This is a genomic window from Stenotrophomonas sp. YJH_SMC_119 (assembly GCF_059368315.1).
Map to the genome: position 1 here is coordinate 168,614 of NZ_JCAFRP010000005.1, position 53,882 is coordinate 222,495.

Annotated in this window: 63 protein-coding genes (2 of these 63 running past the window's edge); 50 read left to right on the plus strand and 13 right to left on the minus strand. The window is 67.5% G+C overall.

Annotation, left to right across the window (positions count from 1 at the left end):
- From AC5P6S_RS09965 to AC5P6S_RS09980, 4 genes are all read left to right on the plus strand, one after another.
- Positions 1–44 carry the 3' portion of an HU family DNA-binding protein gene (locus AC5P6S_RS09965; RefSeq protein ID WP_005408442.1) on the plus strand. Its footprint begins 355 nt before the window's first position, so only the last 44 of its 399 coding nucleotides appear in the window; the start codon falls outside the window, past its left edge; the stop codon is at positions 42–44.
- Positions 45–339: 295 nt separating this feature from the next.
- Entirely contained in the window at positions 340–648 is a 309-nt protein-coding gene (locus AC5P6S_RS09970; RefSeq protein ID WP_005408441.1) for a DUF3861 family protein, read from the plus strand.
- A 51-nt stretch (positions 649–699) separates the two neighbouring features.
- A complete protein-coding gene (locus AC5P6S_RS09975; RefSeq protein ID WP_043034182.1) occupies positions 700–1,230 on the plus strand; it encodes a hypothetical protein in 531 nt (176 codons plus the stop codon).
- Between the two features lie 82 nt (positions 1,231–1,312).
- On the plus strand, positions 1,313–1,909 hold the full coding sequence (locus tag AC5P6S_RS09980) for a YceB family lipoprotein (protein ID WP_005408439.1): 597 nt from the start codon (positions 1,313–1,315) through the stop codon (positions 1,907–1,909).
- A 38-nt stretch (positions 1,910–1,947) separates the two neighbouring features.
- Here the strand turns inward: AC5P6S_RS09980 and AC5P6S_RS09985 are convergent, their stop codons facing one another.
- Positions 1,948–2,490 (minus strand): type 1 glutamine amidotransferase domain-containing protein, encoded by a 543-nt coding sequence (locus tag AC5P6S_RS09985; protein ID WP_495204590.1) that lies wholly within the window; start codon positions 2,488–2,490, stop codon positions 1,948–1,950.
- A gap of 162 nt (positions 2,491–2,652) precedes the next feature.
- Positions 2,653–3,120 carry an SET domain-containing protein gene (locus tag AC5P6S_RS09990; RefSeq protein ID WP_012479369.1) on the minus strand — a complete coding sequence of 156 codons (468 nt, stop codon included), beginning with the start codon at positions 3,118–3,120 and terminating at the stop codon, positions 2,653–2,655.
- Between the two features lie 208 nt (positions 3,121–3,328).
- Here AC5P6S_RS09990 and AC5P6S_RS09995 point away from each other — a divergent pair, with 208 nt between their 5' ends.
- From AC5P6S_RS09995 to AC5P6S_RS10020, 6 genes are read left to right on the plus strand one after another with little or no spacing between them, the layout of a single operon-like run.
- Positions 3,329–3,784 carry an SUF system Fe-S cluster assembly regulator gene (locus AC5P6S_RS09995; RefSeq protein WP_005408436.1) on the plus strand — a complete coding sequence of 152 codons (456 nt, stop codon included), beginning with the start codon at positions 3,329–3,331 and terminating at the stop codon, positions 3,782–3,784.
- Between the two features lie 17 nt (positions 3,785–3,801).
- Entirely contained in the window at positions 3,802–5,277 is a 1,476-nt protein-coding gene (gene sufB / locus AC5P6S_RS10000; protein WP_005408435.1) for a Fe-S cluster assembly protein SufB, read from the plus strand.
- Complete coding sequence (locus tag AC5P6S_RS10005) at positions 5,274–5,678, plus strand: hypothetical protein (protein WP_099474280.1); 405 nt, start codon at positions 5,274–5,276, stop codon at positions 5,676–5,678. The genes sufB and AC5P6S_RS10005 overlap by 4 nt, the downstream gene beginning before the upstream one ends.
- Before the next feature lie 2 nt (positions 5,679–5,680).
- Complete coding sequence (sufC, locus tag AC5P6S_RS10010; protein WP_065183147.1) at positions 5,681–6,445, plus strand: Fe-S cluster assembly ATPase SufC; 765 nt, start codon at positions 5,681–5,683, stop codon at positions 6,443–6,445.
- A complete protein-coding gene (sufD, locus tag AC5P6S_RS10015; protein ID WP_495204591.1) occupies positions 6,445–7,707 on the plus strand; it encodes a Fe-S cluster assembly protein SufD in 1,263 nt (420 codons plus the stop codon). Before sufC ends, sufD begins: the two co-directional genes overlap by 1 nt.
- Positions 7,704–8,960, plus strand: a complete 1,257-nt coding sequence (locus tag AC5P6S_RS10020; protein WP_005408431.1) for a cysteine desulfurase — start codon at positions 7,704–7,706, stop codon at positions 8,958–8,960. Before sufD ends, AC5P6S_RS10020 begins: the two co-directional genes overlap by 4 nt.
- Before the next feature lie 142 nt (positions 8,961–9,102).
- Here the strand turns inward: AC5P6S_RS10020 and AC5P6S_RS10025 are convergent, their stop codons facing one another.
- Entirely contained in the window at positions 9,103–9,753 is a 651-nt protein-coding gene (locus AC5P6S_RS10025; RefSeq protein WP_099524193.1) for a transposase, read from the minus strand.
- Between the two features lie 206 nt (positions 9,754–9,959).
- Between AC5P6S_RS10025 and AC5P6S_RS10030 the strand changes: the two genes are divergently transcribed.
- The 13 genes from AC5P6S_RS10030 to AC5P6S_RS10090 all read left to right on the plus strand — a co-directional run bounded on the left by AC5P6S_RS10030 (position 9,960) and on the right by AC5P6S_RS10090 (position 23,437).
- A complete protein-coding gene (locus AC5P6S_RS10030) occupies positions 9,960–10,499 on the plus strand; it encodes a GNAT family N-acetyltransferase (protein WP_005408429.1) in 540 nt (179 codons plus the stop codon).
- A complete protein-coding gene (locus tag AC5P6S_RS10035) occupies positions 10,496–10,828 on the plus strand; it encodes a non-heme iron oxygenase ferredoxin subunit (RefSeq protein WP_012479365.1) in 333 nt (110 codons plus the stop codon). Before AC5P6S_RS10030 ends, AC5P6S_RS10035 begins: the two co-directional genes overlap by 4 nt.
- A gap of 202 nt (positions 10,829–11,030) precedes the next feature.
- Complete coding sequence (locus tag AC5P6S_RS10040) at positions 11,031–11,435, plus strand: hypothetical protein (RefSeq protein ID WP_049448608.1); 405 nt, start codon at positions 11,031–11,033, stop codon at positions 11,433–11,435.
- Between the two features lie 152 nt (positions 11,436–11,587).
- Complete coding sequence (locus tag AC5P6S_RS10045; RefSeq protein WP_241876071.1) at positions 11,588–13,894, plus strand: TonB-dependent receptor; 2,307 nt, start codon at positions 11,588–11,590, stop codon at positions 13,892–13,894.
- Between the two features lie 68 nt (positions 13,895–13,962).
- A complete protein-coding gene (locus AC5P6S_RS10050) occupies positions 13,963–14,682 on the plus strand; it encodes a tetratricopeptide repeat protein (protein WP_012479363.1) in 720 nt (239 codons plus the stop codon).
- A gap of 10 nt (positions 14,683–14,692) precedes the next feature.
- Positions 14,693–15,370 carry a Fe2+-dependent dioxygenase gene (locus AC5P6S_RS10055; protein ID WP_049430447.1) on the plus strand — a complete coding sequence of 226 codons (678 nt, stop codon included), beginning with the start codon at positions 14,693–14,695 and terminating at the stop codon, positions 15,368–15,370.
- Positions 15,371–15,534: 164 nt separating this feature from the next.
- On the plus strand, positions 15,535–15,936 hold the full coding sequence (locus AC5P6S_RS10060; RefSeq protein WP_099561326.1) for a hypothetical protein: 402 nt from the start codon (positions 15,535–15,537) through the stop codon (positions 15,934–15,936).
- 145 nt (positions 15,937–16,081) lie between these two features.
- Positions 16,082–18,502 (plus strand): TonB-dependent receptor domain-containing protein, encoded by a 2,421-nt coding sequence (locus AC5P6S_RS10065; protein ID WP_241876070.1) that lies wholly within the window; start codon positions 16,082–16,084, stop codon positions 18,500–18,502.
- A 199-nt stretch (positions 18,503–18,701) separates the two neighbouring features.
- Positions 18,702–19,340 (plus strand): PepSY-associated TM helix domain-containing protein, encoded by a 639-nt coding sequence (locus tag AC5P6S_RS10070; protein WP_005408421.1) that lies wholly within the window; start codon positions 18,702–18,704, stop codon positions 19,338–19,340.
- Positions 19,341–19,366: 26 nt separating this feature from the next.
- Positions 19,367–19,885, plus strand: coding sequence for a DUF2271 domain-containing protein (locus AC5P6S_RS10075; protein WP_005408420.1), 519 nt, complete (start codon positions 19,367–19,369; stop codon positions 19,883–19,885).
- 122 nt (positions 19,886–20,007) lie between these two features.
- Positions 20,008–20,811, plus strand: coding sequence for a DUF4198 domain-containing protein (locus AC5P6S_RS10080; RefSeq protein WP_005408419.1), 804 nt, complete (start codon positions 20,008–20,010; stop codon positions 20,809–20,811).
- Positions 20,812–20,864: 53 nt separating this feature from the next.
- Positions 20,865–21,836, plus strand: coding sequence for an FAD:protein FMN transferase (locus AC5P6S_RS10085; RefSeq protein ID WP_099485005.1), 972 nt, complete (start codon positions 20,865–20,867; stop codon positions 21,834–21,836).
- Positions 21,833–23,437, plus strand: coding sequence for a sulfite reductase subunit alpha (locus AC5P6S_RS10090; RefSeq protein ID WP_495204592.1), 1,605 nt, complete (start codon positions 21,833–21,835; stop codon positions 23,435–23,437). The genes AC5P6S_RS10085 and AC5P6S_RS10090 overlap by 4 nt, the downstream gene beginning before the upstream one ends.
- 147 nt (positions 23,438–23,584) lie before the next feature.
- Here AC5P6S_RS10090 and AC5P6S_RS10095 read toward each other — a convergent pair whose 3' ends face one another.
- The 4 genes from AC5P6S_RS10095 to AC5P6S_RS10110 form a co-directional block, all read right to left on the minus strand.
- Positions 23,585–24,193 carry a HutD/Ves family protein gene (locus tag AC5P6S_RS10095; protein ID WP_005412516.1) on the minus strand — a complete coding sequence of 203 codons (609 nt, stop codon included), beginning with the start codon at positions 24,191–24,193 and terminating at the stop codon, positions 23,585–23,587.
- 34 nt (positions 24,194–24,227) lie between these two features.
- The gene (locus AC5P6S_RS10100; protein ID WP_109814063.1) at positions 24,228–24,953 is read right to left on the minus strand and encodes a murein L,D-transpeptidase catalytic domain family protein; all 726 of its coding nucleotides are present in this window, start codon (positions 24,951–24,953) and stop codon (positions 24,228–24,230) included.
- A 17-nt stretch (positions 24,954–24,970) separates the two neighbouring features.
- Positions 24,971–26,056 (minus strand): L,D-transpeptidase, encoded by a 1,086-nt coding sequence (locus tag AC5P6S_RS10105; RefSeq protein ID WP_012479357.1) that lies wholly within the window; start codon positions 26,054–26,056, stop codon positions 24,971–24,973.
- 352 nt (positions 26,057–26,408) lie between these two features.
- Positions 26,409–26,735: a ComEA family DNA-binding protein gene (locus AC5P6S_RS10110; protein WP_024958219.1), complete on the minus strand. Its 327-nt coding sequence runs from the start codon at positions 26,733–26,735 to the stop codon at positions 26,409–26,411.
- A 199-nt stretch (positions 26,736–26,934) separates the two neighbouring features.
- Between AC5P6S_RS10110 and AC5P6S_RS10115 the strand changes: the two genes are divergently transcribed.
- The 4 genes from AC5P6S_RS10115 (at position 26,935) to murU (ending at position 30,563) form a co-directional block, all read left to right on the plus strand.
- Complete coding sequence (locus tag AC5P6S_RS10115) at positions 26,935–28,428, plus strand: M20 family metallopeptidase (RefSeq protein ID WP_005408412.1); 1,494 nt, start codon at positions 26,935–26,937, stop codon at positions 28,426–28,428.
- A 68-nt stretch (positions 28,429–28,496) separates the two neighbouring features.
- Complete coding sequence (locus tag AC5P6S_RS10120) at positions 28,497–28,766, plus strand: GlsB/YeaQ/YmgE family stress response membrane protein (RefSeq protein ID WP_005408411.1); 270 nt, start codon at positions 28,497–28,499, stop codon at positions 28,764–28,766.
- Between the two features lie 64 nt (positions 28,767–28,830).
- Complete coding sequence (locus AC5P6S_RS10125; RefSeq protein ID WP_012479354.1) at positions 28,831–29,856, plus strand: aminoglycoside phosphotransferase family protein; 1,026 nt, start codon at positions 28,831–28,833, stop codon at positions 29,854–29,856.
- Entirely contained in the window at positions 29,853–30,563 is a 711-nt protein-coding gene (gene murU, locus AC5P6S_RS10130) for an N-acetylmuramate alpha-1-phosphate uridylyltransferase MurU (RefSeq protein WP_005408409.1), read from the plus strand. The genes AC5P6S_RS10125 and murU overlap by 4 nt, the downstream gene beginning before the upstream one ends.
- Positions 30,564–31,068: 505 nt before the next feature.
- Here murU and hda read toward each other — a convergent pair.
- From hda to AC5P6S_RS10145, 3 genes are read right to left on the minus strand one after another with little or no spacing between them, the layout of a single operon-like run.
- A complete protein-coding gene (gene hda / locus AC5P6S_RS10135) occupies positions 31,069–31,776 on the minus strand; it encodes a DnaA regulatory inactivator Hda (RefSeq protein WP_005408408.1) in 708 nt (235 codons plus the stop codon).
- On the minus strand, positions 31,776–32,945 hold the full coding sequence (locus AC5P6S_RS10140) for an AI-2E family transporter (protein ID WP_005408407.1): 1,170 nt from the start codon (positions 32,943–32,945) through the stop codon (positions 31,776–31,778). Before AC5P6S_RS10140 ends, hda begins: the two co-directional genes overlap by 1 nt.
- Complete coding sequence (locus AC5P6S_RS10145) at positions 32,942–34,081, minus strand: DUF2066 domain-containing protein (RefSeq protein ID WP_005412509.1); 1,140 nt, start codon at positions 34,079–34,081, stop codon at positions 32,942–32,944. Before AC5P6S_RS10145 ends, AC5P6S_RS10140 begins: the two co-directional genes overlap by 4 nt.
- A 99-nt stretch (positions 34,082–34,180) precedes the next feature.
- Here AC5P6S_RS10145 and purM point away from each other — a divergent pair, with 99 nt between their 5' ends.
- The 7 genes from purM (at position 34,181) to AC5P6S_RS10180 (ending at position 39,105) form a co-directional block, all read left to right on the plus strand.
- Positions 34,181–35,239 carry a phosphoribosylformylglycinamidine cyclo-ligase gene (purM, locus tag AC5P6S_RS10150; protein WP_043034199.1) on the plus strand — a complete coding sequence of 353 codons (1,059 nt, stop codon included), beginning with the start codon at positions 34,181–34,183 and terminating at the stop codon, positions 35,237–35,239.
- Positions 35,240–35,262: 23 nt separating this feature from the next.
- Positions 35,263–35,751, plus strand: a complete 489-nt coding sequence (locus tag AC5P6S_RS10155; RefSeq protein WP_323157106.1) for a hypothetical protein — start codon at positions 35,263–35,265, stop codon at positions 35,749–35,751.
- Positions 35,748–36,170: a hypothetical protein gene (locus AC5P6S_RS10160; RefSeq protein ID WP_005412507.1), complete on the plus strand. Its 423-nt coding sequence runs from the start codon at positions 35,748–35,750 to the stop codon at positions 36,168–36,170. Before AC5P6S_RS10155 ends, AC5P6S_RS10160 begins: the two co-directional genes overlap by 4 nt.
- Before the next feature lie 41 nt (positions 36,171–36,211).
- Positions 36,212–36,874 carry a DUF2238 domain-containing protein gene (locus AC5P6S_RS10165; protein WP_060380282.1) on the plus strand — a complete coding sequence of 221 codons (663 nt, stop codon included), beginning with the start codon at positions 36,212–36,214 and terminating at the stop codon, positions 36,872–36,874.
- Positions 36,871–37,530 (plus strand): phosphoribosylglycinamide formyltransferase, encoded by a 660-nt coding sequence (purN, locus tag AC5P6S_RS10170; RefSeq protein ID WP_005412505.1) that lies wholly within the window; start codon positions 36,871–36,873, stop codon positions 37,528–37,530. Before AC5P6S_RS10165 ends, purN begins: the two co-directional genes overlap by 4 nt.
- Positions 37,531–37,597: 67 nt before the next feature.
- Entirely contained in the window at positions 37,598–38,419 is an 822-nt protein-coding gene (locus AC5P6S_RS10175) for a DUF3108 domain-containing protein (protein ID WP_076739869.1), read from the plus strand.
- Between the two features lie 2 nt (positions 38,420–38,421).
- On the plus strand, positions 38,422–39,105 hold the full coding sequence (locus AC5P6S_RS10180) for a DUF3108 domain-containing protein (protein WP_005408399.1): 684 nt from the start codon (positions 38,422–38,424) through the stop codon (positions 39,103–39,105).
- Positions 39,106–39,244: 139 nt separating this feature from the next.
- On the opposite strand, the gene AC5P6S_RS10185 is transcribed toward AC5P6S_RS10180, so the two are convergent.
- From AC5P6S_RS10185 to AC5P6S_RS10195, 3 genes are read right to left on the minus strand one after another with little or no spacing between them, the layout of a single operon-like run.
- Positions 39,245–39,562, minus strand: coding sequence for a hypothetical protein (locus AC5P6S_RS10185; protein WP_032957609.1), 318 nt, complete (start codon positions 39,560–39,562; stop codon positions 39,245–39,247).
- Positions 39,559–40,830, minus strand: a complete 1,272-nt coding sequence (murA, locus tag AC5P6S_RS10190) for a UDP-N-acetylglucosamine 1-carboxyvinyltransferase (protein WP_049397530.1) — start codon at positions 40,828–40,830, stop codon at positions 39,559–39,561. Before murA ends, AC5P6S_RS10185 begins: the two co-directional genes overlap by 4 nt.
- 21 nt (positions 40,831–40,851) lie before the next feature.
- Complete coding sequence (locus AC5P6S_RS10195; protein WP_005408396.1) at positions 40,852–41,082, minus strand: BolA family protein; 231 nt, start codon at positions 41,080–41,082, stop codon at positions 40,852–40,854.
- A gap of 54 nt (positions 41,083–41,136) precedes the next feature.
- Here AC5P6S_RS10195 and AC5P6S_RS10200 point away from each other — a divergent pair, with 54 nt between their 5' ends.
- The 16 genes from AC5P6S_RS10200 to AC5P6S_RS10275 all read left to right on the plus strand — a co-directional run.
- Entirely contained in the window at positions 41,137–42,138 is a 1,002-nt protein-coding gene (locus AC5P6S_RS10200; RefSeq protein ID WP_033835544.1) for a KpsF/GutQ family sugar-phosphate isomerase, read from the plus strand.
- Between the two features lie 66 nt (positions 42,139–42,204).
- Complete coding sequence (locus AC5P6S_RS10205) at positions 42,205–42,753, plus strand: KdsC family phosphatase (RefSeq protein WP_005408394.1); 549 nt, start codon at positions 42,205–42,207, stop codon at positions 42,751–42,753.
- Positions 42,750–43,325 carry an LPS export ABC transporter periplasmic protein LptC gene (gene lptC, locus AC5P6S_RS10210; protein ID WP_005408393.1) on the plus strand — a complete coding sequence of 192 codons (576 nt, stop codon included), beginning with the start codon at positions 42,750–42,752 and terminating at the stop codon, positions 43,323–43,325. Before AC5P6S_RS10205 ends, lptC begins: the two co-directional genes overlap by 4 nt.
- A gap of 103 nt (positions 43,326–43,428) precedes the next feature.
- Positions 43,429–43,980: a lipopolysaccharide transport periplasmic protein LptA gene (gene lptA, locus AC5P6S_RS10215; protein WP_005408392.1), complete on the plus strand. Its 552-nt coding sequence runs from the start codon at positions 43,429–43,431 to the stop codon at positions 43,978–43,980.
- Positions 43,980–44,699, plus strand: a complete 720-nt coding sequence (lptB, locus tag AC5P6S_RS10220; protein WP_005408391.1) for an LPS export ABC transporter ATP-binding protein — start codon at positions 43,980–43,982, stop codon at positions 44,697–44,699. The genes lptA and lptB overlap by 1 nt, the downstream gene beginning before the upstream one ends.
- Positions 44,700–44,738: 39 nt before the next feature.
- Positions 44,739–46,160, plus strand: a complete 1,422-nt coding sequence (locus AC5P6S_RS10225) for an RNA polymerase factor sigma-54 (protein WP_138969774.1) — start codon at positions 44,739–44,741, stop codon at positions 46,158–46,160.
- Between the two features lie 58 nt (positions 46,161–46,218).
- Positions 46,219–46,536 (plus strand): ribosome hibernation-promoting factor, HPF/YfiA family, encoded by a 318-nt coding sequence (gene hpf / locus AC5P6S_RS10230; RefSeq protein WP_004147311.1) that lies wholly within the window; start codon positions 46,219–46,221, stop codon positions 46,534–46,536.
- A gap of 21 nt (positions 46,537–46,557) precedes the next feature.
- The gene (locus AC5P6S_RS10235; RefSeq protein ID WP_005408389.1) at positions 46,558–47,010 is read left to right on the plus strand and encodes a PTS sugar transporter subunit IIA; all 453 of its coding nucleotides are present in this window, start codon (positions 46,558–46,560) and stop codon (positions 47,008–47,010) included.
- On the plus strand, positions 47,007–47,957 hold the full coding sequence (gene hprK, locus AC5P6S_RS10240; RefSeq protein ID WP_005408388.1) for an HPr(Ser) kinase/phosphatase: 951 nt from the start codon (positions 47,007–47,009) through the stop codon (positions 47,955–47,957). Before AC5P6S_RS10235 ends, hprK begins: the two co-directional genes overlap by 4 nt.
- Before the next feature lie 27 nt (positions 47,958–47,984).
- Positions 47,985–48,869, plus strand: coding sequence for an RNase adapter RapZ (rapZ, locus tag AC5P6S_RS10245; RefSeq protein WP_049459989.1), 885 nt, complete (start codon positions 47,985–47,987; stop codon positions 48,867–48,869).
- Between the two features lie 502 nt (positions 48,870–49,371).
- Positions 49,372–49,764, plus strand: a complete 393-nt coding sequence (locus AC5P6S_RS10250; RefSeq protein WP_005408386.1) for a PTS sugar transporter subunit IIA — start codon at positions 49,372–49,374, stop codon at positions 49,762–49,764.
- Positions 49,757–50,026, plus strand: a complete 270-nt coding sequence (locus AC5P6S_RS10255; RefSeq protein WP_005408385.1) for an HPr family phosphocarrier protein — start codon at positions 49,757–49,759, stop codon at positions 50,024–50,026. Before AC5P6S_RS10250 ends, AC5P6S_RS10255 begins: the two co-directional genes overlap by 8 nt.
- A 2-nt stretch (positions 50,027–50,028) precedes the next feature.
- Positions 50,029–51,798, plus strand: a complete 1,770-nt coding sequence (gene ptsP, locus AC5P6S_RS10260) for a phosphoenolpyruvate--protein phosphotransferase (protein ID WP_005408384.1) — start codon at positions 50,029–50,031, stop codon at positions 51,796–51,798.
- A 227-nt stretch (positions 51,799–52,025) separates the two neighbouring features.
- Positions 52,026–53,387, plus strand: a complete 1,362-nt coding sequence (gene mgtE, locus AC5P6S_RS10265; protein WP_005408383.1) for a magnesium transporter — start codon at positions 52,026–52,028, stop codon at positions 53,385–53,387.
- Positions 53,388–53,449: 62 nt separating this feature from the next.
- Positions 53,450–53,716, plus strand: coding sequence for a hypothetical protein (locus AC5P6S_RS10270; RefSeq protein ID WP_005412494.1), 267 nt, complete (start codon positions 53,450–53,452; stop codon positions 53,714–53,716).
- Positions 53,717–53,786: 70 nt separating this feature from the next.
- Positions 53,787–53,882 carry the beginning of a carboxylesterase family protein gene (locus AC5P6S_RS10275; RefSeq protein WP_049459825.1) on the plus strand. 702 nt of this gene lie beyond the right edge of the window, so only the first 96 of its 798 coding nucleotides appear in the window; the start codon lies at positions 53,787–53,789; its stop codon lies off the right edge, out of view.

A 53,882-nucleotide genomic window follows, 5' to 3' on the forward strand; every position in this document is an offset into this window, starting at 1 on the left:
TGAAGGTGCGTCCGCTGAAGAAGCTGAAGGACGCCGCGCTGTAAGCGCGCGCCCCAACGCGGATTCCGACGGGACGGCTCTGGCCGTCCCGTTTTCTTTTGCACGTTCCCGGCAGCAGGTCCACGCCACGCGTGGATGCGCCGCCCCGGGGCATCCGCAACACAGCGTTGCCGCATACTGGAAAATCCCCGTTCAAGCCCGTCGCCATTAGCCAGGCGCGGCCTGGGCAGGCCCTGGAACGTACCGGGTGGAACACTGCGTGCAGCCCCGGCCATCGCCGCCGGGCACGGCCTTGCCTAAGGTGGGCGCATCCTCCACAGCAACGGCGAGCATCCCCTCATGGCCAGCCCCTCCACCCGCTACCGGATCTCGGTGACCCCCATCGAAAAGGACGGGTTGCAGTGCACCGGGCGCTGCACCATCGAACTGGAGCATCGCGCCAGCCGCGACCTGATGCGCCTGCTGGAAGCGGCGCCACGCACCGCTGGCATCAGCGGTGATGAACGCGCGACCCTGGTGATCGCCACCCAGCTGCTGCGCGACATCGTGCAGCGCCACGCAGAGACCGATGGACATGCGTTGGCCGCCATCGCCGGGCAGGTGCTGCCGGCACTGGATGCGCTGGAGCAGTTGCCCTCCTCCCGCTGATTCCCGCGCAGCCGATACACTGTCTCCCCCACATCGCCTCGGGGAGGAGGCATGCGCAGGACGCTTTTCCTGATCGTGCCCCTGGCGCTGCTCGGCTGCTCCAAGCCTGCGGCAGCGCCTGATGTTGCGCCAGCGCCGGCTGTCGCCAGCGCCGGAACGCAGGGCATTACCAGCACCGAAGCGGCGTCCCTGCAGACACCGGCGATCGATCCGCTGTTCGCTGCGGTCGCTGCCGACGCCCAACCACCATCGGTGATGCTCAACCGCTACGTGATCGCGCTGCTCAACCGCAACCGCAGCGCCAGCGATGCGGCATGGGCGATTCCACCGGCCGACCCGCACCGCGCAGATGACGCTGCCATACGCCAGCTGCAGGGCGTGCGTACGCTGCGGCTGGACAGCGAGCCCCCGGTGGCACGCGACGGCCAGCATCCTCCCAAGCTGCTGGAGGTGCCGGTGCGGATCCGCGCGGTCACCACGCAAGGCACCTTCCGCTTCGGCGGCTGGTACCGCGTGCAGCCCAGTGCTGATGGCCGCGGCTGGCAGATCCAGTCGGCGCAACTGCGGCCAACGCTGGACTGAACCATTGCAGCGGCATGCACGCGCGATTCAGCCGCCCCGGCTACTCTTTCCTCCATCCTTTCCCAGTCCAGCGGTCACCGCCATGCGCCTGCGTTCCCTGATGACCCGCCTCGCCGCCTCCACCGTGCTGATCGCCGCCGCGATCGGCGCGCAGGCCGCCCCATCCATTTCCGGCCGCGAACTGTCGGTCGGCGCCAGCGATGTGCAGCAGTATCTCGATGGCAGCTTCCCGCGCACCCAGGACGCGTTGGGCGGACTGATCGCCCTCACCATGAGCCACCCCCAGCTGAGCCTCCCGGCCGGCGAGCGCTTGAACCTTGGCATGGACGTGGCACTGGCCACTGCCGGTGGCAATCCGGCCAAACTGGGTACGGTGAAGCTCAGCAGCGGCCTGCGCTACGACGCGCAGACCCAGGGATTCCACCTGCAGCAGCCGAGCGTGGATGACTTCACACCGGCCAACCAGGGCGGTCGTCTCGACTCCCGTACCCGTGGCCTGCTAAACGCCTGGCTGAGCGACTACGCCCAGCGGGAGCCGATCTACAAGCTGGACCCGGCCGTGGCCGGCGTGCTTGGCGCGCTGCAGGTGCAATCGGCACAGGTGAAGAACGGCAAGCTGGTGGTCACCTTCAACCAGAACCTGGGCAACCTGGTGCCGGCAGGCGTGCTGGGCAAGTAAGGTGGTGCCGGCCAGCGGCCGGCACTACCGGCAGCGCATCAGGCGGCGAGTGCCTTGACCACCGCCTCACTGAAGGCTGGGATGTCGTCCGGCTTGCGGCTGGTGATCACGTTGCCGTCGACCACGACCTCGGCATCGCGCCAGTTCGCCCCCGCATTGGTCAGATCCTGCTGCAGGGACGGCCAGGACGTCAGCTCGCGGCCATCGGCGAGGCCACTGTTGATCAGCAGCCACGGGCCATGGCAGATCGCCGCCACAGGCTTGCCGGCTTCGTCTACTGCGCGGACGAAGCCGAGTACAGCCTCGTCGATACGCAGCGTGTCCGGATTGATGACCCCTCCCGGCAGCACCAGGGCATCGAAGCTGGCCGGATCGGCCTCATCCAGCGGAATATCCACTGCAACGGCGTCGCCCCAGTTCTTCTCTTTCCAGCCCTTGATCGTCGCCTCCTTTGCAGGCGACACGACGCTGACGCGCGCGCCTTCGGCTTCCAGCAGACGCTTGGGTTCGGTCAGTTCGGACTGTTCAAAGCCGTGGGTGGCAAGGATGGCAATCTGCTTGCCCTTCAAACGTTCTGCCATGGGTGCACTCCGGTTGGGGGTGCCGACAGAATGGAAGAACGGCCCTTGCACGGCGGTGACCCTGCCGTGCACGGCAGGTGGAGAGCCTCCGGGTGGTGCCGGCCGCTGGCCGGCACCTGGATTGCGCCTTGCCGGCCAGCGGCCGGCACTACCCGGTACCGGTCAGCGCTTGGGCTGCAGCATGGTGCCGGTGCACTTGGGCGAGCCGCAGCGGCACTCCCAGATCTTCTTCAGCTTGGCGGTGTGACGCTCGGCCAGGGTGATGCCGTAGTTGTAGGTCAGCTCTTCGCCGGCCTTGATGTCACGCAGCGCCTCGATGAACACCTTGTCGCCACGGCTGTCACCGTCCTCATCTTCCTCGATCACCGCCTCGCAGTTCGGATCGCAGCTGTGGTTGATCCAGCGCGCATCGTTGCCCTTGTAGTTGGCATCGATCACCCAGTCATCGTTGAGGGTGAACAGGAAGGTATGGCCGCTTTCGACATCGCCGCTGTCATCGGCATCAACGTCGCCGTGGCTGCGCAGCAGGCCCTTGTACTGGATCACGCGCTCGCCCTGCTTGATCGGGGCCACGGCGAACACGCCGTTGCCATGGATGGCGGACTTGCGGGCTTGGATCTTCTTCGGCATCGGCACGGGCTGTTTGCAGCGGATGGAACCGGGATTCTCGCCCATTCCGGGTGATTGCGAAAATCACCCCGTTGGCGCAGCATGGCGCCCCGGCGGTGGCCCCGGTGCGTCGTCCCGGTCCGTCCCAGCGCCGGCTGAATGCCCGGGTTGGATGCCGGCGAATAAAAGCGTACAATTTCAGTCCGCTTTAAGAACCGCTCGCATTCCCATGTTGCGTGTCACCAAGCTCACCGATTACGCCACCGTGGTGCTGACCGTGCTTGCCGCCCGTCCGGGCGAGGTGCTCAGTGCCACCGAGCTGGCCGAATTCACCGGCCTGGAGCCGCCCACCGTCAGCAAGGTGCTCAAGCCGCTGGCCCAGGCCGGCCTGGTCGAAGGCCTGCGCGGTGTCCGTGGCGGCTACCGCCTGACCCGCCCGGCCATCGAGATCTCGCTGTTCGAAGTGGTCGAAGCGATGGAAGGGCCATTGGCCCTGACCGAATGCAGCCACGACCACCACCAGTGCGGCATGGCGCCCAAGTGCGGCGCGCGCAGCAGCTGGCGGCTGATCAACGACGTGGTCTCCGAGGCCCTGCGCGATGTCACCCTCGCCCAGATCCTGCCCCCTCTTCCCCTTGCCGATGACGAACAGCGCCGCACCATCGCTGTCGACGTCGTCTCCTGATCCACAGGCAGCCCCCCATGGCCACCGAAACCATCGAAAACGTCGCCCACGACGACACCCCCAACCGCGAGATCCACGAGCAGCTCGGCCGCAAGTATTCGGCCGGCTTCATCACCGAGATCGAATCGGACTCCCTGCCGCCGGGCCTGGACGAGGACACCATCCGTGCCCTGTCGGCCAAGAAGGACGAGCCGGAGTGGATGACGCAGTGGCGCCTGGACGCCTACCGCCACTTCCTGACCATGCCGATGCCGGACTGGGCCAAGCTGGAGATCGCGCCGATCGACCTGCAGGCGCTCAGCTACTACTCCGCGCCCAAGGGCCCGAAGTACGCCTCGCTGGATGACGTGCCCAAGGAACTGCTCGACACCTACGACAAGCTGGGCGTGCCGCTGCACGAGCGTGCCAAGCTTGCAGGCGTGGCGGTGGACGCGGTGTTCGACTCGGTGTCCGTCGGTACCACGTTCCGCAAGGAACTGGCCGAGAAGGGCATCATCTTCTGCTCGATGTCCGAGGCCATCAAGGAACATCCGGAACTGGTCCGCCAGTACCTGGGCACCGTGGTGCCGGTAGGCGACAACTACTTCGCCGCGCTCAATTCGGCGGTGTTCTCCGATGGCAGCTTCGTGTTCATTCCCAAGGGCGTGCGTTGCCCGATGGAACTGAGCACCTACTTCCGCATCAATGCCGGCCACACCGGCCAGTTCGAGCGCACCCTGATCGTGTGCGAGGACAAGGCCTACGTGTCCTACCTGGAAGGCTGCACCGCGCCGATGCGCGACGAGAACCAGCTGCACGCGGCGGTGGTCGAGCTGGTCGCGCTGGAAGACGCGGAGATCAAGTACTCCACCGTGCAGAACTGGTACCCGGGCGACGAGAACGGCGTCGGCGGCATCTACAACTTCGTCACCAAGCGTGCCGAATGCCGTGGCGCGCGCAGCAAGGTCACCTGGACCCAGGTCGAAACCGGTTCGGCGATCACCTGGAAGTACCCGTCCTGCGTGCTGCTCGGCGACGACTCGGTCGGTGAGTTCCACTCCGTGGCGCTGACCCATCACCGCCAGCAGGCGGACACCGGCACCAAGATGATCCACGTCGGCAAGCGCACCAAGAGCAAGATCGTCAGCAAGGGCATCAGTGCCGGCCGTGGCCAGAACACCTACCGCGGCCTGGTGCGGGTGGACCGCAACGCCGATGGCGCGCGCAACTACACCCAGTGCGATTCGCTGCTGATCGGCAAGCAGTGTGGCGCACACACCTTCCCCTACATCGAGGTGAAGAACCCGGGCGCCACCGTCGAACACGAGGCCACCACCTCGAAGATTTCCGACGACCAGCTGTTCTACTGCCGCGCCCGTGGCATCAGCCAGGAAGACGCGGTGTCGATGATCGTCGACGGCTTCTGCAAGCAGGTGTTCCGCGAACTGCCGATGGAGTTCGCGGTGGAGGCCAAGAAGCTGCTGGAAGTCTCGCTGGAAGGAAGCGTCGGATGATGCGTACGTCTTTGCCCGCACTGTTGCTGCTGGGCCTTTCGCCCTGGGCCCTGGCCAACGCGTCCTGCACCCCCGAAGACCTGGTGGGTGCCACCCCGGTCAGATTGCCCGCCAGCACGGTCATCTCCGCGCCGAAAGAATTTTCGATAGTGCTGACAACGCGGCAGGACGGCAGCTTCGGCGCGATCCGGGCTCGCCTGAGCTCGGGCAACCGTGAGCTGGATCGCGCCGCTGCCGAATCCATCCGACAGGCCTCCCTCGCAGTCTCCTGCCTGCAAGAACCCGGTGAAGAGATCATCGTGGTTTTCTCCGCCCTCCCCGCTCAACCTGGGCAGCCCGGCAACGGCACGGTGCAGATCGTCCGCATCGACCCCGCAGCCCCGAAACCTACCAAGCCATGACCATGCTGAAGATCGAAAACCTCCACGCCCGCATCGGCGACAAGGAAATCCTCAAGGGCCTGTCGCTGGATGTTAAGCCCGGCCAGGTGCACGCCATCATGGGCCCCAACGGCGCCGGCAAGTCCACCCTGGGCAATGTCCTGGCCGGCCGTGACGGCTATGAAGTGACCGAAGGCAGCGTGCAGTTCGAAGGCAGCGACCTGCTCGACCAGGACCCGGAAGCGCGCGCCGCCGCCGGCCTGTTCCTGGCGTTCCAGTACCCGGTGGAAATCCCGGGTGTGAACAACACCTACTTCCTGCGCGCCGCGCTGAATGCACAGCGCAAGGCGCGTGGCGAGGACGAACTGGACTCCATGCAGTTCCTCAAGCTGGTGCGCCAGAAGCTGGCCGTGCTGCACCTGAAGGACGAACTGCTGCACCGTGGCGTCAACGAGGGCTTCTCCGGTGGCGAGAAGAAGCGCAACGAGATCTTCCAGCTGGCCGTGCTGGAGCCGAAGCTGGCGATCCTGGACGAAACCGATTCGGGCCTGGACATCGACGCGCTGAAGAGCGTCGCCGACGGCGTCAACGCGCTTCGCGGCGCCGACCGCTCGTTCCTGGTCATCACCCACTATCAGCGACTGCTGGACTACATCAAGCCGGACGTGGTGCACGTGCTGGCCGATGGCCGCATCGTCAAGACCGGTGGCCCGGAACTGGCGCTGGAACTGGAAGCGCACGGCTACGATTTCCTCAAGGATCGCGTGGTGCGCGAGGCGGCGGTCTGATGAGCGCCCTGCTCGACTCCATGGCCCAGGCCTTCTGCGGCAGCGACGCGCGCCGCGAAGTGCTGGACGCGGCCCTGCGTGACGGCCTGCCGGCCGCGCGCAACGAAGCCTGGAAGTACACCTCGCTGCGCCAGCTGGAACGCCGTGCGTTCGCGGCGGCACCGCTGCAGGGCCCGGCGCTGGACGCCGCGCTGCTGGAGGACATCCCGGCACCGCGCCTGGTGTTCGTCAACGGCCGCCTGGATGCCGCGCTGAGCGACGTGCAGGTCCTGCCGGACGGCGTGCAGCTGCAGCCGCTGTCGGCCGCACTGGCCTCCGGCGAAGACGCCGTGCGTTTCCTTGGCCGCCGCTACGAGCGCAGCGAAGAGATCTTCGCTCGCCTGAATGCCGCGCTGGCCGATGAAGGCGTGGTGCTGCGCGTGGACGAAGGCGTGCAGGTGGAAGCGCCGCTGCAGCTGGTGTTCGCCAGCGTCGCCGGCGAGACCGACCTGGCCTGGCACCACCGCCACCTGATCGAACTGCGTGCCGGCGCCAGCCTGGGCGTGGTCGAGCACCGCCTCAGCGTCGGCGATTCGGCGCACCTGGACAACACCGTGCTGCACGCCCATGTAGCCCGCGATGCCGTGCTCAAGCACGCCCGCGTGCAGGCCGGCAGCGCGCGCCAGACCAGCTTCCTGCGTACCGACGCGGTGCTGGCCCGCGACGCGCAGTACCACCGCGTCGACCTGGAACTGGGCGCAGCACTCAGCCGCCACGAACTGAACGTGCGCCTGGAAGGCGACAACGCCCAGCTGACCGCCAACGGCGTGCTGCTCGGCAATGGCCGACGCCACGTCGAGACCCGCCTGGGCATCGACCACATCGCGCGCGATACGAGTTGCGAGCTGCTGTGGCGTGGCGTTGCCGCCAACCGCAGCCGCGTGGTGTTCCATGGTGGCATCCAGATCCGCGAAGGCGCCGACGGCACCGATGCGAACCTGTCCAACAAGAACCTGCTGCTGTCGGCCGATGCCGAGATCGACACCCAGCCGACGCTGGTGATCGACGCCGATGAAGTGAAGGCCGCGCACGGCGCGACCGTCGGCCAGCTCGATGCCAACGCGCTGTTCTACCTGCGCTCGCGCGGCCTGCCGCAGGCACAGGCGCAGGCCCTGCTGAGCGCCGCGTTCTGCCACGAACCGCTGAAGATCCTGCCGGACGCGCTGCGTGCGCAGCTGGCACGCTGCCTGGACAAGGCCCTGGCCGAGGCGGGTGTGGCATGAACCTGTCCACCCCGCGCCCGATCGAAGAACGCACCGGCGCCCCCGACTGGGACCGCGTCCGCCTCGACTTCCCGCTGCTGATGCGGGAAGTGCACGGCAAGCCGCTGGTCTATTTCGACAATGCCAACACCGGCCAGAAGCCGGTGCAGGTGATCGGCGCGGTGGACGAGTTCTACCGCCGCTACAACGCCAATGTCAGCCGCGCGGTGCACGCGCTCGGCAGCGAAGCCACCGACGCCTACGAAGGCGCGCGCAACAAGCTGGCACGCTTCCTCAACGTGCGCCCCAGCGACCTGGTGCTGTGCAGCGGCACTACCTTCGCCATCAACCTGGTGGCGTATTCGTGGGCCCTGCCGCGATTGAAGGCCGGCGACGTGATCCTGATCACGCGCATGGAACACCACGCCAACATCGTGCCGTGGCAGCTGGTCGCACAGCGTACCGGCGCCACCATCCGCGTGGCCGAGATCACGCCTGACGGCGCACTCGATCTGGATGCGCTGCGCGCGGCAATGACCCCGGAGGTCAAGCTGCTGGCGGTCACCCACGTGTCCAACGTGCTGGGCACGGTCAACCCGGTGCGCGAGATCTGCCGTGAAGCGCGCAAGCGCGGCATCATCACCGTGGTTGATGGCTCGCAGGCCGTGCCGCACCGCAAGGTCGACGTGGCCGCGATCGGCTGTGACTTCTACGCCATCACCGGCCACAAAATGTGTGGTCCGACCGGCACCGGTGCGCTGTGGGCGCGCCGCGAGCACCTGGATGCGATGCCGCCGTTCCTTGGCGGCGGCGAGATGATCAAGGAAGTCAGCTTCGACGGCACCGTGTTCAACGATGCCCCGCACAAGTTCGAAGCCGGCACCCCGAACATCGCCGGCTTCATCGGCCTGGGCGTGGCCGCCGACTACCTGCAGCAGCTTGGCCAGGAGAACGTGGAAGCACGCGAGGCTGAACTGCTGGCGCATTTCACCGAAGAGCTGCGCCGCGTCGACGGTCTGCGCATCATCGGCGAAGCACCGGAGAAGGCCGCCGTGGTCTCGTTCCTGATCGACGGCGCGCATGCGCACGACCTGGCGACCCTGCTTGACCTGGAAGGCGTGGCGGTGCGCTCCGGCCAGCACTGCGCACACCCGCTGCTGCAGTACTTTGGTGTGGCGGCCACCTGCCGTGCCTCGCTGGCGTTCTACAACACCCACGCCGAGATCGAGCGCTTCATGACCGCGCTTACCAAGGTGCGCAAGCTGCTGGGCTGAGCCGGCACACCGGGGTCAGAGCCCTTTCGCGATGCGAAAGGGCTCTGACCCCACCAGCATTCCCGACAGCCGCCGTTGCGACTGCAATGCCCGCCGGATCGCGACCAGATGAACCCGGCATACCGCCCGTAGCACACCGGGGTCAGATCCCTTTCGCGATGCGAAAGGGCTCTGACCCCACCAGCATTCCCGACAGCCGCCGTTGCGACTGCAATGCCCGCCGGATCGCCAGCAGATCCCCCGCCGGAATGCCCGCCTCGATGAACTCCACATAGCGCCTGCGCCGTTCATCCGCATCAGAACCCATCAGCTCGAATGCCGAATGCGGCTCGAGCAGCGCATTGGGCCTGCCACGCGCATTGGCGCGATAGCTGGACCAACGATAGTCGCCGGGATGCGCCACCTTCCCCGCCCGAACCGGGTTGAGCTCTATGTAGCGCTGGCAGGCCAGCAGATAGCGATCCGAATCCACCACCGTGGAGTGGAAGCGCCCTTCCCATAACGTGCCGGTGCGGCCCTGCCGTTCATTCACCCGACGTACGTAGGTCCGGCTCACGGCCTGCATCATCCGTGACAGCCCGCCGCAGACATCAGGCGTTGCCAGAAGATGGATGTGGTTGCCCATCAACACATAGGCGTGAACCCGGCAATGCTGCTGGTGCGCGTGATGACACAGCAGGCGAAGGTAGGCGACGTGGTCGCCATCGGTGAAGAACACGGGCTGGCGGTTGTTGCCGCGCTGGACGACATGTTGCGGATATCCGGGTGCATCGACCCGTCGTGGCCTCGGCATGGGCAGCTCCTGGTAACAGGGGGTCAGAGCCCTTCGCTGCGCAAAGGGATCCGACCCCGAGCATCTGCCGATTCCGCGCCCGTGCCAGTCGGTCCATGGCCTGCCGTTGGGTCAGTAGACGCCGGGGTCAGATCCCTTCCGCGTTGCGAAAGGGATCTGCCCCCTCCCCCATTTGCGCCCGCCCACACCCCACCTAGAATGGGGCCATGAGCACCCTGACCTTCCGCGCCGCCACGCCGGCCGACATCCCCGCCCTGATCGCCCTCGTCACCTCGGCCTACCGTGGCGACGCCAGCCGCGTCGGCTGGACCACCGAAGCCGACCTGCTGGATGGCGCCCGCATCGACGCCGAAGGCATCCAGGCCGACCTCGACCGCCCGCGCTCGACCATCCTGCTGGCCGAGCGCGGGGACCAGCTGGTGGCCTGCGCCCACGTCGCCGATGTCGACGGCAAGGGCTACTTCGGCATGTTCTCGGTCGATCCGGCCCAGCAGGGCGGCGGCGTCGGCAAGCAGCTGATGGACGCCGCCGAAGCACACGCCGCGCGCGAATGGAACGTACCGGTGATGCAGATGACCGTCATCGACGTGCGCGACGAGCTGATCGCCTTCTACGAGCGCCGCGGCTACAGCCGTACCGGCATCAAGAAGCCGTTCCCGTATGGCGACGAACGCTTCGGCATCCCCAAGCGCGACGACCTGCGCTTCGAGATCCTGGAAAAGCCGCTGAACGGAGCCGCCGCGTGAGCGAGGCCTGGACCTTTGTCTGTGCCGGCAACGAGCTGCTGCCGGGTGAAATGAAGAGCGTGTTCGACGAAGTGACCGGCACGCCGATCGTGGTATTCAACCTCGACGGCGAGCTGTACGCACTGGAAGACCAGTGCACGCATGAAGAGTTCGAACTGTCCTCGGGCGAGTTCAACACGACCGAAGGCAGCGTGGAGTGCGTGCTGCACGGCGCGCGTTTCGACGTTCGTGACGGCCGCGCCCTGTGTGCCCCGGCCTATACCCCGGTGCCCAAGTTTCCGGTGAAGCGCGAGCACGACGCGGTCTGGACCCGCGACGACCGGGATTGAGGCGGCGCTCGGCCCGGAGAGCCCCCAGAGGGGCCTCGCGGGAGAACATCCACCCATGGGGCGGATATCCACTGGAGTACGCTGAGGGGCCCTCCAGGGCCCTTCCAGGCCATCCAGATCGGCAATCCGATTGCGCATATGCGAATCATTATCGTTGATGTTATTCTACGTAACATCTTCGTAACGACATCGCCCCTGCGCCATGGCTTCGCCCGCGCCCACCGCCACGCTGTGCCAGCTCGCCCGCCAAGGGTGGCCACTGCTCGTGGCCGTGCTGCTGACGTTGCTGCTGGGCTGGTCGGCCTTGCACGAAGGGCGTGGCGGCGATCCGGCTGCGCATGGCTGGCAGGCACACGCTGAAGATCTGCTGCAGGCGATGCCGCTGCCGCAACCGCCAGCCGACGAATGCCCGCAGCACGCCGCACCAGCACCGGAGACTCCGTTCGATGGCGAGGGCACCTCGCCCTGCACCGGTCTGGTCCCTGCACGCGCCGCTCTGGTCGCGCGTATCCCGCTGTGGCGCTCCGATGCCCTGCGCTGGCAGTTGCATGATCCCGCGCTGCGGTTGAACCCCGGCCACGCACCGCCCGCACCGCACGCCAGCTGAGGCGCCCTGCGGCCGTTGCCGTGCGCCTGATTGCGTTTCCCGCCAGCCGAGCCTGGCCCGGCTCTACAGCACCCACTTCCCGCCTGTCGCCGCATGCCCATCTGCGCCGGCTCGCGCTCGCCCTTTCCCGATCCAAGCCACTACCCACAGTCATGACCCACATCACGTCCCGCAAGCACGCCCCGCGCGTTTCCCTGCTCGCCACCGCCACCCTGGCCGCGGGCTTTGCTCCGCTGGCTGCGCAGGCTGCCGACGGCGCCGACGCCGGTTCCCGCAACGCCACCGAGCTGGACAAGGTGCAGGTGCGCGGCAGCTGGTTCAACCCGTCCTCGCCGAAGTTCACCGCCGAGCTGCTGGACACCCCGAAGTCGGTGTCGATCGTGTCGGAGAAGCTGATCGCCGAAACCGGTGCGACCAACCTGCAGGATGCGCTGCGCATGGTGCCGGGCATCACCTTCGGTGCCGGCGAAGGCGGCAACCCGACCGGTGACCGCCCCTTCATCCGTGGCTTCGATTCGCAGAGCAACGTGTTCGTCGACGGACTGCGCGACGTCGGCTCGCAGACCCGCGAGATCTTCGACCTGGAGCAGGTGGAAGTGGTCAAGGGCCCGAGCTCGGCCTACGGCGGCCGTGACTCCGGTGGTGGCAGCCTGAACCTGGTGAGCAAGACGCCGAAGCTGAAGAACGAGACCAGCGCCAGCATGGGCATCGGCACCGACAGCTACGCGCGCGGCACCGTGGACGCCAACTACGTGCTGGGCGATGGCATCGCCGCCCGCCTGAACCTGATGAAGCACGAGTCGGACATCGCCGGCCGCGACGCCGCCAACGTCAGCCGCTGGGGCATCGCGCCGTCGATCGCTTTCGGCTTGAACGGCCCGGCGCAGCTGATCGCCAGCCACTACCACATGCAGAGCGATGACCTGCCGGACGCGGGTGGCTTCCCCTACAGCAATCCGTTCTCCAGCGGCCCGAACGTGGCCAAGAACGGCGATGGCCGCCCGATGGTGCCGGACCGCAACAACTACTACGGCCTGGTCGACCGTGATTTCCAGCGCACCCGCGCCGACATCAGCACCCTGGATGCCAGCTACGACTTCGGTGGCCACAAGCTGCGCAACATCGCGCGCCTGGGCAACACCAGCAACGACTACCTGTGGACCCAGCCGGACGACAGCAAGGGCAACCCCAACCTGTACGGCACCTTGTGGCGTCGCACCAACACCCGTGCGGTCGACGTCAAGAGCTTCGCCGACCAGCTGGGCCTGACCGGTGCGTTCCAGACCGGCGCGCTCAAGCACAGCTACAGCGCGGGCGTGGAGTACAGCGACGAGAAGATGACCCGTGGCAGCTACCTGATGTCGCCGGGCACCGCCAATCCCCTTGAAAACAGCGCCAACAGCACTCGCTGCCAGGTGTCCGGCGCGGCCACCGGCTACAACTGCACCGACTTCAACAATCCGAACCCGAACGATCCGTGGGCGGCCGGTCAGATCGTCTATCGCAGCGACAAGGCACTGGACGTCGAGCAGCGCACCAAGACCACCTCGGCCTACGTGTTCGACACCATCGAGCTCAATGAGCAGTGGATGATCAACCTCGGCCTGCGCTACGACGACTTCCGTACCACCCTGACCACTCCGGTGGCCGGCAAGGCACCGACCCGCGTGCGCAACAGCAACGACTTCCTGAACTACCAGGCCGGCGTGGTGTTCAAGCCGGCCGCCAACGGCAGCATCTACCTGTCCTGGGGCACCTCCTCGACCCCGCCGGGCATGGACGGTGGCGACGGTTCGGACGGCCTGAGCGCCGCCGTGGCCGACCTCAAGCCGCAGGACACCAGGAACCTCGAGCTGGGCACCAAGTGGGACCTGTTCGACAAGCGCCTGAACCTGACTGCCGCGATCTTCCACACCGTGATGAACAACGCACGCGTGACCATCGACAATGGCACCAGCCAGAACGCCGGCAAGAAGGAAATCAACGGCTTCGAGCTGGGCTTCACCGGCCAGCTGACCGATGCCTGGAGCCTGTACGGCGGCTACACCTACCTGGACTCGGAACTGAAGGACAACGGTTTCGTCTGTGGCGCACCGGTGGGCCGCACCTGTCCGTCCAACGTCTACGTGCCGTCGCCGAACAACGGCAACGTGTTCCCGAACACCGCCAAGCACAGCGCCAACCTGTGGACCACCTACCGCTTCCCGATCGGCCTGACCATCGGCGCCGGTGCGTTCTACTCGGACAAGCAGTACGGTGACGTCGCCAACACCAAGTGGATTGCCAGCTACACCCGCTTCGACGCGATGGCCAGCTACGCGATCCAGGACAACATCAGCCTGCAGCTCAACGTGCAGAACCTGACCGACAAGACCTACTTCACCAAGGCCTATGCCTCGCACTACGCGAGCATCGCCCCGGGTCGCTCGGCCAGCCTGGCACTGAACGTGAAGTTCTGATGTAACTGCATTCCACCACGGCGGCAGGCTCTCCTGCCGCCGTTTTTGTTTCCGGCGATACTCACCCCATGGCAACCCGTACCCCCATCGACAGCGACGCTCTTGCCGCGCTGCTGCAGCACGATCCGCAGGCTGCCTTCGCACGCGTGCGCGACGCCGCGCAGGCCGGACAGGTCGAGGCACAACTGCTGCTCGCGCAGATGCACATGGAAGGCAAAGGCACCGCACAGGACGCCTCGGCGGCACGGCTCTGGTACGAGACCGCCGCCAACAACGGCGCGCCGATGGCGATGAACATGCTGGGCCGCTGCCACGAACTGGGCCAGGGCACCGCACCCGACCCGGTGCTGGCCGCGGTGTGGTACCGGCGCGCGGCCGACACCGGCCTGGACTGGGGCCTGTACAACCTGGCCAACCTGCTGGCCACCGGCCGCGGCGTGACCCAGGACCGCGCACAGGCACTGACCCTGTACACCCGTGCCGCACACCTGGGCCATGCCAAATCGATGAACCTGCTGGCCCGCCACCTCGAAGACGGGCTGGATACCGCACCCGATCCGCAGGCAGCGCTGGCCTGGTACCAGCGCGCGGCCGAAGCCGGTGATTTCCGCGGCCAGGCGAACTACGCCTCGATCCTGCTGCAGGCCGGACAGGTCGAGCAGGCCGTGCACTGGCTGCGGCTCGCACTGGCCCACGGCAGCCCGGCGTTCATGGCGCACATCGTGCCCGAACTGGCCGCGTCGCCGCATCCACAAGTGCGCGCCCTGGTCGCGCCGCCGTCCCTCTGAGGAGTCCCGCATGCTGCTGCACATCCCCGACATTCTCAGCGCCGACCAGGTGGCCGACTTTCGCCGCCGACTGGATGCCGCCGACTGGACCGATGGCCGCGAAACCGTCGGCCATCTGGGCGCGCAGGCCAAGCACAACCAGCAGCTGCCCGAGGCCTCACCGCTGCGCCGCGAACTGGGCGAGATCATCCTCGTCGCACTGGCCCGGCACCCGCTGTTCTTCAGCGCCGCGCTGCCGCTGAAATACCTGCCGCCGCGCTTCAACCGCTACAGCGGTGGCGGCACCTATGGCTTCCATGTTGATGGCGCGGTGATGAACCTGGCCAACGGCGAACAGCTGCGTTCGGACATTTCCTGCACCCTGTTCCTGTCGGCGCCGGACGAGTACGAGGGCGGCGAACTGATCATCAGCGACACCTACGGCGAGCACGAAGTGAAGCTGCCGGCCGGCGACCTGATCGTGTACCCGTCCAGCAGCCTGCACCAGGTGCGCCCCGTCACCGCCGGCGCGCGCGTGGCCTCGTTCTTCTGGGTGCAGAGCATGGTCCGCGACGATGTGCAGCGCCGCCTGCTATGGGAAATGGACGGCTCGATCGAGCGCCTGCGGCAGACCGGCGGCGACGCCGGGGCGGTGCTGCAGCTGACCGGCGTGTACCACAACCTGCTGCGGCGCTGGAGCGAGGTCTAAGCCCCGTCCGGCTGGCCCGCGACATTTTGGCAATCATTCTCATTTGCAACGGCTAACAGCTCTCATTACAATCACGCCCCGTTGATGCCGGCCGCTGCCGGCAGACCCCTGGGGACCCCTGCTTGCTGCGCCCGCTTCGCCCTCGTCCACTCATCCATCGCAAGATGGGCACCGCCATGCGCGGCCAGCGTCCTGCGCTGGCCAGCCTGCTGGCGTGGGTGGCGATGCTGGCCCTGCTGCTGGGCACCCTGCCGCTGCTGCCACACGGCCAGGCCGGAATGGCCGTGCAGATGCCGCTGGAAGAGCGCGGCGGCGAAGGCGCCTTGCAGGAAGAGACACCGGCCAAGCTGCGCCGCTGTGCTGCCGCTCCGGTGAAATCAGCCGAGAAGGCACGCCCGCCGTTGCTGCTGGCCAGCCAATGGCTGCGCACCGAGCTTGAACTCGTACCCGCCACGCCGGCCATGCCCGGCGTGCGCCCGGACTGGCCGCTGGCCGCTCCGGACACGCCCTGGGCCGATGCGCCCGGGCGCCGCCAGCAACGCGGCCAGGCGCCGCCGCTCGCCTGATTCACGGCCCGCGTGACCGCCTGCGCGGTCGTGCCCGCGCGCCGCTGCCTGCTTCATCCCTGCCGCCCCTGACCGGGCCTCCCCGTGCCTGCCGCGCCGTTCGCGCCTGGCATCGCACCACCCTGCATCCTTCGAGGTTACTGCCATGGCCCAGCGCCATCGTGTCCGTTCGTCCCTGTCCCGTACCCTGCTGACCAGCGCCGTGCTGGCGGCCATGACCGCCCCTGCCTTCGCCCACGGTGACGCTACCGGCGCGCCACAGACGCTGGACAAGGTGGTGGTCACCGCCTCCGGCTTCGAGCAGAAGGTGATCGATGCACCGGCCAGCATCAGCGTGGTCAACCGCGAAGAACTCAGCAAGCGCCCCTACACCAACCTGGTCGACGCGCTGCGCGACGTCGAAGGCATCGACGTCGGCCTGGAGGCCACCGACAAGAACGGCCGCGCCACCATCTCCATGCGCGGCCTGCCGTCCGAATACACCCTGGTGCTGATCGACGGCCGCCGCCAGAGCAATGTCGGCCAGCTGTACCCGAACAATTTCGGTGGCGGCCAGTTCGCCTACCTGCCGCCGCTGGACGCGATCGAGCGCATCGAAGTCGTGCGCGGCCCGATGTCCACGCTGTATGGCTCGGACGCGATGGGTGGCGTCATCAACATCATCACCCGACGCAACCAGGACCGCTGGCACGGCGCCGTGACCCAGGGCTTCACCGTGCAGCAGGACGACCAGTTCGGTGATGCGCGCACCACCGACCTGTACCTCAGCGGCCCGCTGCTGAAGGACCGCCTCAGCCTGGCGGTGCGCGGCAGCTACTACGACGCCAAGGCCTCCAATCCGGAGTGGGACGCACTGACCCTGCCCGACGGCAGTCTGTGGGAGCGCAGCATCGGCTTCGGCGGCGGTGGCAAGTCGGTGGCCAACACCAACTGGAATACCGGCGTGCGCCTGGACTTCCGGGTCAACGATGACCACGAACTGTGGCTGGACTACGACGTGTCGCGGCAGAAGTACGACAACAGCGAAGGCCAGACCGGCACGCTGGACAGCCTGGCCAGCCTGTGGCGCGTCGGCAATGCGGTCATCCCCAACCCGAACGGCAGCGGCACCGTCACCCGCCGCGTGGTGCAGCCGCGCGTGGGCTACACCGCCTACCAGCGCTATGAGCGTGACCAGGTATCGCTGACCCACCAGGGCCGCTACAGCTTCGGCACCTGGCAGACCTCACTGACCCACAGCAAGAGCAGCAACCTGGGTCGTTCGCTGCCGCTGACCCTGGACGAGCGCGCCAACCTGCAGACGCTGTGGAATGACGTCTGCCGCCGCACCGGTGCCGCCAACAACTGTGCGGCCGGCCGTGGCAATGCCCTGGCCGCGCTCAACCCGAGCGAGATGGCGCGCCTGCAGGCGTTCCTGCCGCGTCCGCTGCGCACCATGGAACTGGAAGGCTACGTGCTCGACACGATGCTCGACCTCGACTTCGGCGCGCACAAGCTGACCGTCGGCGGCCAGTACAACGACACCGACATGATCGACGGCGTGTTCGGCATGGATGGCGCCGGTTATCGCAGCAACACCAGGCAGAAGCACCGCATGTGGGCGCTGTTCGCCGAGGACAACTGGGCGCTGACCGATACCCTCACCGCTACCTTCGGCCTGCGCTACGACGACCACAACGTGTTCGGCAGCCACGTCAGTCCGCGTGGCTACCTGGTGTGGAACGCCAGCGATGCGTGGACCTTCAAGGGTGGCGTCAGCACCGGCTACAAGACCCCGCGACCGGACCAGTTGTTCCCGGGCATCACCGGCTTTGGTGGCCAGGGCGTGCTGCCGCTGGTCGGTTCCCCGAACCTCAAGCCTGAAACCAGCACCAACTACGAGCTGGCCGCCTACTACGAAGGCCAGCGCTGGGGCTTCAACGTCACCGGCTTCTTCAACATGTTCGAAGACAAGATCGCCAGCGGCGGAACGTTCCCGAACTGCGAAGTGGCGCGCGCCGGCAGCGGCTACTGCGTGGACATCGGCCCAGGCTGGGCAGCACTGGGCTACAGCACCTTCACCCAGAGCGTGAACATCGACAAGGCCGAGACCCGCGGCGCGGAACTGGCCGGTCATGTCGACCTGCTCGATACCCTGCAGCTGCGCGGCAACTACACCTGGACCAGGAGCGAGCAGACCAGCGGCCCCGACAAGGGGCGCCCGATCTCAGGCACCACGCCGGCAAAGCACATGGCCAACGCCAGCCTCAACTGGCAGATCAACGAAGCGATCAGCCTGTCGCTGATCGGCGAAGGCCGCTACGACCGCTATCGCGACACCCTCATCGACAGTGCCGGCGCCCGCCACGTGCGCTATTACGAGGACTACACGATCTTCCACCTGGGCGGCAGCTGGAAGGCCACGCCGTGGCTGACGGTCAACGCACGGGTCAACAACCTGTTCGACAAGGACTTCGTTTCGCAGTCGTGCCTGCTGCTCAATCCCAGCGAGTTCAGTTGCGTGGATGACTACGCGACCAAGGACCAGCGCCGCAGCTACTGGATCTCGCTCAACGCGAAGTTCTGATCGCCGCGCCCTGCTGTGGTGGGTGCCGACCTTGGTCGGCACCGCTTCATCCACGCATGGCCTGGATCTACCGATCGGTAGTGCCGGCCGCTGGCCGGCAACCCGCAATGCCTGCTCCCGGGATACAGAACGACACGCAATTGCGAGCTATTCTCATCAATGATGTAATGGGCAGTCCTCGTCCGCCTCGAACCGTGCCGTGAGCCGTCCTGCCTCTTCCACCGTGCAGCAGCAACAGAATCGTGGCTTCTGGCTGCGGACGCTGCACCAGTGGCACTGGATCAGCTCGGCGGTGTGCCTGATCGGCATGCTGCTGTTCGCGGTGACCGGCCTGACCCTCAACCATGCCGCGAAGATCGAGGCCAAGCCCGAGGTGCAGAACCAGCATCTGGAACTGCCGGCCGCGCTGCTTGGACAGCTCGGCACGCGCGAAGACGGCAACGCACCGATTCCGCGCCCTGCCCGGCAATGGCTGGACACGCAGCTGGGCATCGCCATCGGCGGGCGACCGGCCGAGTGGTCGCCCGAAGAGATCTACCTGTCGCTGCCGCGCCCCGGTGGCGACGCCTGGCTGAGCATCGATCGCGAGACCGGCGCGGTGGAATACGAATCGACCTCGCGCGGCGCGGTGTCCTACCTCAACGACCTGCACAAGGGCCGCAACGCGGGCCCGGCGTGGGGCTGGTTCCTGGACCTGTTCGCCGTGGCCTGCCTGGTGTTCTGCATCACCGGCCTGTTCCTGCTGCACCTGCATGCGCGGCAGCGGCGCATGACCTGGCCGCTGGTCGGCCTCGGCCTGATGATCCCGCTGCTGATCGCCCTGCTGCTGATCCACTGACTTTTCCCCCTTTCCGGAGCCGCCCCATGCGCGTCACCCTGACCATCGCCCTCAGCGGCCTGCTGGCCACCTCGCCGGCCTATGCCACCACCCTCGACATCAACGTCGAAGTGCCCAAGCTCAACGTGGCCGAATACCACCGCCCGTATGTGGCCGTGTGGCTGGAAGGCGCCGACCAGAAGGTCGCGGCCAACCTCTCGGTCTGGTACCAGCAGACCAGCAACAGCGAAGGCCACGGCACCAAGTGGCTGCCCGACCTGCGCCAGTGGTGGCGCAAGAGTGGCCGCACCCTGCAGGTGCCGGTGGACGGCGTGACCGGCCCGACCCGCCCGGCCGGCAAGCACGCGCTGTCGTTCAATGACAGGCAGCCGGCACTGAAGCAGCTGGCCCCGGGCAACTACACCCTGGTGGTGGAAGCGGTGCGCGAAGTCGGCGGCCGCGAGCTGCTGAAGATCCCCTTCACCTGGCCGGCTACCGCCGCGCAGAACGGCAAGGCGCAGGGCGCCACCGAACTGGGCCAGGTCACCCTCGCCGTCAAACCATAACTGCCTGAGCCGGGGTCGGATCCCTTCCGCAGGAAGGGCTCTGACCCCATCGCCGTATCCCCCGGGGTCAGAGCCCTTTCCGATGGAAAGGGATCCGACCCCTTCCAACTGGAGTCTTCCGCATGAAGCGCACGCTCGTCCTCGCCGCCGCCCTGGCCGCTGCCCTTCCCTTCTCCGCCCTGGCCCACAAGGCCTGGCTGCTGCCCTCGCAGACCGTGATCGCCGGCAACGCGCCGTGGATCACCGTCGACGGTGCGGTCTCCAACGATCTGTTCTACTTCAACCACGTGCCGCTGCGCCTGGAATCGCTGGTGATCACCGCACCGGACGGCAGCACCGTGCAGCCGCAGAACGCGTCGACCGGCAAGTACCGCAGCGTGTTCGACATCGAACTGAAGCAGCCGGGCACCTACCGCATCGCGTCGGTCAACGATGGCCTGTTCGCCACCTACGAGCAGAACGGCGAGCGCAAGCGCTGGCGCGGCAGCGTTGCCACCTTCGGCGAACTGCCGAAGGACGCGAAGAAGCTGGAAGTGAGCCAGTCGGTCGGCCGCGTGGAGACCTTCGTCACCAACGGCGCGCCGAACGATACTGCGCTGAAGCCGACCAACCGTGGCATCGAGCTGGTCGCCGTCGGCCACCCGAACGATCTGTTCGCCGGCGAGGAAGCCACCTTCCGCGTGCTCGTCGATGGCAAGCCGGCGGCCGGCCTGGAATTCGAGATCGTGCGTGGTGCCACCCGCTACCGCAACGCACAGGACGAGCTGAAGGTCACCAGCGATGCCAAGGGCGAGATCAAGGTGACCTGGCCGGAAGCCGGCATGTACTGGCTGGAAACCGGCACCGAGGACAACAAGACGTCGGTGAAGCAGGCCGCCAAGCGCCGCCTGAGCTACGTCGCCACGCTGGAAGTGCTGCCGCAGTAATGACGTGGACCGCGATGCCGGGCAGCCCGGCATCGCACCCGCAACGCATCACCATGACCGATTCCCTGCTCGACATCGCCCGCCTCGGCGGCACCACCATGGGCACCACCTGGAGCGTGTCGCTGGTCGCGCCGCGCCAGCGCGACCTGCACCCGCTGCACGCCGGCATCCAGGCGCGGCTGGACGAAGTGGTCGCGCAGATGAGTACCTGGGAGCCCGGTTCGGACCTGAGCCGCTACAACCGCGCCGACGCGGGCCAATGGTGCGTGCTGCCGGCCGAGACCCGCCACGTTGTGGCCTGCGCGCAGGCCATCGCGTCCACCAGTGGCGGCGCCTTCGATCCCACCGTCGGTCCGCTGGTTGCACTGTGGGGCTTCGGTGCACATGCCGGTGAACGCCGCCAGCCCGACGACGCTACCCTGCAGGCCACGCGCGATCGCTGCGGTTGGCAGCGCCTGCAATGGCAGGACGATGCGCTGTTGCAACCGGGTGGGCTGGAACTGGATCTCTCCGCGATCGCCAAGGGCTTTGGCGTCGACCATGTCGCTGCGTGGCTGCGCACACAGGGCATCACTGCCGCGCTGGTCGAAGTCGGCGGCGAACTGGCCGGCTACGGCCGCAAACCGGACGGCCAGCCGTGGCGCGTGCTGGTGGAGTCCGCTCCGGAAGAAGATGCGCACACCAATACCCCGCCGCGGGTGCTGGCGCTGGAGGGCAAGGCGGTGGCCACCTCCGGCGATCGCTGGCACCAGTACCAGGTCGATGGCGAGGCCTACAGTCACAGCCTGGACCCGCGTTCGGGCAGACCGGTGCGCCAGGTTGCCGCGGCAGTCACCGTGGTGGCCGACGACGCCATGCACGCCGATGCCTGGGCCACCGCACTGACCGTGCTGGGCCGCGAACAGGGCATGGCGCTGGCCGAGCGCGAAGGCCTGGCTGCACGCTACCTGCAGCGTGCAGCAGACGGCCCGCAGGAATTCCTCAGCAGCGCCTTCCAGCGCCTGCTCGACGAGCAGAGCCCATGAGTACCCGGCCGTCGCGCGCGTGGCTCGGCAACGCGCTGGTCCTGCTTCTGCTGGCGCTGATCGGCTGGGCGCTGCTGCGCCTGCACCTCGGTGAAGCCTGGTGGCAGGGTGCGCCACCGGCGCGGCAGTCCCAGATCGCGGTACTCGCCACGGCGCTGTATGCGCTGGCCTGCGTTGCACTGTGGTGGCGTGGGCGCCCGCGCGACGATGCCGCAAGCGGAGACTCCGCGCCCATCCTGCTGGCCTGGTCCAGCCAGACCGGCTTCGCCCGCGAACTGGCCGAACGCAGTGCCGAGGCCCTGCGCGGTGCCGGCGTGCCAGCGCGCGTGCGCGGACTGCATGAGGTCGACGCCGCGTTGCTGGCCGGCAGCCAGCGCGCGCTGTTCATCGCCAGCACCACCGGCGAAGGTGATCCGCCCGACCACGCGCTGCCTTTCCTGCGCGGGGTGATGGCCACGCCGCCCTCGCTGCAGCATCTGCACTACGGCGTGCTCGCACTGGGCGACCGCAGCTATGGCCACTTCTGCGGATTCGGTCACCAGCTCGACCAATGGCTGCGCCAGCACGGCGCGCATCCACTGTTCGATGCAATCGAAGTCGACAACGCCGATCCGGCAGCGCTGCGTCATTGGCAACAGCTGCTGGGACAACTCGGCGATAGCGCCAGCGAACTGCCCGACTGGAGTCCGGCCGAGTACCAGCCGTGGACGCTGCTGCAACGCGAGCATCTGAACCCGGGCAGCCCCGGCGGCCCCGTGTATTGGTTGCGCCTGCAGCCCCCAGCCGATGCAGATGCGCAATGGCAGGCCGGTGACATCGCCGAGATCGGCCCACAGCACGCATCGCACACCGTGCGTGCCTGGCTGGACACACAACGCTTTGACGCGGACATCGTGCTGGATGACGGACAGACGTTGCTGGCACGCGTCGCGCGCTCGCACCTGCCCTCATTGGTTCCCCCGGGTGATCTGCCTGCATTGCTGGCGACCCTGCAGCCGCTGCCGCATCGCGAGTACTCGATCGCCTCGGTGATGGCCGACGGTGCGGTGGAGCTGCTGCTGCGCCGCCAACTGCGCGCCGATGGAACACCGGGCATCGGCAGTGGCTGGCTGTGCGAACACGCGGCCATCGACGAACCGGTGCAGCTGCGTCTGCGCCGCAACGACAACTTCCATGGCGTGCCCGCCGATGTGCCGCTGCTGCTGATCGGCAACGGCACCGGCATCGCCGGCCTGCGCGCGCATCTGCACGAACGCGTACGCAGTGGCGCACGCCGCACCTGGCTGCTGTTCGGTGAGCGCACCGCCGCGCACGACTTCCACTTCGGTGAAGAACTGCAGGCAATGCTGGCCGACGGCACGCTGGCGCGGCTGGATGCGGTATTCAGCCGCGATGGCGGCGCGCATCGCTATGTGCAGGACCGGCTGCTGGCCGAAGCGGCAACGCTGCGGCAGTGGGTGGATGAAGGCGCGACGATCCTGGTCTGCGGCAGCCTGCAGGGCATGGCCCCGGCGGTGGATGCGGTGATCGAGCAGGTGTTGGGTACTGCGGGCAAGGAAGCGCTGTTGCTGGCCGGTCGTTACCGGCGCGATGTGTATTGAACGAACCATCGGGGTCGGAGTCCTTTCCGCAGGAAAGGGCTCTGACCCCAATCACAGCCGCACCATGACGGCGTGCCCAGGCATGGTGACAACCGCACAGCTGTAGATCCACGCCATGCGTGGATGGCGCCCACCGGCGCCCAGGAATCATCCCGCTGCTGCACTGACCCGTATCGCCAGCAACTCGCCACCGCCCTGCAACGCGTGCCGCTGACGTTCGCCGGCCGCCAACCATGCGGTATCGCCCGCCTGCAGCGCCGGCAGCCCGCTGTCGGCACCAAACTCCGCCTGACCGGCCAGCAAATGCAGCGCCCAGGCCACGCCCGGTTCGCAGAAGAAGAACATCGCGCCCACCAGCGGCCGGTGCAGCAGTTCGGCCTGCAGCAGCTCGCGCTTCCACATCAGGTTGAAGTCGTGGGTGGTGCCATCGACCAGTTCCCCGTGCAGTGTCTCCTCACCAGCAAACCGCACTCGTCCGTGTGGCGGCAGCACTTCCGCCACGCGTCCATCGTCGAAGCGCAGGCGCACGCCATTGCCCTGCAGCAACACCAGTTCGCGCTCCACGCCGGGGAAGGCAGAGAACGCGGCATCCTGTTCGATTTCGGCCACCGACAGGCGCAGCGCCCAGTCATCCCCCTGCGCGGGCAGGCGCAGGATCTCGCGGGTCCAGCCCAGGCCGTTGCGCCAACGTTCGCGGCGGTAGTCCAGGCTGGAGATCACCTGGCTCGGAGTGTGCAGCAGGGAGTCGATGTTCATCGGCGCATTGCATCATGCCGCGCGCCGTCGTGCATCACCGCGTGGCGAGCGTGCCCTGGCCACCGCACCCGCCGGCCAGCAGCTGCGAGTGCTTCAGCCAATCCTGGTCGGGGTAGTAAGCAAACACCATCGTGCCGCCACGCAACGCATCGATCAGCGGCCTGGCCACCGACAGGCGCACCGCCGGGCAACCCAGGCTGCGGCCCAGCCGCCCCTGCAGCTGTGCGGTGGCCGGATTCACGTACGGCGCGCCGTGGATGACGATGGCTCGGTCACGCGCGCGGTCGTTGAAGCCCGGTTCCAGCCCGGCCAGACGCAGCGAATATCCATTGCCCCCCATGTAGGTCTCCTGCGCGGTGAACGCGCCGAGACTGGACATGAAACTGCCATCGCGGTTGGAGAAGTGCTCGGTGCGGTTCTCGCCACTGTTGCGGCCATGCGCCACCCACTCCTCGAACAGCAGGCGCTGGTGGGCCAGGTCGAACACCCACAGGCGCGGCTCGGTGGACGGCCGCGAGTAATCGATCACGCTGAGGCGATCACCGTTGATGCCCAGCTCCGGCCGCTGCAGCGCACAGCGCATGGCGTGCGCCGCCAGCTGCAACACGTGGCGGTCGGCCTTGGGCGCACTGCGCGACAGCAGGGCAGCCAGATCATCGGCGCTGGTGGCAAGGGCGGGCGTCTGTGCCAGCGCCGGGGCGCTGGCCGAGGTCGCCAGCAGGCCGAACGCGGCCAGCCGGCACAGGCGGGATGCAGTCATGGGCACAACGAGGGTACTCAGTTGCCCTTGAGGGTGGACCCTGGCGGCTCGGATTCCAAGACCGGCTGCATTCCGGATTCAGCCGGGCTTGGGCGGACCGCCGGCAGCGAGGTCACCAGCAGGGTCGTGCCCGGCACCAGCACCTGGTACAGCTGGCGGGCGAAATCGGCTGGCAGCGCCATCGGCAGCGAGGGCGTGGCCAGCAGGTCCGGCGTGGCCTGGGCGCGGTCCTGGCCCAGCAACGGGTAGGCCGTCCACTGGTGCAGGCGCTGGTTCACGTCCAGCGGGCTGGGGGTGTCGCTGTAACCCTGCCCCATCACGAACAGCGTGGTGCCCTGGAACGCCGGCAGGGCGTCAGCCTTCAGCGGCGATTCGCCGATCATCACGCCATCGCGCAGCACGTACAGGCGCTGGTCGTGCAGGCTGACCAGGATGCCGACCTGCCCGGCCGGCGCCGCGCTGTCGTCCCACCAGGCCTGTGCCGGGGCTCCGCCCTCGGCCTCCGGCAGCGCCTGACCGCGCGCGTTCACCGGCGCCAGCACCGACGGATAGGCCAGGGTCATCGGTGAGCTCTTGGCATCGGCCACGACCACGGTATCGCCGCGCTGGGTTTCGCTGAACAGCTTCTGCGCGAAGGCCTGCGGCAGGCGCACACAGCCGTGCGAGGCGGGATGCCCGGGCAGGCTGCCGCCATGCAGGGCGATGCCGTCCCAGGTCAGCCGCTGCATGTACGGCATCGGCGCGCTGTTGTAGAGGTTGGACCTGTGGTCCTTGTCCTTCTGCAGGATGGTGAACACGCCGGTTGGCGTCTCGTGCCCGGCCTTGCCCGAGCTGATCGTGGTCAGGCCGATGGCAATTCCGTTGCGGTAGACGTAGGCGCGCTGCTCATCGAGGCTGACCACCAGCACGATCGGGCCGGTCGGCGAGATTTCCGGATGCCAGAGGTATTCGCCCGGCTTGAGGTCGGTCGGCCCGCGCACTTCAGCGCTGCTGGCTGCGGCAGCCGTGGGCTTGCCAGCCGCTGTCGGCGCAGCGGCATGGGCCAGCAGCGGCAGGGCCAGTGCAAGGGCGAGCATCAGGGTGGTGGGGCGGAGCGGGAGCATCCAGCGGGGGTCCTTTCCATGCGGTGCGGCCACCGTACACCATCGGCCCGTGGTGGCCGCGGCAAAACCAGGCGCCGGAAATGAAACTGCCCGGCGACACAGCCATGTGTCGTACCGGGCAATCGTTACGTCCTTGTCGGCCTGCTGCCGCCCCCTCGCATCCTGCGCTGTGGGGGTAGCGTTGCATCCTGCACGCGGCCGCGTCTGTCCTGTTTGTATCTCAGCCCCTTCCACAGGTCTGTGATGCCACCATCCTGGTGATTGGTGCCGCGTCCTGCGGCGGTCGGTGGTCACGGCCGTCCTGTCCGTGACCGCTGAACCAGCTTCCTGCCGGTTCCGACGATTCCTGCTGTCAGCGCCTCGGTACGGTCCGCACCGGTACCGATCCGGGTACCGGATCCGCCGGCAACAACCTGTTGCCTACGGTGATCCGCTGTCGATTCCGTTCGACGATTGCTTTCCCTATCCCCTTCACCTGCGTCAGGTCCTCGACGCGATGAAACGGGCCGTGTCTGCGCCGGTGCTCGACGATCGCCTCGGCCTTGGCGGCTCCGACCATCGTCAATCCCTGCTGCAGCGCCTGGGCATCGGCGCGGTTGATGTCGATCGGTTCGGCGGCATGCGCCCCAGCGATCCCCATGACCAGCACCAGTGCCCTCAACACGACAAACCAAGGCACAACGTGTATCTCCCTGTGATTCTGGCCGCCCCGACCGGCAATCCCGTCGGTAGGAACAGTGTCCGTCACCACATGCACACAGCCTATCGGTTTCCCGGATTTCCGTAAGCCAGCCAAATACCCGACGTGATGTAGGAAAAACCCTACCCGTGGCACAGGCGTAGAATGGCCGCATCAGCCCATGCAACCGGAGTTTCAGATGGACAGCGCCAAGCTCGGCCAATTCGTCAATGACAAGTGGGACAGCGAGATCGTCCCGCAGTTGGTCGACTACATCCGCATTCCCAACAAGTCGCCGATGTTCGACGCCAATTGGGTGCAGAACGGCTACATGGAACAGGCGGTCACGCTGATGGAGAACTGGGCCAGGGCCCAGCAGCTGCCCGGCCTGAAGGTTGAAGTGGTGCGCCTGGAAGGCCGTACGCCGCTGATCTTCCTGGAAATTCCGGCCACCGGCGCCGAGACCGGCGACGACACCATCCTGCTCTACGGCCACCTGGACAAGCAGCCGGAAATGACCGGCTGGGACGACGACCTCGGCCCGTGGACCCCGGTCCTGCGCGGCGACAAGCTGTATGGCCGCGGCGGCGCCGATGACGGCTACGCCATCTTCGGCTCGCTGGCCGCCGTGCTGGCGTTGCAGGCCCAGGGCCTGCCGCACGCGCGCTGCGTGGTGCTGATCGAAGCCTGTGAAGAGTCGGGCAGCTACGACCTGCCAGCCTACGTCGACCACCTCGCCGACCGCATCGGCAAGCCGTCGCTGGTGGTCTGCCTGGATTCGGGCTGCGCCAACTACGACCAGTTGTGGTGCACCACCTCGCTGCGCGGCCTGACCGGCGGCAATTTCACCGTGAAGGTGCTCAACGAAGGCGTGCATTCCGGCGATGCCTCCGGCGTGATCCCGTCCAGCTTCCGCCTGCTGCGCCAGATCCTTTCGCGCATCGAGGATCAGGAGACCGGCCGCATCCTGATCGACGGCATGAACGTCGAGATCCCGGCCGAACGCCTGGAACAGGCCAAGCGTGCCGCCGAAGTGGTGGATACCGAGATCTTCGAGAAGTTCCCGATGGTCGACGGTCTGCGCCCGATGAACGAGGACCTGACCGAGCTGGTGCTCAACCGCACCTGGCGCCCGGCGCTGTCGGTCACCGGCGTCGGTGGCATGCCGCCGCTGGAATCGGCCGGCAACGTGCTGCGCCCGCAGACCTCGGTGAAGCTGTCGCTGCGCCTGCCGCCGACGGCCGATGGCAAGACCTGCGGCGAGCTGCTGAAGGAAGCGCTGCTGCGCGACCCGCCGAATGGCGCGCAGGTCACCCTGGACCTGGAAAAGGCCTCCACCGGCTGGAACGCCCCGGCCATGGCGCCGTGGCTGACCCAGGCCATCGACGACGCCAGCCAGGCCTTCTTCGGCAAGCCAGCGATGTACATGGGCGAAGGCGGCTCGATCCCGTTCATGGGCATGCTGGGCGAGAAGTTCCCGGGTGCCCAGTTCATGATCACCGGCGTGCTCGGCCCGCACTCCAATGCGCACGGCCCGAACGAGTTCCTGCACATCCCCATGGGCAAGAAGGTCACCGCCTGCGTGTCCAAGGTGATCAGCGAGCACTACGCGGCCAGCCTGCGCGGCGAGACCAGCGGTTCGCCGGTGGCTGCCGACAGCGGCACCCGCCACGGCGACCACGGCTGCTGCTGATCCGGCACCCGTGACGGACGCAGCCTGGCCTTGCTAGGCTGCGTCCACCCTTGGCGGAAATCGCGCGCATGAATGGTCTGTTCGGCAGCAGCAGCTGGCTCTACATCATCCTGGTCGGCTTCTTCGTCGGCCTGCTCGGGCGTTTCTTCATGCCCGGCAACAACCGCATGGGCTGCCTGCTGACCATCGTGCTGGGCATCCTTGGCGCCCTGGTGGCCGGCTGGTTCGGCCAGTACATGGGCTGGTACGCCCCCGGTGAGCCGGCCGGTTTCCTCGGTGCGGTAGTGGGTGCGGTGGCCGTGCTGGCCGTGCTGCGCCTGTTCAGCGGCCGTCGCTGACCCCGTCCCTCCTTCCCTTCCTGTTCCCGACGTTGGCGCGCCCGGCGCGCCCGGATATGCCTGCATGACCGAACCCGCCTCCGATCCCCAGCGCAGCGCGCAGCGCCTGCAGTGGGCCCGTACCCAGCTCGATGATGCCAACGCGGTGGTCGAACGCGCCTCGGTCGATGCCGGCATGCGCAGCTACTGGCGCGCCACCAGCACGCGCGGCAGCCACATCGTGATGGATGCCCCGCCGGGGCTGGAAGATCCGAGGCCGTGGCTGCGCATGCGCGGCCTGCTGCACGACAACGGCCTGCGCGTGCCCGCGCTGCTGGCGCAGGATCTGGATGCCGGCTTCCTGCTGCTGGAAGATCTCGGCGGCCCGACCCTGGCCAGGATCCTCGACGAGCGCAATGCCGATGAATGGTTCGGCCGTTCGATCGAACAGCTGCTGCATCTGCAGGCGATCCCGGTGCCGACCGACTTCGGCCAGTTTGGCGAAGCACTGCTGCAGCGCGATGCCGGCCTGTTCGACGAATGGTTCCTGCAGCGCCACCTGAACCTGGAGCTGGACTGCGGCGAGATCGAAGGGCTGCAGCTGGTACACCGCCGCTTGATGGACAACGCGCTGGGCCAGGCCCAGCTGATGACCCACCGCGATTACATGCCGCGCAATCTGATGCCGGTCGAAAATGGTCCCGCAGTGCTGGATTTCCAGGACCTGGTGCGCGGCCCGATCGCCTACGACGCGATGAGCCTGTTCAAGGACGCGTTCCTTAGCTGGCCGCTGGAGCGTGTGGACGAGTGGCTGGCGCAGTACCACGAGCGTGCCCGTGACGCCGGCCTGCCGGTGCCCGACCGCGCCACCTTCCTGCGCGATGCCGACTGGATGGGCATCCAGCGCCACGTGAAGATCCTGGGCCTGTTCTGCCGGCTGCGTTACCGCGACAACAAGGGCCATTACCTCGACGACGCACCGCGCTTCATCACCTATCTGGATGAAGTGCTGCCGCGCTATCGGGAACTGGCACCGCTGCAGCAGCTGCTGGACGAGCGCATCAAGCCGGCGCTGGCCGAGCTGGGTGCACCGATGCGCGTGGCCCGATGAAGGCGCTGGTCTTTGCCGCCGGCCTCGGCGAGCGCATGCGCCCGCTGACCCTGCACACGCCCAAGCCGCTGCTGGAAGTGGCTGGCAAGCCGTTGATCGTCTGGCACCTGGAACGCCTGGCCGCACTCGGCGTGCGCGAGGTGGTGGTCAACACCGCATGGCTGGCCGAACAGTTCCCGGCGACGCTGGGCGATGGCAGCCAATGGGGCCTGCATCTGCATTTCCTGTACGAAGGAGCGACCCCGCTGGAGACCGGCGGTGGCATCCTCAACGCCCTGCCAGTGCTGGGCGATGCCCCGTTCCTTGTGGTGAACGGCGACATCTGGACCGATTTCGATTTCGCCACGCTGCCGCGCGAGCCGCGGGGCCAGGCGCACCTGGTGCTGGTCGACAATCCGGTTCAGCACGCGGACGGTGACTACCGCCTCGATACGCAGGGGGTGCTGCACCACGATCGCGAAGGACCGTGCCTGACCTATGCCGGCATCGGCGTGTACCGTCCTTCGATCGTGGCCGACTGGCGCACGGTGATCGGCGAGGCGCCGGGCAGCGAGCGGCTGCCGCCGAAGTTCTCGGTGGTGCCGCTGCAGAAGCATTTCATGGCGCAGGGGTTGATGACCGGGCAGCACCATCGCGGGCGCTGGACCGATGTCGGCACCGTGGATCGCCTGCGTGCGCTGGATGCTGAGTTGGCGGCGAACGGCTGAGCCCCTCGTGGCTGGTCGCTCAAATCAACAGCTGTGCTTGGCCGGGCGGTGTGGGTTCGCGGGGGACGCCGTGGACCCGTCCCTGGGGGCTTGGCCGCGGCATCCATGCCGCGGACACCCCCGCGAACCCACCCCGCCCGGCCTCTGACAGTTTCCGTGGGCGTCCAGCCACGGAAAAGAAAAAAGAAAAGCAAAAGCGGGTCGCTTCGCTGCGCTTGCTCTGGTGACGACCAAGGTCGACACCCAACAACAGCAGTCAGCGGTCAGCAGTCAGCAGTCAGCAGTGCAGTACGCAGTCCCGGCAGATCGCGGGAACCTGTCGAAGGCGGGGTGGATCCGGTTGCGGGGGCGTGAGCCGCATGGATGCGGCGACCGAGCTTACATGGACGTACTTGCAGCGTCCCCCGCAACCGGATCCACCCCGCCATCCCCACGGATAGCCAGCTTTTGACGTTGACGTTGCTTCTGCGGGTGCAGGGCGCAGCCCTGCAAACAAACCCCACCCTCAGTAGCGGGGCCGGCCTTCTTCCAGCACCTGGCGCAGGAACGGCACGGTGATCCGCCGCTTCGCCGCCAGCGACTCGCGGTCCAGCCAGTCCAGCAGCGTGATCAACCCACCCAGCTCGCGCCCGGTGTGCGACAGCAGCCACTCGATGGATGCCTCGTCGATCGCCAGACCGCGTCGCAGCGCGCGTTCGCGCAGCACCGCTGCCCGCCCCTCCTCATCCAGCGGCTGCAGCAGCACGCGCACGCACTGGCCCAGCCGTGAACGCAGGTCCGGCAGCACCAGGCCCAGCGCTTCCGGGGCCTTCTGCGCCGTGTACAGCACGGTCACGCCCGCGGCGCGCGCGCGGTTGTGGAAATCGAACAGCGCGATCTCGTCGTCGCGGTTGCCGGCAACCTCGTCCAGGCCGTCCAGCGCCACCAGCTCGCGCGCTTCCAGCCCGTCCAGCGCCGCACGCACGCGGCCGGCGGCACTGGCCAGCGGCACATAGGTCGGCAGGCGCCCTGCCTGCTCGGCGCTGGAACACATCGCCAGCGCCTGGTGGGTCTTGCCCGTGCCCGCCGCACCTTCCAGGTAGACCCAATCGTGGCTGGCACCCACCGCGATCGCGCGCAGCTGCGCCAGCGCGCCATCCGGCGCGCCGATGAAGGTCTCCAGGCGCTGGTCCCGCGGGTAATGCAGGGCCAACGGCAGTTGCGGCACACCCATCACTTCAGGTCGGGGCCTTTTTCGTTCGGAACGATGATATGGGGCGCATCGACCACGCCGTCAAGCACGATTGCCGGCTTCTCGCCCACGTACAACTCGCTCTGGCGGTAACGCTGGTGCGCGTAGCGCAGCAGCACGTTGGTCACCGCCGCCACCGGCAGCGCCAGCAGCATGCCGAGGAAGCCGAACAGCTGGCCGCCGGCCATCACCGCGAAGATCACCGCCACCGGGTGCAGGCCGATCTTGTCGCCGACGATGCGCGGGGTCAGTACGTAGCTCTCCAGCAGCTGGCCCACGGTGAACACCACGCCGACCAGGATCAGCAGCTTCAGGTCGAAGCCCTGTGCCTGCACCAGCGCGGCGATCACCGCCATCAGCACGCCGGTGGTCGCGCCCAGGTACGGGATGAAACTGATCAGACCGGCAATCAGGCCAATCAGCAGGCCCAGCTTGAGGCCGACCAGCGACAGGCCGCCGGCATAGATCACGCCCAGTGCCAGCATCACCAGGAACTGGCCGCGGATGAACGCACCCAGCACCTCGTTGGACTCACGCGCCAACGCGCTGATGGTGCCAATGTGGTTGCGCGGAATCACCGACGCCACGCGCTCGACCAGCTTGTCCCAATCACGCAGGAAGTAGAACGCCAGGATCGGCAGCAGCAGGATGTTGACCACCCAGGTCACCATCGCGAAGCCGGAGCGCGAGACGTAGCCCATGAACGTGGTGGCGAAGCCGCCGGCCTGCTGCCAGTGGCTGCGCACCCATTCGATCAGGCGGTCCGGGTCCAGCCACTGCATCACTTCCAGGCCGGTCTTCTGCTCGAACCAGGGAATCCCCTTCTCCATCAGCCACGCCTGTGCCTGCGGGGCAACCGCGATCAGGGTGGTGATCTGGCGCTCGATCATCGGTACCAGCACCAGCAGCAGCGCCACGATCACCAGCACCATCGCCGCAAACACCAGCACTACGCCGGTCATGCGCGAGCGGCCGGTGGCCTCAATGCGGTCCACCAGCGGGTCACCCAGCCAGGCCAGCGCCAGCGCCAGCACGAACGGGGTCAGGATCGGCGCCAGCAGCCACACCACCCAGCCGATCAGGCCGGCGAACAGGATGTATTTCAGGCGGCGCAGGAACTGCGCGATTTCCGCTTCCGGGGTCAGAGTCATCGCAGACGGTACTCGTTGCTGACCGGGGCGGCCACCGGGGTACCGGTGGTGTCGTCGATCGGAGCGGGCAGGGCCGGCAGCGGAGCGCTCGGCGCCAGCACGCCGTTGTCGCCCAGCATGCGGTTGAAGCCGGCCAGGCCGGTGGTCATCTCCAGGTTCAGCTCCAGCTGGCCAGCCGAGGCATGCAGGGGGGTGACATTGCGCACCACCGGCACCTCGCGCAGGCCGGCGGCCAGACGCAGGTAGTCGTCGGCGCTGTTGATGCCGGTGACCACCACACGGTAGGTCCCGGCCTGACCGACGGCGGCGCCGGCCTTGGCATAGCGTTTGACCAGCGCATCGGCGGCGCCGTCGGCACCGGCCGCCATCGCGCGCATGGCGTTGGCGTCCTTGCTGGTCCACTTGTTCAGTTCACGGCCGTTGTCGACGAACACCCAGTCCGCCTGCCAGCCGCCATTGGCGCGGTACAACTTGCCGATCAGCTGCATCGGCGGCGAGTAGCGCGAGGAGGCACGGGCCACGGCGGCACTGTCCTGGCGCCAGATCGCACCCGCCAGCGCCTGTTCGGCGGCGCCACCACTGGGCAGGCCCAGCTTGTAGCCGCGCTCGATGGCGCGGTTCAGCAACGGCCGGGCGGCGTTGGCCTGCTGCACGCTGACCAGGCGCGGGCCACTGCCATCGTCGACAGCCAGCCACAGCACCGGCTTCGGTCGCGGCTGCGGCCACAGCGGCAGGCCCAGCGCCGACACCAGCGAGTCGACATCATCCTCGCGGAAGCGGGCCACCAGCAGGGTACGGAAGCTGGGGGCGCCACTGGCGCCCACGCTCTGGTCCTGCTTGTAGTCGTAGCTGGCCACGTAGTCCTTGGCGTTGCGCAGCGCCTGCACCACGCCGGGGCGGGACATCACGCTGCGGTCGCCGGACAGCTTGCCCAGTACCACGCTCAGGGCGCGGGCCAGGGCGCCGTTGCGATCGGCCTCGGCTTGGCTGTTGACGGGCACTTCGGCCTCGTACGCGCCACTGGCGGTGGCGACATCACCCTCGGTGCGAAGGCCGCTCTGGGCCATCGTGGCCACCGGCAGGCTCAGCGCAAGGAGCAGGGTCAGAATCAGGCTGCGGCGCATCAGGACATCCATTGGCTCGACGTATCCGGGGGAATTGTTGCCCGAATACGGCCTTTGCGCCAATGCGGCCTGTTAAAATCGCCCGTTCAACCCCTGCCAGCGCCGACGCCCGTGACCAACACCCCGTCTTCCGCCCCCTCCCCCCTCACCTACCGTGACGCGGGGGTCGACATCGACGCCGGCAATGCGCTGGTCGAGCGGATCAAGCCCCTGGTCAAGCGCAGCTTCCGCCCGGAAGTGATGGGCGGCCTGGGTGGCTTCGGTGCCCTGTTCGACCTGTCCAACAAGTACCGCGAGCCGGTGCTGGTGTCGGGTACCGACGGCGTGGGCACCAAGCTGAAGCTGGCCCACCAGCTGAACCGCCACGATACGATCGGCATCGACCTGGTCGCCATGTGCGTGAACGACGTGCTGGTGCAGGGCGCCGAACCGCTGTTCTTCCTGGACTACTTCGCCACCGGCAAGCTGGACATCGACACCGCCGCAGCGGTCGTGGGCGGCATCGCCAACGGCTGCACCGAGGCCGGCTGTGCGCTGATCGGCGGCGAAACCGCTGAAATGCCCGACATGTACGCCCCCGGCGAATACGACCTGGCCGGCTTCACGGTCGCCGCGGTGGAGAAGAGCGAGCTGAAGGACGGCGCCAGCGTGGCCGCCGGCGACGTGCTGATCGGCATCGCCTCCTCCGGCCCGCACTCCAACGGCTACTCGCTGGTGCGCCGCATCTACGACCGCGCCGGTCGCCCGGCCGATCTGGAGCTGGAAGGCGGCGTGAAGCTGGTCGATGCGCTGATGGCACCGACCCGCCTCTATGTGAAGCCGATCCTGTCGCTGCTGAAGTCGCACGGCGAGGCCATCCATGGCATGGCCCACATCACCGGCGGCGGCCTGACCGAGAACATCATCCGCGTAGTGCCCGACGGCCTCGGCCTGGACATCCAGGCGTCGTCATGGGCCCTGCCGCCGGTGTTCCAGTGGCTGCAGAAGGAAGGCGCGGTGGCCGACAGCGAGATGTGGCGCACCTTCAACTGCGGCATCGGCTTCGTGCTGATCGTCGCAGCGGACCAGGTGGCTGCCGTTTCCGATGCAGTCAAGGCGCAGGGCCTGGAGCACTGGACCATCGGCCAGGTGGTCACCGCCGAAGGCGCCGAACGCGTCCACATCGGCTGACGCCGGCAACCCAGGAGCCCCGCATGGACGCAACGCCCCCTTTGTCGCCCGCCCCCGTGCCGCCGCCGCTGGCGACGGTACCGCCGTTCAGCGCGCAGGATGCCGACCACCTGCGCATGCTGGCCATCGCACACTACGTGGTCGGTGGCCTGATCGTGCTGTTCTCGCTGATCTTCATCCTGCACATCGTGATCGGCATCGCCGCGTTGACCGGCAGCCTGCCGATGAAGTCCGGCGGCGGGCCCTCCTCGCTGGAGGAACAGCGCCTGATGGGCTGGGTGTTCACCGTTCTCGGCTGCGTCGTCGTGTTCGGTGGCATCACGCTGGGCGCGTTCGTGGCCTATGCCGGCCGCTGCCTGTCCCGCCGCCGTCGCCATCTGCTGTGCCTGATCGCGGCTGGCCTGGCTTGCCTGTTCACGCCGGTCGGCACGGTGCTGGGGGTGTTCAGCCTGATCACCCTGCTGCGCCCGCAGGTCAAGGCCGCCTTCGACCTTCCCGCCGCGACCGCATGACCGCCTCCGGCAATCCACCGCCGCTGCCGCATCAGACCCTGGCGCAGCTGCAGCTGACCAGCCATCTGCAGACACTGAGAGTGCTGTTCTACGCCCTGGCCGGTTTCCACTGGGTCGCCGCGGTGGCGTTCCTCGGCCTCAGCGGCTGGGTGGCCCAGTCGCGCGGGTTGGAGGATGCCTGGATGCTGACCACGGTCTATGCGTCCATCGCCGTGCTGGCCGCCGTGCTGGGGTTCGTGCAGCTGCACACCGCGCGCCAGCTGTCACATCGCACCGGGCTGGCCTGGTGCCAGCGCGCGGCGTGGCTGGGCGTGCTGGCTGGACCACTGGGCATGGCGTTGGCCGCCTATGCCTGGGTGTTCCTGTCCAAGCCGGAAATGGCTGCGCTGTTCGACCGCGGTGATCACCTCAGTGCCTGAACCTGCCGGCAGACGCCCCGTCCTCATCTGATCGATTTCCCATGTCCGCGCCTGCCCTCCCGACGTCTGATTCGCCCACCACCCGCCGCTTCCCGGTCCCGAAGAAGTGGGCTTTCGCCGCCGTACTGGCGGTCTTCGCGATCAGCTGGATCCACCCGCTGTGGCCCATCGAGCAGGCCCTGCACAGCACGCTGACCGTGGTCGGTCTGGCCGCCCTGCTGTGGGTTGACCGCCGCGGCGGCTGGCTGGGCAACGGCGCCTTCATCGCCATCTGCGGCTTCATCGCCCTGCACTGCGTGGCGGCGCGCTGGCTGTATTCCAACGTGCCCTACGACGCCTGGGCGCAGATGCTGACCGGCTGGTCGCCGAATGCGGCCTTCGGCTGGCAGCGCAACCATTTCGACCGCCTCATCCACTTCCTGTTCGGCGTCTGCTTCACCCCCGCACTGCTGCAGCTGGCCCGTCATGCGTGGCCGGCGCTGCGCCTGGGCCAGGCCTTCACCCTGGCGGTGATGACGGTGATGTGTGCCAGCCTGGTCTACGAATGGTTCGAATGGGCCATCGCGCTGGCGCTGTCGCCGGATGCCGCCGAAGCCTACAACGGCCAGCAGGGTGACATGTGGGATGCGCATGCCGACATGCTGATGGCGACCGTCGGCAGCCTGCTGACCTGGCCTCTGATCCGCCGGAGTTGCCTGCAATGACCGCCCCAACCCGCATCGCTGTGCTCGCCTCGGGCCGCGGCAGCAACCTGCAGGCCATCCTCGACGCGATCGGCAGCGGCCGCCTGCCGGCCGAGGTGGTCGGCGTGTTCTCCGACCGCCCCGCCGCAGAGGCCCTGCTGCGTGTCGATGCCGGCCTGCGCTGGGCGCATGCACCGAAGGAATTCAGCGACCGCGCCAGCTACGAGCAGGCGCTCGGCGATGCGCTTGCCGCGGTACAGCCGGACTGGATCGTCTGTGCCGGCTACATGCGCATCCTTGGTCCGGCCTTCGTGCAGCGTTTCGATGGCCGCCTGGTCAACATCCACCCGTCGCTGCTGCCGCTGCACAAGGGCCTGGACACCCACGCGCGGGCGCTGCAGGCCGGTGACGCCGAGCATGGCGCCAGCGTGCACCTGGTGGTCCCCGAACTGGATGCCGGCGCGGTGCTGGCGCAGGCCCGCGTGCCGGTGCGGCCCGGCGATGACGCGCAGGCGCTGGCCGCACGCGTGCTTGCGGTGGAGCATCCGCTGCTGATCGCCACACTGCAGCTGCTGTGCGAGGGCCGCCTGGCTGAACGGGAGGGTCAGCCCTGGCTGGACGGTCACCCCCTGTTTAGCCCCTTGGCCCTAGATTCCGCCGGAAACCTGAACCGGTAACGCTCTTGCACACGCCCCGCTGACTGCGGGGCTGGCATCCTGCCCCCTCCTGCGGTTCCTGTCCTCCATGAAGACCACGACGCTGCTGTCCACTTCACTGCTGTTGTCGCTTGCCGTGCTTCCCGCTGTGGGCTGGGGCCAGGCGCAGCCGCCTGCGGCTTCACCGCCGCCCACACCCGCTGCGCTGCCACCGAACGAGCCCAGTGTGCCGCTGTTGCCGGCACTGGCCTGGGAGCCGCCGCCGCTGCAGCCGTTCACCGCCACCTACCAGGCCTTCTACAAGGGCAAGGAAGCGGGTGATGCCAGCATGCAGGTCACCCACACCGGCGGCAGCCAGTGGCGCGTGGACATGCAGGTGGTCGGCCGCCGCGGCTTTGCCAGCGTGCTCGGCCTGAATATCGAGCAGAGCACGGTGTTCGAGGAGCGCAGTGGCGTCTACGCACCGCTCAGCCAGAGCACGGTGCGCAAGGGCCTGTTCCTGGGCAAGAAGGCCGTGGGCACTTACAACTGGCAGGCCGGCACCGCGCAATGGACCGGCGACGTCAAGAAGGAGCGCGCGCAGCCGATTCCGCTGCGGGCCGGCGACCAGAGCGCGCTGCTGATCAACCTGGCGATCATGCGCGATGCGCGTCCGGGCGCCACCATGCATTACCGCTACGTGGACATGGGCAAGGTCCGCGAACACGACTACCAGGCCGCGCCGCAGACCGAGAACGTCGAGGTCGGCGACCTGTCCTACAACGCGCTGCGGGTCTACCGGACCAACGGTGGCAGAAGCGAAACCATTCTCTGGATCGCCAACGGTGTCCCCACCCCGGTGCGCATCCTGCAACGCGAAGACGGCGAAGACCGCGTCGACCTGCGCCTGATCGAATACCAAGGAGTCTGAGCATGAATACCCTGACCCGCCCCCTCACCTGGATCGCAGCCGCTGCCCTGACCGTGGCCAGTCTGCCGGCCATGGCGCTGGAACCGTTCAAGGCGGATTACCTGGCCAGCTACATGGGCATGCAGGCCAACGGCACCATGACCCTGGCCAGCGAAGGCAGCAACAAATGGCGCTACAGCCTGCAGGTGAAGAACCAGCTGGCCGACCTCAGCCAGAGCACGGTGTTCGAGGAAGTGCGTGGCCAGCTGCGCCCGCTCAGCAGCCAGGACCGTTCGGCACTGCTGGTGAAGAAGCGCAACGTGCAGGCCAACTACAACTGGACCAGCAACCAGGCCACCTGGACCGGCGACATCAAGCCGGACCGTGCGGGCCCCATCGCGCTGAAAGCAGGCGACATGGACGCGCTGCTGATCAACCTGGCGATCGCCCGTGACCTGGCCGCCGGCAAGCCGCTGACCTATCGCATGGTGGACGAAGGCCGGATCAAGAACATGACCTACCGCGTGATCGGCAAGGAATCGATCACCGTGGCCGGCAAGAGTTACGAGGCGACCAAGGTCTCGCGCGCCGATGGCAACAAGGAGCTGATCGCCTGGATCGTGCCGGACTTCCCGGTGCCGGCGCGCATGCTGCAGCGTGAGAGCGGCCGCGATGCGCTGGACCTGACCATCAAGGCGATGAACTGAGTGCCGGGGTCGGATCCCATCCCCTCGGGGATGGGCTCTGACCCCGGTTGTGTGGCTGGGGACGGAGCCCTTTCCGATGGAAAGGGATCCGACCCCGGGCCCCGCGAAAAGAAAACGCCCGCTTTCGCGGGCGTTTTTCTTACTTCTTTTCCTCAGCCGCCGCCGGCTTGAACTCGGTGCGGCAGTCCACGCGGATCTGCTCACCGGTGCTGCGCCAGACGAAGGTGCGGCAATGACGGTTGCCGTCCTGGCTGTCGTTCACTGCGACCGCATAGAACGACTCGATGATTTCATCACGCGAGACCGTACCATCGCCGTTCCAGTCCATGTCCTTCTGCTCGATGCCCTGGGTGATGGCGATGTTGGCGTACCAGGCATAGCCCAGCCACGCCAGCACGATCAGCACCAGGGCCAGCAGCGCCTTGCGACGCGGGCTGAACTTGCCGCGCAGGATCATGGCACGCGCCGGATGGTGGCGCCGAGTGAAGACAGCTTCTCTTCGATGTTCTCGTAGCCACGATCAAGGTGGTAGATGCGGTCGATGGTGGTATCGCCGCTGGCCATCAGGCCGGCCAGGATCAGCGAGGCCGACGCACGCAGGTCGGTCGCCATCACCGGTGCGCCGCTCAGGTGCTCGCTGCCACGCACGATGGCGGTGTGGCCTTCAACCTGGATGTCCGCGCCCAGGCGCAGCAGTTCGTTGACGTGCATGAAACGGTTCTCGAAGATCGTTTCGTTGATCACGCCCACGCCATCGGCCACGCAGTTGAGCGCCATGAACTGCGCCTGCATGTCGGTCGGGAATGCCGGGTACGGCGCGGTGGTCAGGTTGACCGCCTTCGGCCGCCTGCCCTGCATGTCCAGGGTGATGCTGTCGTCGGTGGTCTCGATCTTCGCACCGGCCTCGACCAGCTTGGACAGCACCGCGTCCATGGTGTTCGGGCGCGCACGGTTGACCGTGAGCTTGCCACCGGTCATCGCCGCGGCCACCAGGAAGGTGCCGGTCTCGATGCGGTCGGGCAGCACTTCGTGGCGGCCACCGGACAGGCGCTCGACGCCCTCGATCACCAGGCGGGCGGTGCCCAGGCCTTCGATCTTCGCGCCCAGCGCGATCAGGCAGTGCGCCAGGTCGGTCACTTCCGGTTCCATCGCGCAGTTGTCGAGGACGGTGGTCCCTTCAGCCAGCACTGCGCCCATCAGCACGTTCTCGGTGCCGGTGACGCTGACCATGTCGAAGGTGAAGTGGCCACCCTTCAGGCGCTTGGCGCTGGCCTTGATGAAGCCGTTCTCGACCACGATCTCGGCGCCCAGCGCCTGCAGGCCCTTGATGTGCTGGTCGACCGGTCGCGAGCCGATCGCGCAGCCGCCCGGCAGCGACACTTCGGCGGCGCCGAAGCGGGCCAGCAGCGGGCCCAGCACCAGGATCGAGGCGCGCATGGTCTTGACCAGCTCATACGGTGCGACGTGCTGGTTGACCGGACGCGGGTCGACCACGATCGCGCTGCCGCGCGACAGCGTGCCCTGGTCGATGGTGACCTTGGCGCCCAGCTCGCCGAGCAGCTTCACCGTGGTGACCACGTCGTGCAGGTGCGGCACGTTGGTGATCTCCACCGGCGCATCGGCCAGCAGGGTCGCGCAGAGAATGGGGAGGACGGCGTTCTTGGCGCCGGAGATGCTCACTTCACCGTGCAGCGCAGCGCCGCCGGTCACAACGATCTTGGCCATGTATTCGGGATCTTCTGCGGTTCAGCCGGCTTCGGCCGGGGTCACGGTTTTCAGCGCCAGCGCGTGGATCGCGCCGCCCATCAGGTCGCCCAGGGTGGCGTACACCATGCGGTGGCGGGCCAGCGGCATCTTGCCGGCGAAGGCCTCGCAGACCACGGTCGCTTCGAAATGCACGCCATCGTCGCCCTGCACGTCGGCGCGGGCGCCGGGCAGGCCGGTTTCGATCAGATTGCGGATGGTGTCGGCGTCCAACGGGCTTTCCTAATAAAATGTGGGTCCATTCTACTTCCGCTGCGTGGCGTCCGCATGGCCGAATCCCTGTTGCCCCCCCGTTCCGTCGACCCTGCCGGCCTGGTTGCCAGTGGCCGCCGCGTGTTCGAGATCGAGCGGCAGGCCCTGGATGCCGTGGCCGACCGCCTCGGCGAGGCCTTCCAGCAGGCCTGCCAGGCGATCCTGGCCAGCCGCGGGCGGGTGGTTGCCACCGGCATGGGCAAGTCCGGGCATATCGCGCGCAAGATCGCCGCCACCCTGGCCTCTACCGGTACGCCGGCGTTCTACGTGCACCCCGGTGAAGCCGGCCACGGCGACCTGGGCATGATCACCGAGGACGACGTCGTGCTGGCCCTGTCCTACTCGGGCGAATCGGACGAGGTGCTGATGCTGCTGCCGGTGCTCAAGCGCCAGGGCAACCTGCTGATCTCCATGACCGGCCGCCCGCAGTCCAGCCTGGCCACCGCCGCCGACATCCATCTGGACGTGAGCGTGCCGGCCGAGGCCTGCCCGCTGGCGCTGGCACCCACTTCCAGCACCACCGCCTCGCTGGCGATGGGCGATGCACTGGCCGTGGCCCTGCTCGATGCACGTGGCTTCACCGCCGATGACTTCGCCCGCTCGCACCCGGCCGGCAGCCTCGGCCGTCGCCTGCTGCTGCACATCACCGACGTCATGCACACCGGCGACGACCTGCCCAGCGTGGGCGCCGACGCCAGCCTCAGCGAGGCGCTGGTGGAAATGAGCCGCAAGCGGCTGGGCATGACCGCCGTGGTTGACGCCGACGGCGTGCTGATCGGGCTGTTCACCGACGGCGACCTGCGCCGTGCGCTGGACAGTGCGCTGGACGTGCGCACGGCGAAGATCGCCGACGTGATGACCCGCAACCCGCGCACCATCGGCGCCGACCAGCTGGCGGTCGAGGCCGCCCGCCTGATGGAGACCCACAAGATCACCGGCCTGATCGTGGTTGATGGCCAGGGCCGCGCGGTTGGCGCGCTGAACATTCATGACCTGTTGCGGGCCCGGGTGGTTTAACCGACAGTCCGTAGACCCCATTCAGTCTGTAACGCCGCACCCGCCCATAACGAGCCTGTCGCCCTGATGCCCTGGTCCCCCCTGCCCGCCTTCCCCGCCCACCTGCATGCCGCTGCGGCCCAGATCCGCCTGGCCTGCTTCGACGTGGACGGCACCCTCACCGACGGTCGGCTGTACTACGACAAGGACGGCAACGAGAGCAAGGCGTACTTCGTGCAGGATGGCCTGGGCCTGAAACTGCTGCAGCAGCACGGTATCCACCCCGTGCTGATCACCGCGCGCAACAGCCAGTCCGCGCTCAAGCGCGGCGCCGACCTCGGCATCGATACGCAGATCGCCGTGGGCGACAAGCTGGCCAGCGTGCAGGCGCTGTGCGCGCAGCACGGGATCGGCCTGGAACAGGTGGCGTTCATGGGCGATGACCTGCCCGATCTGGCGCCGCTGGGTGCGGTCGGCCTTGCGGTGGCCCCGGCCAATGCCCATCCGTGGATCGCCGAACGCGTGCATTGGCAGACCCGCGCCGAGGGTGGCCGTGGCGCCGCGCGCGAGCTGTGCGACATCCTGCTGGCCGCCCAGGGCCGCGCGGATGCGGTGCTGGCGAGGTTTGGCGCATGAACCTGCCCACCTTGAACTGGCGCACCGTGCTCGGCATCAGCCTGCTGCTGGCCGCCCTGCTGAGCAGCTGGGCGGCGCTGCGCAACCGCGACAAGGGTCCAGCCACGGGGGGCCAGGAAATCGGCGTGGATTACATTCTGCATGACTTCCAGATCGTTGCCCTGGATGAGCACGGCAAGGAATCGACCACCCTGCGCGCACCGCGGCTGGAACGCCAGCGCGGCGACCAGACCATCAACATCGCCACCCCGCTGTTCGAGATGCCGGACAAGGATGGCAAGCACTGGACGCTGCGTGCCGAGACCGGCTGGCTCAGCGCCAAGGGCGACGAGATGAAGCTGCGCGGCAAGGTTGCCGGCGACAGCCCGGCGGGCCCGGGCGTGGTGCCGACCACCTTCCGCACCGACCACCTGGATGTGTTCCCGAAGGAGAACCGCGCCCGTACCGACGCCCTGGTGACCATGACCCGCCCGGGCATGGAACAGTCCGGCGTCGGCTTCGAAGTGGATTCGAAGAACAACACGTATCATTTCCTCAGCCAGTCCAAGGGCCGTTACACGCCCAAACGCTGATTCCGCCGCCAGCCCGCGACGTCTCCGGACAGGCGCAGGGCCGGCAGCCCCACCCTCCGCCCCCGGCCCGCCCGGCAGGCCCCCACCGGTAGAACGGACCCCGATGAAGATTCCCTTTGCCGCCGTACTCGCGCTCGGTCTTCTTGTCCCCAGCGCCGCCTTCGCCAAGTCCACCGACCGCAACGAAGACATGCACATCGATTCCGGCGCTCAGTCCGGCATGCTCACCGGCGACGGCAAGACCGTGCTGTCGCAGGGCGTGATCATCACCCAGGGCACGCTGGACCTGCGTTCGTCCGAGGCCGAGATCTACCTCAAGGACGGCGAGGCCGTGCGCGTGGTGTTCACCGGCAAGCAGGCCAAGATGAAGCAGCAGCTTGATGACGGCACCTGGATGGATGCGCTGGCTGATCGCATCGACTACGACATCAAGACCGAGATCATCACCCTGACCGGCAACTACAAGGTCACCAGCGCGCGCGGCACCAATGCCGGCCAGCGCATGGTCTACAACACCCGCACCGGCGAGATGAACTCCGGTGGTGACGGCAGCCGCGTGCGTACCGTCATCCCGCCGAAGAACAAGACCCCGGCCGCGCCTGCGGCACAGCCCAAGGCCACCACGCCGGCACAGCCGGCCGGGAGCAGGAAGTAATGCTCGTCGCCAAGGGCCTGCGCAAAAAGTACAAGCAGCGCGAAGTGGTCAAGGACTTCGGGCTGACCCTCGATGCGGGTGAAGTGGTCGGCCTGCTCGGCCCCAACGGTGCCGGCAAGACCACCTGTTTCTACATGATCGTCGGTCTGGTGGCTGCCGATGCCGGCAGCATCGTGCTCGACGGCAAGGACATCACCGGCGACCCGATGTACACCCGCGCCAAGCAGGGGGTGGGCTACCTGCCGCAGGAACCGTCGGTGTTCCGCAAGCTTACCGTGGCCGACAACATCCGCCTGGTGCTGGAACTGCGCGAGGACCTGGACTCGGCCGGCCGCGAGCGCGAATTGAACGGCCTGCTCGACGAACTGCAGCTGGGCCATGTCGCCGACCAGCTCGGCGCCAGCCTGTCCGGTGGCGAACGCCGCCGCTGCGAGATCGCCCGCGCACTGGCCGCACAACCGCGCCTGATCCTGCTCGACGAACCGTTCGCCGGTGTCGACCCGATTTCGGTCGGCGAGATCCAGCGCATCGTCACCCACCTCAAGCAGCGTGGCATCGGCGTGCTGATCACCGACCACAACGTGCGCGAGACCTTGGGTATCTGCGACCGCGCGTATATCCTCGCCGAGGGCAGCGTGCTGGCCCAGGGTTCGCCGGAGGCTATCCTGGACAACGCCGATGTACGCCGCGTCTACCTCGGGGATTCCTTCAAGCTGTGAAGCAGTCGCCGGGTCCCTTTCCTTCCTTTCGGCACAGGCATGAAGACTCGGCTGCAGACATCGTTGGGACAGCAACTGGTGCTCACGCCCCAGTTGCAGCAGGCGATCAAGCTGCTGCAGATGTCGGCCACCGAACTGGAGCTGGAGATCGCGCAGGCAGTGGAAAGCAACCCACTGCTGGACTGGGCCGACAGCAACGACAGCAGCGCCGCCAACGAAGGCAGCGATGGCAACGACAACGAAGCGCCTGCAGAGCGCAGCGATGAGGGCGACGACTGGGCGCCGACCGAACTGGACTGGACGACGACCGGCAGCGGTGGCAGCTTCGATGATGACGACGACAACGGCAGCGCTGCCGAGCGCGTAGCCGAAACCGAAACACTGGCCGACCATCTGCTGTGGCAGCTGCATCTGTCGCATCTGTCCTCGCGTGATCGCAGCATCGGTGCCGCACTGATCGATGCACTGGACGACGATGGTTACCTGCGCGAGCCGCTGGCCACCATCGCTGAAACCCTGTTGCCGGCGATCCACGCCGACGAGGACGAGATCCTCGCCGTGCTGCATCGCATCCAGCGCTTCGATCCGGTGGGTGTGGCTGCACGCACGCTGGGCGAATGCCTGCTGCTGCAGCTGGATGTGCAGGCCGGCGACACGCCCGGCCTGCTGCTGGCGCGACAGATTGCCGCAGGACCCTTGGAACGTTTGCCGCGCAGCGGCGTCGCCGGGCTCGCCCATGAGTTGAAGCTGCCGCTGGACGAGGTCGAGACTGCCGTGGCGCTGCTGCGTTCGCTGGACCCGCGCCCGGGCACGCAGATCGCGCCGCTGTCGCAGGACACCTATGTGGTGCCGGACGTGGTGGTGTGGCGGCAGAACGGCGTGTGGCGGGCTGCACTGGCCGCGCATGCCGGGCCGAAGGTGGTGATCCACCGCGGCTACGAACAGCTGATACGACGTTGTGGCGACGCCGATGCCGGCTACCTGCGTGCCCAGCTGCAGGAAGCGCGCTGGCTGCTGAAAGGGCTGCAGCAGCGTGGTGACACCCTGCTGCGCGTCGTGCGCAGCCTGATCCTGCAGCAGGCCGGCTTCCTCGAATTCGGCGAGCAGGCGCTGCGTCCACTGACCCTGCGCGAGATCGCCGCCGAGCTCGGCCTGCACGAATCCACGGTCTCGCGCGCGATCGCCCGCAAGCACGTGCGTACCCCGCGAGGCACCCTGCCGCTGCGCGCCTTCTTCGCCTCGGGCATCGATACCGAGAGCGGTGGCGAGGCGTCCAGCACCGCCATCCAGGCGATGATCCGGCGCCTGATCGACGACGAGAACCCGCGCAAGCCGCTTTCTGACGCCAAGCTGGCTGACCTGCTCAAATCGTCGGGAATTCCAGTAGCGCGACGCACCGTGGCGAAGTATCGTGAAGCCATGAACATTTCCGCCTCGCACGAAAGGGTCAGAATCGCTTGACGCGCCGCCGCGCCCGGCGGAGAGGTTCATTGGCACATCCGAACACAGGAGAAACCCGATGCGCATCGAAACGTTTGGCAAAGATGTCGAAGTCACCCCGGCCCTGCAGTCCTATGTTGAGGAGAAGCTGGCCCGGATCGGAAAGCACTTCGACCAGCACTGCGAAGCGCGGGTGACCCTCAAGCTGCAGAAGACCGAACACCACGTCGACGCCAGCCTCAACATTCCCGGCCAGACCCTGCACGCCGAGGCCAATGCCCAGACCATGTATGCCGCGATCGACCTGCTTGCGGACAAGCTTGACCGTCTGGTGATCAAGCACAAGGAGAAAAAACAGCAGCACGCACCGCTGCCGGTGGGCGACAATGGTGGCTGATCGCCACCGTTCCCCGCAGACATGCCCCTGACTGACCTCCTGGCGGCCGTGCAGACCCAGCTCTGCACGGCCACCGACCGTGACAGCGTCCTGCAGGCCGCCGCCGGGTTGCTGGCCTGCCGCCAGGCCAACGCCGAACAGATCTATCTGAACCTGTGCCAGCGCGAAGCGCTGGGCAGCACCGCCATCGGCCACGGCATCGCCATTCCCCACGGCCGCGCGCCGACCCTGGACCGCCCCCGCGGCGCCCTGCTGCGGTTGGCCACCCCGGTCGATTTCGGTGGCGAGGAGCCGGTGGACCTGGTGTTCGCGATGGCCGTCCCCGCCCACTACACCCACCAGCACCTGATGCTGCTGTCCGAGCTGGCCGAGCTGTTCTCGGCGCCGGACATCCGCCAGGCCCTACGCGAGGCGGGCGATGCCCGGGCGCTGCGCGAGGCGCTGGACATGACCCCACCTGCGAGTGCCGCATGAATACCAGCATCACCGCCCGTGAACTGTTCGAACAGCAGCGCGAGCGGCTGGGACTGCGCTGGGCTGCCGGCAAGTCCGGCGAGAAGCGCGAGCTGGAGGCCGGCAACACGGTCTCGCGGCGTCCGTCGCTGGCCGGCTATCTCAATGCGATCTACCCCAACAAGGTGCAGATCCTGGGCACCGAGGAACTGTCCTGGCTGGATGCGCTGGAACCGCGCCAGCGTTGGGAGACCATCGAAAAGATCATGCAGTCGCACCCGCTGGCGCTGGTGCTGACCCGCAACCAGGCCTGCCCGGAAGACCTGCGCGCTGCCGCGGACGAATCCGGCACGCCGCTGTGGCTGTCGCCCAAGCGCGGCCACGAACTGCTCAACCACCTGTCCTACCACCTGGCGCGTACGCTGGCGCCGCGGGTGATCCTGCATGGCGTGTTCATGGAGATTTATTCCATCGGCGTGCTGATCACCGGCGAAGCGGGATCCGGCAAGAGCGAACTGGCGCTGGAACTGCTCAGCCGTGGCCATCGCCTGGTGGCCGACGATGCCCCCGAATTCACCCAGATCGCACCCGATGTACTCGATGGCACCTGCCCGGAGCTGCTGCAGGACCTGCTGGAAGTGCGCGGCCTGGGCGTGTTGAACGTGCGCGAGATGTTCGGCGACACGGCTGTAAAGAAGAACAAGTACCTTCGGCTGATCGTCCACCTGACCAAGCCGATGACCGAACCCACCCCGCATGGCTACGAGCGCCTGACCGGCGATTCGGGCACCCGCCATGTGCTGGACCTGGACGTACCGCTGATCACCCTGCCGGTGATGCCCGGCCGCAACCTGGCCGTGCTGACCGAGGCGGCCACCCGCCTGCACATCCTGCGCACCAAGGGCATCGACCCGGCAGCCATGTTCATCGCCCGCCACAGCAACCTGCTGGAACGGCGAACACCCTGATTTCCCTGCCCTTCGAAGAGCCTGTCCATGAGCACCGTCACCCCCTCCGCCCCGACCCTGATCATCGTCAGCGGCCTGTCCGGCTCGGGTAAATCCGTCGCCCTGAAGACCTTCGAGGACCAGGATTACTACTGCTCGGACAACCTGCCGATCAATCTGCTGCCCGACTTCGTGCGCAGCCTGCTGGCCAACCACGACGGCAGCGCACCACGGCGTCTGGCCGTAGGCATCGACGTTCGCGGCCAGGCCGACCTGAGCCAGCTGGGCGACTGGCGGCAGCTGGCGGCCGACGCCGGCGTGGACGTGAAGGTGCTGTTCTTCGAGGCCAGCGACGAGGCCGTGCTCAAGCGCTACGCCGACACCCGTCGCCGCCATCCGCTGAGCCAGCTGGGCCTGTCGCTGCCTGAAGCCATCGCCCGCGAACGCGAGTTGACCGCACCGCTGCGCCGCGAGGCCGATGCGGTGATCGACACCAGCAGCCTCAACGTGCATCAGCTGCGGCGGCGGATCATCACCGAGTTCACGATGGACCATGCCACCGGCCTGTCGCTGCTGTTCGAATCGTTCGCCTACAAGCGCGGCGTGCCGGCCGAGGCGGACTTCGTGTTCGATGCGCGGGTGCTGCCCAATCCGCACTGGGACCCGGACCTGCGCGCGCTCAGCGGTCGCGAACCGGGTGTACGCGACTACCTGGAAGCGCAGCCGGACGTGCAGCGCTACCTGGCCCAGCTGATGGACTTCCTCGATACCTGGCTGCCGAAGCTGAGCGATGGCACCCGCAGCTATGTGACCGTGGCGTTCGGCTGCACCGGCGGCAAGCACCGGTCGGTGTTCCTGGCCGAGCGTCTGGCCCGGCATGCCCGCGAGATGGGCTGGGAAGACGTGGCGACGTACCACCGCGAACAGGATTAAGGGGGTCGGCCTGGCTGCGCCCGGCACCCGCCGGTAGTGCCGGCCGCTGGCCGGCAACAGCAACAGCAACAGCAACAGCAGAAGCGGGATTTCGTGGGATGGCGGGGCGGTGTGGGTCTGCAGGACACGCCGTGAACCCCGCTCCGCGGTCCGGCCCAGCCGCTGGCGGCTGGGCGTTCGGGCGCTTGCGAAGCAGTGCTTCGCAAGCAAAGCGCCCTCACCCCTGGGGGCTCGATGGCGCCATCCATGGCGCCAACGGTCCTGCAGACCCACACCGCCCCACCTCTGACAGATTCTGCTGCTGTTGGTGGGTGTCGACCCTGGTCGACACGATGGATCCACGCCATGCGTGGATGAATCGCTGTCAGGCATCGAAAAACGGATGGGGTCGGATCTCTTTCTCAACGGAAAAGGCCTCCCCTGGGAGCAACGCTGAATACGGGACACAGTGCCCCTCTCCTGCTGCTATCGCCAATTCACCTTGACCTGTTAACGTGCAGTAATGACCTGTGGCATTCTCCTCGTAACACATCCCGGGGTCGGGACCGCCCTGCTTGACGTGGCGACCCGGCTCCTGCGGCAGTTGCCGCTGAAAACCGAAGCTTTCGAAGTACCGTTCGACGCAGACCTGGACGCCCTGCTCCCGCTCGCCTCGGCCGCCCTGCGGCGGGTTGACGGGGGTGATGGTGTGCTGATCCTGACCGACCTGTACGGCGCCAGCCCCGCCAATCTTGCCGGGCAGCTGGCCCGGCTGGGGACCCCGGTTCGCCGGGTGTCGGCGCTGAGCCTGCCGATGTTGCTGCGGGTGATGAATTATCCGGAACAGGGACTGGATCAACTGCCCGCCACAGCCGCGGCGGGTACCCGTAATGGAGCGATAGTCGACGATGCTTGAACGAGAACTCACCGTGAGCAACCGCCTGGGCCTGCATGCCCGGGCCACCGCCAAGCTGGTGCAGACCCTGGCGCCGTTCCGCTGCAACGTGACCATGGCCGCCAAAGGCCGTGAGATCAACGCCAAGAGCATCATGGGCGTGATGCTGCTGGCCGCCGGCCAGGGCACCCCGGTCACCGTGCGGATCAATGGCGAGGACGAAGCCGCCGCGATGGAGGCGGTGGTCGGCCTGTTCGAACGCCGTTTCGACGAGGACAGCTGAGCGTGCCACGCGCACGCGCCGGCCAACCCCCTTCCGGCCAGCGGCCGGTACTGCTGCTGGCCGGGCATGGTGCCGCCCGCGGCACGGCAATGGGCCGCGCCCGCGTTCGCCTGCCGCATGCACTGGAAGTGGCCGAGCAGCGCGTTGCCGCCCACCAGGTCGAGGCCGAGCTGGCGTGCCTGCATCGCGCGGTGGACGCCGCGCGCTCGGAGATGCACGAGCTGCGCCAGCGCCTGCATGGAGCGCTGAACCAGGAAGTGGGTGAGTTCCTCGACCTGCATGCGCTGCTGCTGGACGATCCCGAGCTGCTGTATGGGCTGGACGAACTGATCCGCAGCGGACCGTACAGCGCCGGCTATGCGTTGCGCCTGCAGCGCGACCGCCTGGCCAAGGTCTTCGACGGCATGGACGATGCTTACCTGAAGAGCCGCATGGACGACCTCGACCATGTGATCGGCCGCATCCATGCCTTCCTGCAGCCCGAACGCCCGCCAGCGGTGAAAGGCCTGGCCGGCGAGATCCTGGTCTGCGACAACATCGCGCCCTCCGAACTGGCACAGCTGCAGGCGCAAGGCGTGGTCGGCATCGTCACCGCCGCCGGCAGCGCGCTCTCGCACAGCGCGATCCTTGCGCGCAGCCTGCACCTGCCCTTGATCGTCAACGTGCCGCAGCTGCTCAGCCGCATCGCCGATGGCGACGTGCTGATCATCGACGGCGCCGACGGCAGCATCACCGCCAATCCACAGGCCGACAATCTGCGCGACTACCGCGCACGACTGAAGGAACACGCGCGCGAACAGCGCGAGCTCGGCCGCCTGCGCAGCAAGCCCAGCCGCACCCGCGACCAGGTCGACATTGCCCTGCTGGCCAATGCCGAGTCGCTGGAGGACGTGACCCAGGCGCATGCGCTGGGCGCCCACGGCCTGGGCCTGTACCGCACCGAATTCCTGTTCCTGCAGCGCAACGAGCTGCCGGATGAAGAAGAACAGTTCCAGACCTACCGCGATGCGGCACTGGGCATGAGCGGGCGACCGGTGACCATCCGCACCCTCGATCTGGGCGCGGACAAGGCCGACCGCACCGGCCTGACCCTGAGCAACGAAGAAAACCCGGCGCTCGGCCTTCGCGGCGTACGCCTGTCGCTGGCACGGCCGAAGGTAGCCGACACCCAGCTGCGCGCGATCCTGCGCGCCTCGGCCTACGGCAAGCTGCGGGTGCTGGTGCCGATGGTCAGCACCCGGGAGGAACTGCTGGCAGTGCGCCGCCGCATGCTCAAGCTGACCGAACAGCTGCGCGGCGAAGGCCACATGGTGTCCGACCACGTGCCACTGGGCGCGATGATCGAAGTCCCTGCTGCGGCGCTGGCGCTGGAGAGCTTCATCGACCTGGTCGATTTCCTGTCGATCGGCACCAACGACCTGGTGCAGTACCTGCTGGCGGCCGACCGCAACAATGAAGCACTGGGCGAGCTGTATTCGCCGTTGCACCCGGCGGTGCTGCGGCTGCTGCAGATGGTGATCGAGACCGGCGCGCGCCACCGCATCCCGGTGGCGGTCTGTGGCGAGATGGCCGGCGATGCGCGGATGACCCCGCTGCTGCTGGCACTGGGCCTGACCGAGTTCAGCCTGCACCCGGGCACGCTGCTGGAAGTACGCCGCGCGGTCCGCGAGGCCGACCTGGCCATGCTGCGCGCGCGCGCGCCGAAGCTGCTGGCCGCGCGCGACCGCCGCGCGATCGAACGCTGGCTGGCACTGGTGGCCGAAACGGCGTGATACCTCCGCTCGCCGGGCATGCACGCCTGGGGTCAGATCCTTTTCCGCAGGAAAAGGGATCTGACCCCGTCTCGTTGAAGGCCAAGACGTTGCCGGCCAACGGCCGGCACTCCCGCCACCCGGCGGCTATGCGTTGAAACATCGCCTTGCGATAATGACGCGCTGAACACCCCTGTTGCCGCATCCTTGCCGGGATCGCGGCTTTTCTTATCCCCGCGGGAGCTGCGATGGCTGAAGCTGTACGCCACGACAAGACTGCGCGCCAACTGCGGATGCTGTCCGATGCACTGGACAGCGGCCGGCTGGGCCCGGTGCGTCGCCTGGTCAACACCCTGGCCCCGGCCGAGATCGGCAACCTGCTCGAATCGTTGCCGCCGGGCAAGCGCGAGGTGGTGTGGGGACTGGTTGATCCGGAAGACGACGGCGAGGTGCTGGTCCACGTCGGCGACGACGTGCGCGAAAGCCTGCTCGCGGACATGGACCCGGACGAGATCATCGCCGCGGTCGAAGACCTGGACATCGACGATCTGGCCGACCTGGTCGAAGACCTGCCGGACACGGTCATCGACGAAGTCCTCAAGTCGATGGACCGCGAGAACCGCGAGCGCCTGGAACAGGTCCTGTCCTATCCCGAGGACAGCGCCGGTCGCCTGATGAATCCGGACGTGGTGACCGTGCGCGCCGACGTCAATGTCGACGTCGTGCTGCGCTACCTGCGCCTGCGCGGTGAACTGCCCGACCACACCGACCACCTGTTCGTGGTCAGCCGCCGCCATCAGTACCTCGGCCGCGTGTCGCTGGCGGCACTGGTGACCCACGAGGACACCACCCCGATCAATCGCCTGATCGACGACGAGCAGCCAGCCATCGACGTCGGCGAGAGCGACCAGGAAGTCGCCCGCCAGTTCTCCGACCATGACTGGATCTCCGCGCCAGTGGTGGATGACAACAACATCCTGATTGGTCGCATCACCATCGATGACGTGGTCGACATCATCCGCGGCCAGGCCGAGCACCAGGCGCTGGGCGCCGCCGGTCTGGACGAGGACGAAGATCTGTTCAGCCCGGTCTGGCGCGCGATGCGCCGCCGCCTGATGTGGCTGTCGGTGAACCTGTGCACGGCCTTCCTGGCCTCCAGCGTGGTCGGCCACTTCGAAGGCACCATCGACAAACTGGTGGCGCTGGCGGTGCTGATGCCGATCGTCGCCGGCCTCGGCGGCAACGCCGGTACCCAGGTGCTGGCACTGATGGTGCGCGGCCTGGCGCTGGGCCAGGTGGGCGCCTCCAACGCCCGCACCCTGCTGTGGAAGGAAGTTCGGGTCGCGCTGTTGAACGGCGTGATGCTGGGTTCCGTGCTGGGCCTGATCGTGCTCGCCTGGTTCCACTCGCCCGGGTTGTCGGCAGTGATCGCCATCGCGTTGACCTGCAACCTGTTGTTTGCTGCGTTGGCCGGCGTGCTGGTGCCGTTGACGCTGAAACGCTTCGGCTTCGACCCGGCGCTGGCCAGCGGCATCTTCCTGACCGCCGTGACCGATTCGATGGGCTTCTTCACCTTCCTCGGCCTGGCCACCCTGGTGCTCCTGCACTGACCATCTCGACGGTCGGATCCCCGCTGCGCGGCGCTCTGACCCGATCCCAACTGGATCCCTCCATGGCAACGACAATCGAAAACTACTTCCAGCCCGGCTGGCGCGACCAGCAGCACACCTGCCCGGCCTGTGAATGGAAGGGCAGCTCGCGCGCCATGGAAATGGAACTGGACGAGGACGCCACCGAGTACGACTGCCCGGTCTGCGAGAACCCACTGCTGGTGGTCCTGCACCCGGACATTGCGCAGGTGCAGGCCGCCGCCGCCGAAGGCAATGCCGAGGCACAGGAGCAGTTGGAGATCATCGCCAGCTTCCCGCGCCCGCAGTGACGCGGCGCACGATGCCGGGCCGACGTCGGCGGACTACGATGCAGGCGATCTCGCCGCTTCGGAAAATCCCATGGTCCGTTTGCTGTCGCGCTGGCTGCCACTGCTGGCCCTTCTGATGATGAGCGGTTGCACTTCGCTGCCGGACAGCGCGCGTGGCCGCTTCGAA

What these genes read in the sequence shown, in the direction of transcription:
- AC5P6S_RS09970 (WP_005408441.1), top strand. Translation starts at nt 340, where the DNA reads ATGGCCAGCCCCTCCACCCGCTACCGGATCTCGGTGACCCCCATCGAA.
- AC5P6S_RS09975 (WP_043034182.1), top strand. Translation starts at nt 700, where the DNA reads ATGCGCAGGACGCTTTTCCTGATCGTGCCCCTGGCGCTGCTCGGCTGC.
- AC5P6S_RS09980 (WP_005408439.1), top strand. Translation starts at nt 1,313, where the DNA reads ATGCGCCTGCGTTCCCTGATGACCCGCCTCGCCGCCTCCACCGTGCTG.
- AC5P6S_RS09985 (WP_495204590.1), bottom strand. Translation starts at nt 2,490, where the DNA reads ATGGCAGAACGTTTGAAGGGCAAGCAGATTGCCATCCTTGCCACCCAC.
- AC5P6S_RS09990 (WP_012479369.1), bottom strand. Translation starts at nt 3,120, where the DNA reads ATGCCGAAGAAGATCCAAGCCCGCAAGTCCGCCATCCATGGCAACGGC.
- AC5P6S_RS09995 (WP_005408436.1), top strand. Translation starts at nt 3,329, where the DNA reads ATGTTGCGTGTCACCAAGCTCACCGATTACGCCACCGTGGTGCTGACC.
- sufB (WP_005408435.1), top strand. Translation starts at nt 3,802, where the DNA reads ATGGCCACCGAAACCATCGAAAACGTCGCCCACGACGACACCCCCAAC.
- AC5P6S_RS10005 (WP_099474280.1), top strand. Translation starts at nt 5,274, where the DNA reads ATGATGCGTACGTCTTTGCCCGCACTGTTGCTGCTGGGCCTTTCGCCC.
- sufC (WP_065183147.1), top strand. Translation starts at nt 5,681, where the DNA reads ATGCTGAAGATCGAAAACCTCCACGCCCGCATCGGCGACAAGGAAATC.
- sufD (WP_495204591.1), top strand. Translation starts at nt 6,445, where the DNA reads ATGAGCGCCCTGCTCGACTCCATGGCCCAGGCCTTCTGCGGCAGCGAC.
- AC5P6S_RS10020 (WP_005408431.1), top strand. Translation starts at nt 7,704, where the DNA reads ATGAACCTGTCCACCCCGCGCCCGATCGAAGAACGCACCGGCGCCCCC.
- AC5P6S_RS10025 (WP_099524193.1), bottom strand. Translation starts at nt 9,753, where the DNA reads ATGCCGAGGCCACGACGGGTCGATGCACCCGGATATCCGCAACATGTC.
- AC5P6S_RS10030 (WP_005408429.1), top strand. Translation starts at nt 9,960, where the DNA reads ATGAGCACCCTGACCTTCCGCGCCGCCACGCCGGCCGACATCCCCGCC.
- AC5P6S_RS10040 (WP_049448608.1), top strand. Translation starts at nt 11,031, where the DNA reads ATGGCTTCGCCCGCGCCCACCGCCACGCTGTGCCAGCTCGCCCGCCAA.
- AC5P6S_RS10045 (WP_241876071.1), top strand. Translation starts at nt 11,588, where the DNA reads ATGACCCACATCACGTCCCGCAAGCACGCCCCGCGCGTTTCCCTGCTC.
- AC5P6S_RS10050 (WP_012479363.1), top strand. Translation starts at nt 13,963, where the DNA reads ATGGCAACCCGTACCCCCATCGACAGCGACGCTCTTGCCGCGCTGCTG.
- AC5P6S_RS10055 (WP_049430447.1), top strand. Translation starts at nt 14,693, where the DNA reads ATGCTGCTGCACATCCCCGACATTCTCAGCGCCGACCAGGTGGCCGAC.
- AC5P6S_RS10060 (WP_099561326.1), top strand. Translation starts at nt 15,535, where the DNA reads ATGGGCACCGCCATGCGCGGCCAGCGTCCTGCGCTGGCCAGCCTGCTG.
- AC5P6S_RS10065 (WP_241876070.1), top strand. Translation starts at nt 16,082, where the DNA reads ATGGCCCAGCGCCATCGTGTCCGTTCGTCCCTGTCCCGTACCCTGCTG.
- AC5P6S_RS10075 (WP_005408420.1), top strand. Translation starts at nt 19,367, where the DNA reads ATGCGCGTCACCCTGACCATCGCCCTCAGCGGCCTGCTGGCCACCTCG.
- AC5P6S_RS10080 (WP_005408419.1), top strand. Translation starts at nt 20,008, where the DNA reads ATGAAGCGCACGCTCGTCCTCGCCGCCGCCCTGGCCGCTGCCCTTCCC.
- AC5P6S_RS10085 (WP_099485005.1), top strand. Translation starts at nt 20,865, where the DNA reads ATGACCGATTCCCTGCTCGACATCGCCCGCCTCGGCGGCACCACCATG.
- AC5P6S_RS10090 (WP_495204592.1), top strand. Translation starts at nt 21,833, where the DNA reads ATGAGTACCCGGCCGTCGCGCGCGTGGCTCGGCAACGCGCTGGTCCTG.
- AC5P6S_RS10095 (WP_005412516.1), bottom strand. Translation starts at nt 24,193, where the DNA reads ATGAACATCGACTCCCTGCTGCACACTCCGAGCCAGGTGATCTCCAGC.
- AC5P6S_RS10100 (WP_109814063.1), bottom strand. Translation starts at nt 24,953, where the DNA reads ATGACTGCATCCCGCCTGTGCCGGCTGGCCGCGTTCGGCCTGCTGGCG.
- AC5P6S_RS10105 (WP_012479357.1), bottom strand. Translation starts at nt 26,056, where the DNA reads ATGCTCCCGCTCCGCCCCACCACCCTGATGCTCGCCCTTGCACTGGCC.
- AC5P6S_RS10115 (WP_005408412.1), top strand. Translation starts at nt 26,935, where the DNA reads ATGGACAGCGCCAAGCTCGGCCAATTCGTCAATGACAAGTGGGACAGC.
- AC5P6S_RS10120 (WP_005408411.1), top strand. Translation starts at nt 28,497, where the DNA reads ATGAATGGTCTGTTCGGCAGCAGCAGCTGGCTCTACATCATCCTGGTC.
- AC5P6S_RS10125 (WP_012479354.1), top strand. Translation starts at nt 28,831, where the DNA reads ATGACCGAACCCGCCTCCGATCCCCAGCGCAGCGCGCAGCGCCTGCAG.
- murU (WP_005408409.1), top strand. Translation starts at nt 29,853, where the DNA reads ATGAAGGCGCTGGTCTTTGCCGCCGGCCTCGGCGAGCGCATGCGCCCG.
- hda (WP_005408408.1), bottom strand. Translation starts at nt 31,776, where the DNA reads ATGGGTGTGCCGCAACTGCCGTTGGCCCTGCATTACCCGCGGGACCAG.
- AC5P6S_RS10140 (WP_005408407.1), bottom strand. Translation starts at nt 32,945, where the DNA reads ATGACTCTGACCCCGGAAGCGGAAATCGCGCAGTTCCTGCGCCGCCTG.
- AC5P6S_RS10145 (WP_005412509.1), bottom strand. Translation starts at nt 34,081, where the DNA reads ATGGATGTCCTGATGCGCCGCAGCCTGATTCTGACCCTGCTCCTTGCG.
- AC5P6S_RS10155 (WP_323157106.1), top strand. Translation starts at nt 35,263, where the DNA reads ATGGACGCAACGCCCCCTTTGTCGCCCGCCCCCGTGCCGCCGCCGCTG.
- AC5P6S_RS10160 (WP_005412507.1), top strand. Translation starts at nt 35,748, where the DNA reads ATGACCGCCTCCGGCAATCCACCGCCGCTGCCGCATCAGACCCTGGCG.
- AC5P6S_RS10165 (WP_060380282.1), top strand. Translation starts at nt 36,212, where the DNA reads ATGTCCGCGCCTGCCCTCCCGACGTCTGATTCGCCCACCACCCGCCGC.
- purN (WP_005412505.1), top strand. Translation starts at nt 36,871, where the DNA reads ATGACCGCCCCAACCCGCATCGCTGTGCTCGCCTCGGGCCGCGGCAGC.
- AC5P6S_RS10175 (WP_076739869.1), top strand. Translation starts at nt 37,598, where the DNA reads ATGAAGACCACGACGCTGCTGTCCACTTCACTGCTGTTGTCGCTTGCC.
- AC5P6S_RS10180 (WP_005408399.1), top strand. Translation starts at nt 38,422, where the DNA reads ATGAATACCCTGACCCGCCCCCTCACCTGGATCGCAGCCGCTGCCCTG.
- AC5P6S_RS10185 (WP_032957609.1), bottom strand. Translation starts at nt 39,562, where the DNA reads ATGATCCTGCGCGGCAAGTTCAGCCCGCGTCGCAAGGCGCTGCTGGCC.
- murA (WP_049397530.1), bottom strand. Translation starts at nt 40,830, where the DNA reads ATGGCCAAGATCGTTGTGACCGGCGGCGCTGCGCTGCACGGTGAAGTG.
- AC5P6S_RS10200 (WP_033835544.1), top strand. Translation starts at nt 41,137, where the DNA reads ATGGCCGAATCCCTGTTGCCCCCCCGTTCCGTCGACCCTGCCGGCCTG.
- AC5P6S_RS10205 (WP_005408394.1), top strand. Translation starts at nt 42,205, where the DNA reads ATGCCCTGGTCCCCCCTGCCCGCCTTCCCCGCCCACCTGCATGCCGCT.
- lptC (WP_005408393.1), top strand. Translation starts at nt 42,750, where the DNA reads ATGAACCTGCCCACCTTGAACTGGCGCACCGTGCTCGGCATCAGCCTG.
- lptA (WP_005408392.1), top strand. Translation starts at nt 43,429, where the DNA reads ATGAAGATTCCCTTTGCCGCCGTACTCGCGCTCGGTCTTCTTGTCCCC.
- lptB (WP_005408391.1), top strand. Translation starts at nt 43,980, where the DNA reads ATGCTCGTCGCCAAGGGCCTGCGCAAAAAGTACAAGCAGCGCGAAGTG.
- AC5P6S_RS10225 (WP_138969774.1), top strand. Translation starts at nt 44,739, where the DNA reads ATGAAGACTCGGCTGCAGACATCGTTGGGACAGCAACTGGTGCTCACG.
- hpf (WP_004147311.1), top strand. Translation starts at nt 46,219, where the DNA reads ATGCGCATCGAAACGTTTGGCAAAGATGTCGAAGTCACCCCGGCCCTG.
- AC5P6S_RS10235 (WP_005408389.1), top strand. Translation starts at nt 46,558, where the DNA reads ATGCCCCTGACTGACCTCCTGGCGGCCGTGCAGACCCAGCTCTGCACG.
- hprK (WP_005408388.1), top strand. Translation starts at nt 47,007, where the DNA reads ATGAATACCAGCATCACCGCCCGTGAACTGTTCGAACAGCAGCGCGAG.
- rapZ (WP_049459989.1), top strand. Translation starts at nt 47,985, where the DNA reads ATGAGCACCGTCACCCCCTCCGCCCCGACCCTGATCATCGTCAGCGGC.
- AC5P6S_RS10250 (WP_005408386.1), top strand. Translation starts at nt 49,372, where the DNA reads ATGACCTGTGGCATTCTCCTCGTAACACATCCCGGGGTCGGGACCGCC.
- AC5P6S_RS10255 (WP_005408385.1), top strand. Translation starts at nt 49,757, where the DNA reads ATGCTTGAACGAGAACTCACCGTGAGCAACCGCCTGGGCCTGCATGCC.
- mgtE (WP_005408383.1), top strand. Translation starts at nt 52,026, where the DNA reads ATGGCTGAAGCTGTACGCCACGACAAGACTGCGCGCCAACTGCGGATG.
- AC5P6S_RS10270 (WP_005412494.1), top strand. Translation starts at nt 53,450, where the DNA reads ATGGCAACGACAATCGAAAACTACTTCCAGCCCGGCTGGCGCGACCAG.